The 57671-nt window shown below is 40.5% G+C and carries 50 protein-coding genes and 1 other RNA gene (2 of these 51 cut by a window edge); 31 read left to right on the forward strand and 20 right to left on the reverse strand.

Going from position 1 to position 57671, the window contains the following annotated elements; genetic code table 11:
- The 3 genes in view from F3059_RS00585 to F3059_RS00595 are tightly spaced (each overlapping or abutting the next) and all read right to left on the reverse strand, a layout consistent with a single transcriptional unit that may run on beyond the window.
- Positions 1-698 carry the 5' portion of an aminotransferase class IV gene (locus tag F3059_RS00585; RefSeq protein ID WP_151165989.1) on the reverse strand. It extends 190 nt beyond the left edge of the window, so the window shows 698 of its 888 coding nt (coding positions 1-698); the start codon lies at positions 696-698; its stop codon lies beyond the left edge, outside the window.
- Positions 695-1180 (reverse strand): D-glycero-alpha-D-manno-heptose-1,7-bisphosphate 7-phosphatase, encoded by a 486-nt coding sequence (locus F3059_RS00590; RefSeq protein ID WP_151165990.1) that lies wholly within the window; start codon positions 1178-1180, stop codon positions 695-697. Before F3059_RS00590 ends, F3059_RS00585 begins: the two co-directional genes overlap by 4 nt.
- Positions 1180-1803, reverse strand: a complete 624-nt coding sequence (locus F3059_RS00595; protein ID WP_151165991.1) for a rhomboid family intramembrane serine protease — start codon at positions 1801-1803, stop codon at positions 1180-1182. The genes F3059_RS00590 and F3059_RS00595 overlap by 1 nt, the downstream gene beginning before the upstream one ends.
- 138 nt (positions 1804-1941) lie before the next feature.
- On the opposite strand from F3059_RS00595, the gene F3059_RS00600 reads away from it, so the two are divergent.
- From F3059_RS00600 to F3059_RS00640, 9 genes are all read left to right on the forward strand, one after another.
- Positions 1942-2763: a hypothetical protein gene (locus F3059_RS00600; protein ID WP_151165992.1), complete on the forward strand. Its 822-nt coding sequence runs from the start codon at positions 1942-1944 to the stop codon at positions 2761-2763.
- A 128-nt stretch (positions 2764-2891) separates the two neighbouring features.
- On the forward strand, positions 2892-3596 hold the full coding sequence (locus F3059_RS00605; protein ID WP_170264960.1) for a hypothetical protein: 705 nt from the start codon (positions 2892-2894) through the stop codon (positions 3594-3596).
- 67 nt (positions 3597-3663) lie between these two features.
- The gene (locus tag F3059_RS00610; protein WP_151165994.1) at positions 3664-3972 is read left to right on the forward strand and encodes an FtsB family cell division protein; all 309 of its coding nucleotides are present in this window, start codon (positions 3664-3666) and stop codon (positions 3970-3972) included.
- A 149-nt stretch (positions 3973-4121) separates the two neighbouring features.
- On the forward strand, positions 4122-5558 hold the full coding sequence (locus F3059_RS00615; RefSeq protein ID WP_151165995.1) for a methylmalonyl-CoA mutase subunit beta: 1437 nt from the start codon (positions 4122-4124) through the stop codon (positions 5556-5558).
- Positions 5551-7707: a methylmalonyl-CoA mutase gene (scpA, locus tag F3059_RS00620; protein ID WP_151165996.1), complete on the forward strand. Its 2157-nt coding sequence runs from the start codon at positions 5551-5553 to the stop codon at positions 7705-7707. Before F3059_RS00615 ends, scpA begins: the two co-directional genes overlap by 8 nt.
- On the forward strand, positions 7704-8573 hold the full coding sequence (locus F3059_RS00625) for a mechanosensitive ion channel family protein (protein WP_151165997.1): 870 nt from the start codon (positions 7704-7706) through the stop codon (positions 8571-8573). Before scpA ends, F3059_RS00625 begins: the two co-directional genes overlap by 4 nt.
- Positions 8560-9648, forward strand: coding sequence for a magnesium/cobalt transporter CorA (corA, locus tag F3059_RS00630; protein WP_151165998.1), 1089 nt, complete (start codon positions 8560-8562; stop codon positions 9646-9648). Before F3059_RS00625 ends, corA begins: the two co-directional genes overlap by 14 nt.
- A 13-nt stretch (positions 9649-9661) precedes the next feature.
- Positions 9662-9961, forward strand: coding sequence for a YbaB/EbfC family nucleoid-associated protein (locus F3059_RS00635; protein ID WP_170264961.1), 300 nt, complete (start codon positions 9662-9664; stop codon positions 9959-9961).
- A gap of 74 nt (positions 9962-10035) precedes the next feature.
- Positions 10036-10461 (forward strand): hypothetical protein, encoded by a 426-nt coding sequence (locus tag F3059_RS00640; RefSeq protein WP_151166000.1) that lies wholly within the window; start codon positions 10036-10038, stop codon positions 10459-10461.
- Here F3059_RS00640 and F3059_RS00645 read toward each other — a convergent pair.
- From F3059_RS00645 to F3059_RS00655, 3 genes are all read right to left on the reverse strand, one after another.
- Positions 10458-11135: a Kazal-type serine protease inhibitor domain-containing protein gene (locus F3059_RS00645; RefSeq protein WP_223274518.1), complete on the reverse strand. Its 678-nt coding sequence runs from the start codon at positions 11133-11135 to the stop codon at positions 10458-10460. The genes F3059_RS00640 and F3059_RS00645 overlap by 4 nt on opposite strands.
- Before the next feature lie 69 nt (positions 11136-11204).
- Positions 11205-12650, reverse strand: a complete 1446-nt coding sequence (locus F3059_RS00650) for a porin family protein (RefSeq protein WP_151166001.1) — start codon at positions 12648-12650, stop codon at positions 11205-11207.
- Positions 12601-13185, reverse strand: coding sequence for an RNA polymerase sigma factor (locus F3059_RS00655; RefSeq protein ID WP_223274519.1), 585 nt, complete (start codon positions 13183-13185; stop codon positions 12601-12603). The genes F3059_RS00650 and F3059_RS00655 overlap by 50 nt, the downstream gene beginning before the upstream one ends.
- A 183-nt stretch (positions 13186-13368) precedes the next feature.
- On the opposite strand from F3059_RS00655, the gene F3059_RS00660 reads away from it, so the two are divergent.
- The 3 genes from F3059_RS00660 to meaB are packed head-to-tail and all read left to right on the forward strand — an operon-like array spanning position 13369 to position 15544.
- Positions 13369-14106, forward strand: coding sequence for a hypothetical protein (locus F3059_RS00660; protein WP_151166002.1), 738 nt, complete (start codon positions 13369-13371; stop codon positions 14104-14106).
- A gap of 7 nt (positions 14107-14113) precedes the next feature.
- Positions 14114-14467: a hypothetical protein gene (locus F3059_RS00665; protein ID WP_151166003.1), complete on the forward strand. Its 354-nt coding sequence runs from the start codon at positions 14114-14116 to the stop codon at positions 14465-14467.
- Between the two features lie 24 nt (positions 14468-14491).
- Positions 14492-15544: a methylmalonyl Co-A mutase-associated GTPase MeaB gene (meaB, locus tag F3059_RS00670; RefSeq protein WP_151166004.1), complete on the forward strand. Its 1053-nt coding sequence runs from the start codon at positions 14492-14494 to the stop codon at positions 15542-15544.
- Here meaB and F3059_RS00675 read toward each other — a convergent pair.
- Complete coding sequence (locus F3059_RS00675; protein ID WP_151166005.1) at positions 15528-16049, reverse strand: DUF7935 family protein; 522 nt, start codon at positions 16047-16049, stop codon at positions 15528-15530. The two genes, meaB and F3059_RS00675, sit on opposite strands and share 17 nt — an antisense overlap.
- Before the next feature lie 109 nt (positions 16050-16158).
- Between F3059_RS00675 and F3059_RS00680 the strand changes: the two genes are divergently transcribed.
- From F3059_RS00680 to porT, 5 genes are read left to right on the forward strand one after another with little or no spacing between them, the layout of a single operon-like run.
- Positions 16159-17355 (forward strand): pyridoxal phosphate-dependent aminotransferase, encoded by a 1197-nt coding sequence (locus tag F3059_RS00680; protein WP_151166006.1) that lies wholly within the window; start codon positions 16159-16161, stop codon positions 17353-17355.
- Between the two features lie 6 nt (positions 17356-17361).
- Positions 17362-18357, forward strand: a complete 996-nt coding sequence (gene rfaE1, locus F3059_RS00685; protein WP_223274520.1) for a D-glycero-beta-D-manno-heptose-7-phosphate kinase — start codon at positions 17362-17364, stop codon at positions 18355-18357.
- A gap of 3 nt (positions 18358-18360) precedes the next feature.
- Positions 18361-20190, forward strand: coding sequence for a TrkH family potassium uptake protein (locus F3059_RS00690; protein ID WP_151166007.1), 1830 nt, complete (start codon positions 18361-18363; stop codon positions 20188-20190).
- A gap of 5 nt (positions 20191-20195) precedes the next feature.
- A complete protein-coding gene (gene ubiE, locus F3059_RS00695; RefSeq protein WP_151166008.1) occupies positions 20196-20921 on the forward strand; it encodes a bifunctional demethylmenaquinone methyltransferase/2-methoxy-6-polyprenyl-1,4-benzoquinol methylase UbiE in 726 nt (241 codons plus the stop codon).
- 11 nt (positions 20922-20932) lie between these two features.
- Positions 20933-21652 carry a type IX secretion/gliding motility protein PorT/SprT gene (porT, locus tag F3059_RS00700; protein WP_170264962.1) on the forward strand — a complete coding sequence of 240 codons (720 nt, stop codon included), beginning with the start codon at positions 20933-20935 and terminating at the stop codon, positions 21650-21652.
- Here porT and F3059_RS00705 read toward each other — a convergent pair.
- A complete protein-coding gene (locus F3059_RS00705; RefSeq protein ID WP_151166010.1) occupies positions 21649-22371 on the reverse strand; it encodes a TrmH family RNA methyltransferase in 723 nt (240 codons plus the stop codon). The genes porT and F3059_RS00705 overlap by 4 nt on opposite strands.
- Positions 22372-22410: 39 nt before the next feature.
- Between F3059_RS00705 and tamL the strand changes: the two genes are divergently transcribed.
- From tamL to F3059_RS00750, 9 genes are all read left to right on the forward strand, one after another.
- Entirely contained in the window at positions 22411-24885 is a 2475-nt protein-coding gene (gene tamL, locus F3059_RS00710; protein WP_151166011.1) for a translocation and assembly module lipoprotein TamL, read from the forward strand.
- Positions 24886-24987: 102 nt separating this feature from the next.
- A complete protein-coding gene (locus F3059_RS00715) occupies positions 24988-26049 on the forward strand; it encodes a class I fructose-bisphosphate aldolase (protein WP_151166012.1) in 1062 nt (353 codons plus the stop codon).
- 43 nt (positions 26050-26092) lie between these two features.
- Positions 26093-26935, forward strand: coding sequence for an acetyl-CoA carboxylase, carboxyltransferase subunit beta (gene accD, locus F3059_RS00720; RefSeq protein WP_151166013.1), 843 nt, complete (start codon positions 26093-26095; stop codon positions 26933-26935).
- 89 nt (positions 26936-27024) lie between these two features.
- The gene (rpsO, locus tag F3059_RS00725) at positions 27025-27294 is read left to right on the forward strand and encodes a 30S ribosomal protein S15 (RefSeq protein WP_151166014.1); all 270 of its coding nucleotides are present in this window, start codon (positions 27025-27027) and stop codon (positions 27292-27294) included.
- Between the two features lie 57 nt (positions 27295-27351).
- Positions 27352-29469 (forward strand): polyribonucleotide nucleotidyltransferase, encoded by a 2118-nt coding sequence (locus F3059_RS00730; protein ID WP_151166015.1) that lies wholly within the window; start codon positions 27352-27354, stop codon positions 29467-29469.
- A 148-nt stretch (positions 29470-29617) separates the two neighbouring features.
- Positions 29618-30484: a sigma-70 family RNA polymerase sigma factor gene (locus F3059_RS00735; RefSeq protein WP_151166016.1), complete on the forward strand. Its 867-nt coding sequence runs from the start codon at positions 29618-29620 to the stop codon at positions 30482-30484.
- A 323-nt stretch (positions 30485-30807) separates the two neighbouring features.
- Positions 30808-31461 carry a ribulose-phosphate 3-epimerase gene (gene rpe / locus F3059_RS00740; protein ID WP_151166017.1) on the forward strand — a complete coding sequence of 218 codons (654 nt, stop codon included), beginning with the start codon at positions 30808-30810 and terminating at the stop codon, positions 31459-31461.
- A gap of 92 nt (positions 31462-31553) precedes the next feature.
- Positions 31554-32717, forward strand: coding sequence for a hypothetical protein (locus F3059_RS00745; protein ID WP_151166018.1), 1164 nt, complete (start codon positions 31554-31556; stop codon positions 32715-32717).
- On the forward strand, positions 32696-34039 hold the full coding sequence (locus F3059_RS00750; RefSeq protein ID WP_151166019.1) for an OmpA family protein: 1344 nt from the start codon (positions 32696-32698) through the stop codon (positions 34037-34039). Before F3059_RS00745 ends, F3059_RS00750 begins: the two co-directional genes overlap by 22 nt.
- Here the strand turns inward: F3059_RS00750 and F3059_RS00755 are convergent, their stop codons facing one another.
- Complete coding sequence (locus tag F3059_RS00755; protein WP_317132334.1) at positions 34040-35254, reverse strand: NAD(P)-dependent oxidoreductase; 1215 nt, start codon at positions 35252-35254, stop codon at positions 34040-34042.
- Positions 35255-35351: 97 nt separating this feature from the next.
- Between F3059_RS00755 and ssrA the strand changes: the two genes are divergently transcribed.
- Positions 35352-35752, forward strand: a transfer-messenger RNA (tmRNA) gene (gene ssrA, locus F3059_RS00760).
- A 198-nt stretch (positions 35753-35950) separates the two neighbouring features.
- Here ssrA and F3059_RS00765 read toward each other — a convergent pair.
- The gene (locus tag F3059_RS00765) at positions 35951-40033 is read right to left on the reverse strand and encodes a hypothetical protein (RefSeq protein WP_151166020.1); all 4083 of its coding nucleotides are present in this window, start codon (positions 40031-40033) and stop codon (positions 35951-35953) included.
- A gap of 282 nt (positions 40034-40315) precedes the next feature.
- Here F3059_RS00765 and F3059_RS00770 point away from each other — a divergent pair, with 282 nt between their 5' ends.
- Positions 40316-41065 carry a LytR/AlgR family response regulator transcription factor gene (locus F3059_RS00770; protein ID WP_151166021.1) on the forward strand — a complete coding sequence of 250 codons (750 nt, stop codon included), beginning with the start codon at positions 40316-40318 and terminating at the stop codon, positions 41063-41065.
- Positions 41062-43983: a sensor histidine kinase gene (locus F3059_RS00775; RefSeq protein WP_151166022.1), complete on the forward strand. Its 2922-nt coding sequence runs from the start codon at positions 41062-41064 to the stop codon at positions 43981-43983. Before F3059_RS00770 ends, F3059_RS00775 begins: the two co-directional genes overlap by 4 nt.
- A gap of 365 nt (positions 43984-44348) precedes the next feature.
- On the opposite strand, the gene F3059_RS00780 is transcribed toward F3059_RS00775, so the two are convergent.
- Both F3059_RS00780 and F3059_RS00785 read right to left on the reverse strand, forming a co-directional pair.
- The gene (locus F3059_RS00780) at positions 44349-44657 is read right to left on the reverse strand and encodes a type II toxin-antitoxin system RelE/ParE family toxin (RefSeq protein ID WP_151166023.1); all 309 of its coding nucleotides are present in this window, start codon (positions 44655-44657) and stop codon (positions 44349-44351) included.
- Positions 44639-44875, reverse strand: a complete 237-nt coding sequence (locus F3059_RS00785; RefSeq protein ID WP_151166024.1) for a hypothetical protein — start codon at positions 44873-44875, stop codon at positions 44639-44641. The genes F3059_RS00780 and F3059_RS00785 overlap by 19 nt, the downstream gene beginning before the upstream one ends.
- A 79-nt stretch (positions 44876-44954) precedes the next feature.
- Between F3059_RS00785 and F3059_RS00790 the strand changes: the two genes are divergently transcribed.
- Positions 44955-45734, forward strand: coding sequence for an Omp28-related outer membrane protein (locus tag F3059_RS00790; protein ID WP_170264964.1), 780 nt, complete (start codon positions 44955-44957; stop codon positions 45732-45734).
- A 5-nt stretch (positions 45735-45739) separates the two neighbouring features.
- On the opposite strand, the gene cmk is transcribed toward F3059_RS00790, so the two are convergent.
- The 5 genes from cmk to F3059_RS00815 form a co-directional block, all read right to left on the reverse strand.
- Positions 45740-46426, reverse strand: a complete 687-nt coding sequence (gene cmk, locus F3059_RS00795; protein WP_151166026.1) for a (d)CMP kinase — start codon at positions 46424-46426, stop codon at positions 45740-45742.
- A complete protein-coding gene (gene porQ, locus F3059_RS00800) occupies positions 46423-47478 on the reverse strand; it encodes a type IX secretion system protein PorQ (RefSeq protein ID WP_151166027.1) in 1056 nt (351 codons plus the stop codon). The genes cmk and porQ overlap by 4 nt, the downstream gene beginning before the upstream one ends.
- Positions 47479-47807: 329 nt before the next feature.
- Positions 47808-50258: an endopeptidase La gene (gene lon, locus F3059_RS00805; RefSeq protein ID WP_223274521.1), complete on the reverse strand. Its 2451-nt coding sequence runs from the start codon at positions 50256-50258 to the stop codon at positions 47808-47810.
- Between the two features lie 108 nt (positions 50259-50366).
- Complete coding sequence (locus F3059_RS00810) at positions 50367-51560, reverse strand: GlmU family protein (RefSeq protein WP_151166028.1); 1194 nt, start codon at positions 51558-51560, stop codon at positions 50367-50369.
- A gap of 82 nt (positions 51561-51642) precedes the next feature.
- Positions 51643-51906 (reverse strand): type B 50S ribosomal protein L31, encoded by a 264-nt coding sequence (locus tag F3059_RS00815; protein ID WP_151166029.1) that lies wholly within the window; start codon positions 51904-51906, stop codon positions 51643-51645.
- A gap of 172 nt (positions 51907-52078) precedes the next feature.
- On the opposite strand from F3059_RS00815, the gene F3059_RS00820 reads away from it, so the two are divergent.
- Positions 52079-53581, forward strand: coding sequence for a hypothetical protein (locus tag F3059_RS00820; RefSeq protein ID WP_151166030.1), 1503 nt, complete (start codon positions 52079-52081; stop codon positions 53579-53581).
- Between the two features lie 12 nt (positions 53582-53593).
- Here the strand turns inward: F3059_RS00820 and F3059_RS00825 are convergent, their stop codons facing one another.
- From F3059_RS00825 to F3059_RS00835, 3 genes are all read right to left on the reverse strand, one after another.
- Positions 53594-54622 carry a PorP/SprF family type IX secretion system membrane protein gene (locus F3059_RS00825; RefSeq protein ID WP_151166031.1) on the reverse strand — a complete coding sequence of 343 codons (1029 nt, stop codon included), beginning with the start codon at positions 54620-54622 and terminating at the stop codon, positions 53594-53596.
- A 16-nt stretch (positions 54623-54638) separates the two neighbouring features.
- On the reverse strand, positions 54639-56876 hold the full coding sequence (locus F3059_RS00830; RefSeq protein ID WP_151166032.1) for a gliding motility-associated C-terminal domain-containing protein: 2238 nt from the start codon (positions 56874-56876) through the stop codon (positions 54639-54641).
- 71 nt (positions 56877-56947) lie between these two features.
- Positions 56948-57671, reverse strand: the 3' portion of a protein-coding gene (locus F3059_RS00835; protein ID WP_151166033.1) for a uroporphyrinogen-III synthase. It continues 311 nt past the right edge of the window; the window shows 724 of its 1035 coding nt (coding positions 312-1035); its start codon lies beyond the right edge, outside the window — the gene reads right to left on this strand; it ends in the stop codon at positions 56948-56950.

The raw sequence follows: 57671 nt of genomic DNA on the forward strand, positions 1-57671 counted from the left end.
TCGGGATGGATAGGTGACTGAATTACTTCTACCCCGCCTTTTTGAGCAATTTCGATTACCTGTTTTCTCATGACTCCGGGTACACAACCCTGCGTCACACCTGGTGTAATCAATTTCTTTTTCATGAGTACAAACACATTGCTGCTCGTACCTTCGCATACGTGACCAGATTCATTCACGATAATTGCCTCATCAAGACCTTTCAACCGCTTGTAATTAGAAGCCATCACGTAAAACAAAGCATTGCTAGATTTTAAGCTTCCAAGTTGTGTGATCGGTTTTAAATGTTCAGTGTAAACATCAACTCTTAGCCCTTTTTGATTTAAAGAAAAACTACCCTGAGCTTCATCAATTGAAATGACAACATCGGTTTCATTTGTAACCGGAGTGTACCTGCCGCCATCTTTGCGAAAAAGAGCCAATCGAACAACAGCATCTTTGAGTCTGGATCGTTGCATCAGTTTTTTGGCCTCATCATAAAGCCATGATGAGTTGAGGAATTGCGGAATCTTCAGTCCAATCATTTCAGCTCCCTTTTCAAGTCGCCTCAAGTGATCATTGAGAAAAAGTAGCGTGTAATCATGAGCTTTGATCGTTTCAAACAGACCATCACCATAGCGAAAAGCGCGGTTTTTAACGGTCAGAACCGGCTTATCCTCCATCATTAACTCTCCGTTGAAGCTTATATATTTACTCATGAAAGGTGATCTAAAATAAACGAAATTGAAGAATTCGACTCAATTTTAAAACATTTCACTCCCACTTTGCTCGCTGCTTCACAATCGCGATCGCTGTCGCCAATCATGAATGACCTTGATGGGTCTATGTTGTGCAAATAAATAGCTTTCTCTAAAAGTATCGAATCCGGTTTTCTATCCAGCGACTTGCTCACGATATCGTGGTTGGGCGAATAGAAAAACGCATCGATCTCTACACCCTGCTCACTCATTTGGTTCTGAAAGTAATCGTGAACCTTTTTGACATCATCGTGACCGTAAAGACCCTTTGCAATTCCGCCCTGATTCGTGATAACAATAAGCTTATAACCGAGCTCCTGAGCTTTTTTGAGAGTTTCACCTACACTGGGCAAAATATCAAAATCTTCAACCCGAAATGTGTATTCGCCACGCTCGCGGTTGAGCACACCGTCACGATCTAAAAAAAGCGCTTTGTTACTCATTAAAATAATCCGCTTACAGTATTCACAATTTGATTGACAAAATCCATCGCCAGGACTGGCTTGAATAGAATTGTAACAACTGCTCCGTAAACTGCTCCCCAGTAGTGAGCGTCATGAGCTATATTGTCCTGTGAGTTTTCCATCCTGTTTTCGTACCACAAGTATAGAATTCCCACGAGAAAAGCCGGAATTGGAATAATGAAAAACAAGTACAATAAGTTCACCGGATGCATGATAATATAGCTGAAAAGGACAGATGCTACTGCTCCACTCGCGCCAACTGCTGCGTAGTTGTAATCATCGCGGTGTTTTTTGAGTGCTGGTAATGAAGCTACTAAAACTCCACCCAAATACAACACGATATAATACAGCGTCCCTTTAGCTCCGAACATCGCAGCGAAGTTTCTTTCAACTACTCCTCCAAACTGCCAAAAGACAAACATATTGATGAACAAGTGGGCCCAACTTCCGTGGATAAAGGCATGAGTAATAAGTCGGTACTGTTCTTTTGCGTGAACAACATGATAAGCACTGAACTTCCACTTCTCGAATTTTGAGAAGTCATTGAAAGCTGCCAAACTCATAATAACACATGCTGCAATGATGACATAGGTTACAATCATAGAGGCAAAGTTGAGTAAAAAAAAGGTACTGGTGAAGTGTGAACCATTTCGAATAACATAGATTTATCAAGTCGAAAGCATTCCTATTTTTGTTATCAATACATTTTCAAGCTACTTTAGCTTACAATTCAACTTAGGATGGTAAAGTCAGTAATACCTGTATTAGTGTTTTTGTTCCTATTGCCAGTAGTAACCTTTTCACAATCCATCTCTAACTCATCAAAGTATCAAGGAACAAATCCAATATTAGAAGATTCGGTTTATTCTTTTATGAGTATTGGATATTTAGGCTCTTTCAGACTGGGAAAACAGGGAGAAATGGGTCTTAAAAACACACAAAGTATACATATTGGTTTAAATCTATTTTATAAGCGCTTTTCTTTTTCTGTTCATGATAATATTTCATTTGGGATAATTGATAGAGAAGGATTTAGAAAATATGTCAATTCAGAGTTTTCAGGGGTAGTAATTGATGAAAAAGCAATTTACTCAATTGATAAACTCAAAGGAAATAGTTTTATGCTTGGAAATAAATTCGCTGCTGATGGTGGTTACGCTTTTTTAGCATCAAAGAAGCAGCGGTTTGATTATTTGATTGGACTTAGTATTCACTTTAGCTTTTTCAGAATAAATGCTGATGAGGGATTTGAAGTCACTTATTCTGACGGAACTAAATCAAGTAACTTAACATTCACCTCCAGACCAAACTTTGTTGTCAACACTGAATTATATACAGGTCTAGCTTATACTCGATTCATCAATAAAAAAATAAGTTTCTCGAGTAGTTTAAAGATAGGTGGTGTTCAGTCCATCTGGTTTAATTATGCTTCTATTTCAAAGGAAAACGGAACGAATGGAATGGAGTATGAAACTGAAAAATACTTCTTTCAAACACTTTCAAACCAGGCACAAGTCTCTCAAAAAGTAGCAGTATTATTGAATATAGACGAATTCTTTTAGACTTGAACTATGACTGCCTCAATAAAAATAACCCATATATGCACAGATCACTTCTAACATTTTTTATTTCCTCCTTATTGTCGCTGTATTCATTTCAATCAAATGCCCAACAGAACTCAACTCAATTTATGGATAAATACAATTCTGTTGTTGGGGTCGGTTACATGGGTGCATTCAATTTGGGTTCATCAAATAATATGAAAATCAGGTTGAGTAATGGTTTTGCTTTCAATTACATTTTCTCTGGAGAAAAATACATTTTCAATGTCTACGAATCGTTACAGTTTGGCTCAATTGATGAAAACGGATACCAAAATGAACTTAGAGAATCATTCTCAGGAACTAACTTAGGTAACAAAACAATCTATACTTTATCTGACTTCGATATGAGCAACAGCTTCGTACAATCAATGACTGGCGCTGATATTGGGTTTAAATTGGTAGAATCGCAAAAAACACGGCTCGACATTCTCCTGGGAGCCAAATTTTATTTTTTCTTTCCTGTATTTGGTGAATCAGAATTAACAGTTACTTATGAAGATGGATCGAGCTCAAGAGCTAAATTACACACGTTGATGAACTTCAATTTAACAGGTGAAATTTACACTGGTCTTCGATACGTGAAGTTTTTCAACGATGTAATTGGTTTTTCAAGTTGTCTTAGATTGGGTATGAATTACTCTTTTTGGGTTCACAATCCATCGATAACTGATACAGAACAAAATCAGTTCTCTTATGACAAAACAACTGGTTACAAACTTTTCACAAACACTTCCTCTCAGGTAATGCTATCTCCCGGACTTGGTCTTGTTATTAATATCAGTAACATTTAAACTGAGTACTGTTTATAATAGAACATGAAACTAATTTCTATATCTGTAGTTTGAATAACTTTGTAGCATGATACAAAGAGTTTGGTCATCGATTCCATCGTGGTTGAAAAACCGCTATTCATTCACCATTTTAGTTTTTTTGGTGTGGATGTTATTCTTTGATCAAAATGATATTATCAGTCAAATCGAGTTGAAGCAACAGCTCAACAGCGTTGAAAACAAACGCGAATACTACAAAACACAAATCAAGGAAACTCGCTCAGATCTCGAAAACCTGCTCAATGATAACGAGAAACTGGAACGTTTTGCTCGCGAACGCTACCTCATGAAAAAGCCAAATGAGGAAATCTTTGTCATTGTCGATGAAGAAAAGTGATTTATCACGCCACACTAATGTTTAAGCTCCATTTCTTTTAAGATTACTCGAAACTCATCATCTTGATCACGATACTGAGTGAAAAAGGTTTTACATGACTCCTTTCATCAGTGTTTTTCTTAATTTCGTTTTCACAATTAAACAAACATATGAGCGAAACTCTCAGTTACGATTTTAAGGATGTTTCCTTTGATGAATGGGAAGCCAAAATCCTCAAAGATCTCAAAGGAAAAGATCTTTCAACAATAACAACTCAAACACTCGATGGAATCACCGTTCAACCTCATTTCAATCGCGAAAAGGTTGCAGACAACAAAGGTGTTCCCGGTAAACCGCATTATTCAAGAGGAGCCAAAATTGACACCAATGACTGGTTCATCACTGAGATCATCGAGGGATCTGACCAAAAAAAACTCAATGAAGCTGCTCTTAAAGCACTTCTAAATGGAAGTAATGCGCTTCAAATCAAAACACAGTTTGAATCACTTGACGGATTGCTCAACGATATTCAACTCCCTTACATTTCTGTATCGTTTGAAAATGAACAATCACTTTCAAAAAATATAGGTGCTCTCGAAAGCTTTGTGAAACAACACAAATTTACCTCAAATGAAATTAAAGGTTGCTACGGTGCAGATCCTATTGGAAAAGCCATTTTAAAAGGCTCCAATATCAACTACGAAAATGTTTTTGAGCTCATCGCCAGGCATCATGAAAATCTGCCCCGCTACAGATTTCTCAATATCAATGCTCAGCATTATCACAATGCAGGAGCTTCACAAGCCCAGGAATTAGCTTATGCGTTGAGTCACGGACACGAGTATCTGGTAAAGGCACTCGAAGCCGGTATTCCGATTGACGAAATCACAGCCCGCTTGCAATTTACGCTTGCTGCTGGTACAGAATACTTTACCGAAATCGCAAAATTCAAGGCTTTCAGAACACTTTGGAGCAAAATCGTAGCCGAATATAAACCGGAACACGACTGCTCACATTCTACTTATGTTGTGGGGCAAACATCAGCCTGGCAAACCACTATTGCCGATGAGTACAACAATATGCTCAGAGCCACAATCCAGTCAATGGCCGCTGCAAATGGTGGAGCTGATGAAATAACGGTACTCCCGTTCAATTATGCTTATGATGATCCAACTCCGTTCTCGCGCAGAATTGCACGAAACGTCAATCTCATCCTGCAGGAAGAATCTCACTTTGATAAAATTCTCGATGCTGCTGGTGGCTCTTATTACATCGATTACCTCACTGATCAACTCGCTCAAAAAGCCTGGAGGATTTTCCAGGACGTTGAGTCACTTGGTGGATTTGAAGAGGCACTGAAAAAGAATTTCGTTCAGAACCAAATCGAACAGATGGCTCAAAAGCAACATCAGCAATTCAATGACGGTGAAAGGGTTTTAGTTGGCGTAAACAAGTTTGCTAAGGAAGATGAGGATCTGACCGAAAAGATCAAAAAAGAAGCTCGTGGTCAGAGCCAAACCAAACCGACTGATTTTATGCCCATCAAGCCATCACGACTCGCAGCGGAGTTTGAACTCAAAAAAGCGGAGGAAAAAAGCAATGCGTAAAGACTTTAGCAAAATAGCATACTCACAGGATAATACAGACCAAAAACTTGCCGATTGGGAAAAGGAAAAAGGATTCAAAGCAGATCTTTCAACGCCTGAAAAAATCGCTCTGAAAAAAGTTTACGGTCCTAAAGATGCTGAAAAACTCAACCATTTAGGTTCTGTTGCCGGTATTCCTCCCTATTTGCGCGGACCTTACAGCACGATGTATGCTAGTCGCCCGTGGACAATCAGGCAATACGCAGGATTCAGCACCGCTGAAGAATCAAATGCATTTTACCGCAGAAACCTCGCTGCCGGTCAAAAGGGACTGTCAGTTGCTTTTGACCTCGCTACTCACCGCGGTTATGACAGTGACCACGAACGCGTAGTAGGCGATGTAGGAAAAGCCGGTGTAGCCATTGACTCGGTTGAGGATATGAAAGTTCTCTTCGATCAAATTCCGCTCGATAAAATGTCGGTTTCCATGACCATGAACGGAGCAGTAATTCCGGTTATGGCCTTTTACATCGTAGCAGCCGAAGAACAGGGCGTTGAACCAAAAGCACTTTCTGGGACTATCCAAAATGATATTCTCAAAGAGTTCATGGTGCGCAATACTTACATCTACCCGCCAAAACCATCGATGAAAATCATTTCAGACATTTTTGAGTACACCTCTCAAAAGATGCCGCGTTTCAACTCCATTAGTATCAGCGGCTACCATATGCACGAAGCAGGTGCTACAGCTGATATCGAACTGGCTTACACTTTGGCTGATGGATTGCAGTATGTGAGAACCGGAATTGAAGCCGGACTCAAAATTGACGACTTCGCCCCTCGCCTCTCTTTCTTTTGGGCAATAGGGATGAATCACTATATGGAAATCGCTAAAATGCGTGCCGGTAGACTGCTTTGGGCTAAAATGATAAAGGAGTTCAATCCTGAGAATGAAAAGTCAATGTCACTCAGAACCCATTGTCAAACATCGGGTTACAGCCTTACCGAGCAAGATCCTTTCAACAATGTGGCGCGTACCTGTATTGAAGCGATGGCCGCTGCGTTTGGCGGAACTCAGTCGCTTCACACCAATGCGCTGGATGAAGCCATCGCACTACCAACAGATTTCAGCGCGAGAATTGCGCGCAATACTCAGCTCATTTTACAAAACGAAACGGGCATAACGAATGTCGTTGATCCGTGGGGCGGTTCTTATTACGTGGAAAAACTCACTCAGGAAATTGCAGACAGAGCCTGGGAACACATCCAGGAAGTTGAAAAACTGGGCGGAATGACCAAAGCAATTGAGAGTGGCGTCCCAAAAATGAGGATCGAGGAAGCTGCTGCCAGAAAGCAGGCTCGCATCGACTCAGGTAGAGATGTCATCGTTGGGGTCAACCGTTTTGAGACTGAAGACGACATGGATATCGACATCCTTGAAGTCGATAATACTAAAGTGCGCAATCAACAGTTTGAAAGACTCAAAGAGTTGCGCGAAAAACGCGACCAGGAAAAGGTTGATAAGGCTCTGAAAAACCTCGAAGAAGCAGCTAAAAGTGGCAAAGAAAACTTACTCGAACTCTCTGTAGAAGCAGCTCGCCACAGAGCAACGTTAGGCGAAATATCGCTCGCTATGGAAAAAGCATTTGGCCGTTATACAGCAAACGTAAAATCAATTTCAGGCGTGTATTCATCAGAAGCAAAATCAGATAAAGAATTCGAGAAAGCGTGCAATTTGGCAGATAAATTTGCTAAAGTTGAAGGAAGAAGACCTCGAATCATGGTTGCAAAAATGGGACAAGACGGTCACGATCGCGGAGCAAAAGTGATTGCAACGAGCTTTGCCGATATCGGTTTTGACGTTGATATTGGCCCGTTATTCCAAACGCCAAAAGAAGCAGCTAAGCAAGCTGTTGAAAATGACGTTCACATATTGGGTGTTTCTTCGTTAGCTGCAGGACACAAAACACTTGTCCCTGAAGTTATGCAGGCACTAAAAGAATTAGGCCGCGAGGATATCATGGTCATTGTTGGTGGTGTCATTCCGCAACGCGATTACGACTTTCTCTACGACCAGGGAGTGATTGGCGTTTTTGGACCCGGGACTAAAATATCAAAAGCCGCTATCGACATCCTCAATATTTTGATTGAAACTGTACCCGAATCATGAATGAAGTCATAAACTTTTTACACCAATACCAAACAGTAATAACTGTAATTGTTATAGCCGTTGTTGCTATTCTCTTTGATCGGTTATTGAGGCTGAGCATGAATAAATTCTTTGGTGACTCATCGAGAGCTCTTAGAGCCGATTTCACCAAATACATCCTGCTCAAAAATGCGGTTAGCTTTATCATTTTCATGGTAGCAACAGGGTTAATTGTTTATAACGTTCCCTCGTTGCGGAAAATAAGCCTCACACTTTTTGCCGGTGCCGGTATTTTTGCAGCCATTATAGGTTTTGCTTCTCAACAGGCTTTTTCAAATATCATAAGCGGTATTTTTATCGTCATCTTTAAACCGTTTCGAGTTGGAGATGTCGTTAATATTGGCCCTGACAGGAGTGGTATTATTGAAGATATCACCCTTAGGCACACGGTCATCAGAAGCTGGCAAAACCGCAGAATTATCATTCCCAACTCGATCATTAGTGCTGAAACTATTGTGAATAGTTCTATCCTTGAAGAGTTGACTTGTGAGCATGCTGAAATCGGAATAAGTTATTATTCTGATATTGAAACTGCCTGCTCTACAATCGAGAAACTGGTTGCTGAACTACCTAACTACATTGACGCGAGAACTGATGAAGAAAAGAAGGAAGGAGATCCACTGGTCAGAACCAGAGTCATACGATACGATGACTCAGCCATCATTATCAGAGCCTATCTTTGGGCAAATGACCCTGTTGCTGCTTTCATTCTCAAGACTGAATACTACCGTGCAATCAAGAAAAGGTTTGATGAAGTTGGTGTTGAAATTCCATTCCCACATCGCACAATTGTGATGAAAGAACCAAAAGCTGATGAGAAAAAGTAGAGTCAAAAAGAAAGCATCTCATTTTAGTCAGAGCTCCAAAAAAGTTGGTCTTGCTCCGGGCTCGCTCATTTACACAGGAGAGGAGCGAAACTGGGAGCCTGAAATATCTCTGATCACGTATGACAAAGAAAATCTCGACTTGCAAAAGATCGATCAGTTTTCCCATTTACCTGATTTAAATTCAAATAAAGTCAGTTGGATAAATATTGATGGAATTCACGATGTGGATTTAATTAAACAAGTTGGAAGTAGATTCGATCTTCATTCACTTGTCCTGGAAGATGTGGTAAACGCCAATCAACGCCCTAAAATTGAGGAGTTTGAGAATTATCTTTTTTTCACTGTTCGGGTAATTAGGGTCGAGGAAAAAGACACTAAAATTCACGAAGAACAAATCAGCTTTGTACTGGGCGATCACTTCGTTTTGTCATTCCAGGAACACAAAGGAGATATCTTTAGTTACGTTCGCGAGCGTCTCAAAAACAAACTGGGTCGGTTGAGATCTGCCGGATCTGACTATTTGGTTTACGCACTTCTCGATACTATCGTGGATCACTATTTTGTTGTAGAAGAAAATATTACGCTCCGTATAGAAAACCATGAGTTAGATATTATTCAGAACCAGGGCAGTAAAAATTTGAGTCAAATGATCCTGGGACTCAAAGATCAGGTATTGATCATGAGAAAAGCAGTTGTTCCATTGAGGGAAGCTGTTGCTAACTTGAAAAAAGGAACGTCATCGCTCATAGCTGATGAAACCATCAACTTCCTCAATGACCTGTACGATCACATCAATCACCAAATCGATGGTGTTGAAATGTCGCGAGACTCTATCACCAACCTCATCGAACTCAACAGTATTTACCAAAACAACAAGCTGAATGAGATCATGAAAGTGCTCACCATGATTTCAACTATTTTTATTCCTCTGAGTTTTTTGGCCGGGCTGTACGGCATGAATTTCAACAATATGCCCGAACTGGAATACCGGTACGGCTATTACTGGGTTCTGACCGTGATGGGAATTTTGATAATTTTGATGATTCTATTTTTTAAACGCAAAAAGTGGTTGTGATATGTTTGGGGATATGATGAATAAAATCCAGGAAGCTAAAAAGCAGGTTGAACAAACGAAAAGTGAACTGGATAACAAGCAGATTGAGGTTGAGAAAAACGGTGTAAAGGTTGTGATAACAGGAAATGGAGCTGTGAAAGACATCCAGGTACCAACAAATTTTCAACAACTCGAAAAAGAGGAACTCGAGGATTTAATCACTCTTGCAGTTAGCGAAGCTGTTTCCAAATCAATCGATTTAAAAGAATCTTCATTAAAAGAGGCTGCTCAGGGGATGCTACCAAACATGCCGGGTATGGATAATTTGTTCTAAAGGTCGCGTTTTTATAAACCGGGGATTCGTTCAGTTTTCTTATATTCGGAATGCACTTAAACTGATGAAACCCCATGAAGTTGTTCCTTTTTATCCTATCCATTAATTTGGCTATTTCCTTTGATGCGTGTTGTCAAACAAATATTCTTGTGTTAAAAGGTTCTGTCTATTACAAGAATAACAGGCTGGCCGATGTTGCCATGAATGTGTACTCAAAAGGTGAATTGATTGAGACAGTTAAAACCAATAGTCGCGGTAAGTTTGTTCTAAAATTAACCGGAAAAGACAATTACACGGTTGAATTCAAAAAAGAAGGATATTTCGACAGGCAAATGATTTTTAGCGCTCATCCCAAAAATGACTTTGGACGGGAACGATTTTCATTTGAAATTGACATGTTCAAATTCAAAGAGGACGAAACACCGGAGGAAGTGACTAAAGTTCCGCTAATCGAATACATTCCGAACGAAAAGCAGTTCAAGTTCACACAAAATCTCTAGCAATCTTTTCCTGATATCTTAAAGTTGTGTACCTCAGCTGGTGTTTGACTACTTCCTTTGAATACTGATAAGTTAAAAGAAACAGAATCATTTGGGACGTACACATCGAGATAAGAGCACGTATCACACTGTAGTTTTACGGTTGAATACCACTGGAATCTTTCTCCTTCTTTTTTATCAAATCCTATCTCGATCGTTTCACCTTTACACGCTGAAAACTCAATTGAACCACAAACGCCATCACGGTATTGCTGAACTCCCGCAGCTTCGGCAACACATTCATTGCCGTAAGTATTTCCATCGCATCCGCAAACAGGTTTGTAATACTCCTGACAAGGTTTGTTTGAAATGCTATCGGGATTGACACAAGAGTCATCTGTTTGGCACCTACCGGTTGTCCAGTCTGAAATTCCATAAACGTAATAAGCCTCGCAGGCATTGCGGTAAGTGTTTCCATTACATCCGCAAACCGGAGAATCGTAATCTTTACATTCGAAGTTGTTATTTTTGAATTCTGCACTGTAACAGGGAGCAATAGTTGCGGGCTCAACTGCAGAGTCTTCTTTCTCACAAGATGTGAGAACATTGAGTAAAATTATGCAAAGTACTGCAAGGAGAAAGCTCCCCATGACTTTAAGAGCTCGTTTTCTTACCGTTCTTGTTTCAATGTCCATCCAAAATATCCTTTTAACTTCATCTTTAAGAGACAAGATATTCCAAAATGGTTGCATTAATTGAGATGATTACAAATTGAAGATTAGACCTGCTCTAACGGAATACCTTTGGGTGTTGTCCTCAAACGGGCTATCCTCGTTGAGATTTGTGAAATGAGAGAAACGTGGTTCTGAATATAGCATGATGCTTTTTGTGATCGAGTATCCAATTCCAACACCGGCATTTAGGCTCATATTCGTGAGGTAGTTTCTGCTCGCTCTACTTTCTTTCTCTTCAATATTGATTTGTGACGAATTGTACTGAATATCTCGCGACTGATAAATATCCACCGCTGCTCCTACTGATCCGTAAACTTCAAACCTGTTCTTTTTCACCCTGTAACGAACCTCTAATGGTACATTTACACTGCGCATTTGATAATTGAGGAAGAGCGTATCTCTAACTCTGTTAGAAATAATTTGCTCCTGTTCAACAAAGTGATTTTGAAATTGACCATCAGGAGTTGGAGGTCCGGCTGGTAGTGGCATCATGCGCTTCACCGTAATAGAAACCTGTTCTTCTACATCAAAGTAATACCGCTGATTTCCTGAAAATTTACTGTACTCAACCCCAGATACAACCGAAAAATGATTCCCTAAATCCAGTACTGCCTGAGCTCCAAAATCAAATGCGCTGGTAATCGACTTTGTACTTTCAAACTTATCGATTGATCGGTAATCAGCTACATCATTGGAGAAGTTGTAATAATTGAACTCGGCAAAATCTATCACCTCAGGATTTTGCAAACTCATTCCTGCAAATACACCAACACGCATTTTTAGTTTGCGGTCAACATCTGGAAGTTCATCAAAAGTGTAGTGATTTGATTTACTCGATAACTCATTTGTATTGAAATTATCAGATTTAATTTCAGCCGCCAACAACTCTATTTTTTCAAGCTCTGCGTAGTCTACAGTTTTGGGCTGTTTTACAGAATTATTGTTTGATTCCTTTGATTTGACCTTTGTCATTTCACGGTCAGGGCCAGATTCAGCTAACTTTTCGTCACTTCGTTCAGCTATATTGGATGCAAGCTGGCTATTGGTTGGGCTCTGATCGTTACGAATTTGAGAAATACCACTCTTATCAAATTCAGTTTTGTTATTTTGAATAGCGGGTTGATTGGCCTCTTGTGACTGTGATAAAAATTCTTTGGCCTGTTCAGAGCCAGATGATTTCTCTGAAACAACCTTTTTAGCATTGTTTTCTAACAGATCATCAGCAACATCATCGTAGTTGAAAACCATTGCAGTTGCAAAAGCCACTAATAAGGCAATTGAAGCCACCCATCTCAATGCCGATACATAATTCAATATGCGGTATGGTTTGCTGCTGTCGAGATCTCGCTCAATAGCGCCCCACACACCTTTTGACGGCTCTTCCCGAACATCACGTGCTGCCTTCCTAAATATGTCGTCAAACTCCCTATCCTGCACTTTGACCGTTTTGCGCAACTGAGCGTTTGTACAGCTCAATCACTTTAGTTTTCAATAATTTACGCGCTCTGGCTAATTGAGATTTACTGGTTCCGATTGAAATATCAAGCTTTTCAGCAATCTCTTTATGTGTAAATCCTTCAATAGCGTACAGACTAAAAATTTGTCTGTAGCCATCAGGTAAATTGTCTACCAACTTCATCAACTCCTCGTGTTCAAGACTTTGCATCGCATCATTCAAAACAGACTTATCAACCGAAATCGACTCTATTTCTTCATCTGCGCACCTGTATCGCTTTTCTTTATCGATGTACCTGAGCGCTGTGTGAACGAGTATTCTGCGCATCCAACCTTCAAAAGAACCTTCACCTTTGTAAGTTTTGATCGACTTAAAAACCTTGATGAACGATTCTTGCAAAATGTCCTCAGCAAGAGCCCTGTTTTGAGCGTAACGCATGCTTACACCAAACATTTTCGTTTTAAAAAGCTCATAAAGCTCCCTTTGACTCTTGCGATTTCCATCGCAACAGCCATCAATCAAACTATTGAGTCTTTTGGTGTAAACTAATTCCACGAGGGGTCAAAATTAATTTAAAATCAAGTTATAAAGTTATGAAATCTTTATTCATGGTTTAAGAAAACACTTTATTTTTAAAAGGTATGACTAAAATGAAAACAACGAAGCCCATTATCCGTTTAAATTAATAGTAAATTTCATGAAGATTTGTATTTTTGAATGACTGAAAACTGGAAGGATATGTTTAAGAATGTGGATATTATAGAGGAATTGACGAAGGAAAGAGCTAAGCAACAAACGGCTGAGAAAAACATCATTAACCAGGCAACCGCCATCATCAATGGCGATTTTCAACTTGAAAAATCAATTGAAAACAGGTTGACAAACCCTCATCAAGAAAGGAGTCAGCATTCAAAGTTTGATCAACTCGACTCTGATCTCATTTTTTCAGAATATACAATCGAAAATATTTGTACAAAGTACAGGCTGCGCTTTTTACCCTCTCATTTATTCCTGGGTGAAATTCCAAAAGAAGCAAAAGCCAAAATCAAAAAAATTGAAAAAGAAAACCAATTGACTTTTGAGAGTTTCAAAATTGTGGCTCCCGAAAGTCGGTTCAAGTTGAGAGATGCTACTGAAGATCCAATTCTTTTTGCAGATCTCGGTAATGGAAGCTATTACATGATTCACAAATGGGGTGACGACATGGGCTGGTACCGAAATGCAATTCACTACCCGATGAGGAATATTACTACTTTAGGGTTGACAGCAGTAGTATTGGGTTTGCTCACAACACTCATCCTTCCTGATTCATTATTCCCTCAAACAGAATGGAGTAACGCTTACGCATCAGGTTTAACAAAAATTTACATGGCATTTGTGTTCAGTGGCTTTTACTTTGTGTCTGCACTTATCATCGGAATTTTAAAATCTAAAGAATTTAGTCAGGATGTTTGGAAGAGTAAATTTTTCAATTAATAAAGTATTGAACATCAGTTTAATTACAGGGTTGATGCTATCATCAGCCCTTTTTTCGTGCAACTCGACAAGTGAAGGCCCTTGCGGATACACTGATCCTATGTTTGTCAAAATGGAAATCACATCCATTGAACCTTCAGATGAAGAAGGAATTTACAACGTTTGGCTTCAGTTTGATCAAAGCATTTTAGCTCAGGAAAAACAAGAGTTGGGCGATTTGCGAAATGTGAAAATCACTTCAGATTATCTAACTAAAAACCATCTTCAGGAAGGCATCACTTTAACAGGGAAAGTCTCTGAACTAACTGAAGGCGATTGTGAACCTTACGTATTGAGCTGGAATCACGGTTTCACTGATTAGTCTCAGGTTTCTTACATTTGAGGCATGAGTGAGAAAAGCGCCCGTGATAGAGCAATTGAGCGGTTCAGGTCCAAATCCCGAACAGCATACTCCATTGATAAAATCGTTAACGGAGTTTATAGCGGAGATGCTAATTTTCTCAGCAAAGCCATCACGCTTGTAGAAAGCTCAAACCCAACTCATCATGAGAAAGCCCAGCAAATCATTGAAAAGTGCCTTCCGAAATCAGGTAATTCTATTAGAGTGGGCATAACCGGAGTTCCCGGTGTTGGAAAATCAACATTTATCGAAGCATTTGGCGGTTACCTTACTGCCAAAGGACACAAGGTAGCTGTATTAGCCATCGACCCCAGTAGCAGTATGTCTCGCGGTAGTATTTTGGGAGACAAAACTCGAATGAACGAACTCAGTAAAAACGAAAAAGCTTTCATTCGCCCTTCTCCTTCATCCGGTGCACTTGGCGGTGTGGCCAATGCTACACGAGAGAGTATTATACTGTGTGAAGCAGCCGGCTACGATGTTATCATTGTGGAAACTGTTGGAGTTGGACAGAGCGAAACAACTGTTCACGGAATGGTAGATTTCTTTTTGCTGCTCATGCTCAGCGGTGCGGGAGATGAATTACAGGGAATCAAACGCGGCATCATGGAAATGGCCGATTCGATTGTGATCAACAAAGCTGATGGAGACAATGTCCAGGCCAGTAAAAATGCAAAACGCGAATATCAAAACGCTCTTCATCTATTCCCTCAAAAGCGGTCTATGTGGAGTCCGAAAGTGAAAACCTGTAGCTCGACTGAAGGTACGAATTTGGATAAAATCTGGAGTCTGATCGAAAAATATAAAGAGCAGACGATGAAAAACGGCTATTTTGGTCAGAACCGCACCCGGCAAGCCAAAAACTGGATGCATGAAAACATCAACGTCATGCTTAAAAACCGTTTCTATCAGAACCAGCTAATCGAAAATGAAATTCCGCATTACGAGTCTAAGATTGCCGATAAAGAACTCAATCCGTATAAAGCGGCAAAAAAATTGATTGAGCTTTTCGATAAATCGACTAAAAACGAGACCTAAACTCCCGCTTGAGTCCTTCAATAGCTACTTTTTGTGGTAAATGATCGAGTTGTGCTGTTATGCTCAAAATCATTTGCGTGAGATCAAATGATGAAGCATTCTCCTCACATTTAGATGCAGAAATATTGATAATCCTTATCGCTTCTTCTTTTCCCTGAACTACGAGTTTCCAGGCTTCGCTGGATACATAGAGTTGCTGCGTGAGATTGTGATCAAATTCATTGCGAATATTCGTCAACATGGCCATTTGATGTTGCTGAGCTGTTAGTTTACTGTTTTGAGACCTCATTGCAAGTCGGTCAGGAGAAATGCGTTCAAGAAATAAAATCAATCGCTCATAAGCCTGAATCTTGGTAGGGTTCACATGATCTTTCGATTGCTTCCTTAGCTCTAGAGCTTTCATTTTCTCCTGATTCTCATGATACTGCTGAATCACAAAATAAACAGTAGCGCCTACAATACCTGAAGGAATCAACAACTTAAACAGTTCAAACAAATAGTCCATATCAAATTAATTGGGCTCCAAAGATTAGAAATTTTCACTGAACCCCCACTCTCCACTACTTCGATGGCATATAAAAATCATTAGATTTGCAGTTCATCAATTGCGCAATATGAAACACGTTTCAAAGAGAGTCAAAGAGCTATCTGAATCGCAAACATTGCTAATGGCTGCAAAGAGCCGCGAATTACAAGACCGTGGAGTCGATGTTATCAACCTCAGTATTGGAGAACCTGACTTTGATACTCCGGAATTTATCAAAGAAGCTGCAAAAAAAGCTATCGATGATAATATCACGCATTATACTCCTGTACCCGGCTTTCCTGAATTGCGAGAAGCAATCGCCAAAAAATTAAAGAGAGACAACAAGCTGGACTATTCGGCTGGAAACGTAGTTGTTTCTACGGGAGCCAAACAGTCTTTGATGAATGTGGTTCTGAGTGTGATAAACCCGGGTGAAGAACTGATTTTGCCGGCTCCGTATTGGGTGAGCTACTACGCAATGGGTGAGTTTGCGCAGGCCAGTATCAAAACCATCAAAACGACAGTTGAATCGGAGTTTAAAATCACAGGTGATCAACTGGAAAAATCCATTACTTCAAAGTCAAGACTCTTAATATTCAGCTCGCCATGTAATCCAAGTGGTAGTGTTTACAGTGAGGAGGAATTAAGTGATCTCGTTCGTGTTATTCAAAAGCACCCAAATTTGGTGGTTGTAAGCGATGAGATTTACGAACACATCAATTACAGTGGATCGCACGCGAGTTTAGCACGATTTGAGGAAATCAAAGATCAGGTTGTGACAGTAAATGGTGTTTCTAAAGGATTTGCGATGACAGGCTGGCGAATTGGTTATATCGCAGCACCTGAGTGGATTGCGAAAGCAGCTATCAAAGTTCAGGGACAGTTTACCAGCGGAGCAAACAGTATTGCACAAATGGCTGCAAAAGCAGCTCTTGATGCATCTCCTGACTCTGTTTCCTATATGAATGATGCTTTCCTCAAGAGAAGAGAGTTGATTTTGGATTTACTGAAAGGAATTGACGGACTCAAAACAGCAACTCCGCAAGGAGCCTTTTACGTATTCCCAGATGTATCGCACTTTTTTGGGAAAGACACTCCTGAAGGAAAAGTGATAGCTCACTCGACAGACCTATGTATGTATTTACTCAATGAAGTTGCTGTGGCAACAGTTCCGGGTGAAGCATTTGGAGATGAAAACTGTATCAGGTTGAGTTACGCTACTTCTGAAGGGAATATCAAACTCGCAATAGAACGCATTAAGAAAGCATTGGATAAACTCAAATAATTTAAAGTGGATCAACATTTAATCAACAGGGCATTTGATCAGTTCAAACATCTCAAAGCTATTGTGATTGGTGATGTCATGATCGACTCTTATTACTGGGGAAAAACAGATCGCATTTCTCCTGAAGCTCCTGTTCCTGTTGTTTCTGTTCAAAAAAAAGAAAACAGACTTGGAGGAGCAGCTAATGTAGCTCGAAACATCAAGGCTCTAGATGCTGAAGTGTTCTTGTGTACTGTTATTGGTGACGATGAGGGCGGAAATACTTTTGAGTCGCTGATGAAAGATGAGAACATGCCGGTTGATGGACTCATTAAAGATGAAAAGCGGCCAACAACTATCAAGACACGCGTTATCAGTCATCATCAACAAATGTTGCGCATTGATGAAGAAACGGTTTCTCCGATCGATAGAAAGATCAATAAAAAGCTGATCGACCGCATCCAGAGTATTATTGATCGAGAAGATATTGACGTGGTCATTTTTGAAGATTACGATAAAGGATTGATCACGCCTAATCTCATCAAGCAGGTTATCACTTTTTGTCGTGAACATGGAGTTCCGGTAACTGTTGATCCCAAAAAGAAAAACTTTAAAGCTTACAAACACGCTACTCTTTTTAAACCAAATTTGAAAGAACTGAGAGAAGGTTTAAAAATTGAATTGCCAGAAGTAAACAAAGAGAGCCTGGATAAAGCAATAGCGCTTTTGAATGAGAAAATTGAAGTTGACCAGGCATTAATAACACTGTCAGAACGCGGTGTTTACATAAATACAGCTCAGGGATCAAAAATAATCCCGGCTCACATTCGAAATATTGCGGATGTCTCAGGAGCAGGCGATACTGTTATTGCAGTTGCTTCACTTTGTTTGGCACTCGGAATGGAACCAGAATTCACTGCCCAGTTGGCTAATTTAGCTGGCGGACTCGTTTGTGAGCAAATTGGTGTGGTTCCGATCAATAAAAACCTACTTGAAGACGAAGCTTTAAGATTGAGTAAGTAATTTATGGATATCAATCAGCTTAGAGAAAAGATTAACCTCTTCATTTACGACAGTAAAACAGAGGTTTTGCGGTGGCTGAATATTATCAGCTTGCTCGTTTCAATTAGCTCGGTTGGTGTCATCATTTACTACTACGGTTACAAGCACTCTCAGGAGGTTCTTGATTCGCTTTTCCTCTTCATGCAAGCCACATTTGCTTTTTACATTATTCGTTATGTGGTAAGAATCATCTATGATTTTGAACCAAAAAAATTCTTCAGGCGAACCTGGCTAGAAGGCCTGCTCATCACGATGCTCATCGTGGATGCAATCAGTTACAACTTTGCAGGTACACTGGTGATTCAGCAATTCTTTCAGAATATTGGTTTCCAAAACTTCACTGGCTTTTCCACCATCTTTCTCCAGGTTTATATTCTCATTATCGTAGCGATAGATCTTAAAAAAGAATCACAAATTCTCCCTAGAATTAAGATTAACCCACCAAAGCTCTTTGCCATTACCTTCTTGATTTTAATGGCTATTGGAACATTTTTACTGATGTTGCCGGAGATGACTGTTGCTGAAGGAAGTATGTCATTTCTCAATGCTCTGTTCACCAGTACCAGCGCCTCATGCGTCACCGGACTAATCGTGGTTGATACGGGAAGCTATTTCACCTTTAAAGGACAATTTGTTATTTTAATTCTCATGCAGCTTGGTGGGCTTAACATTGTTTCATTTGGTTCATTTACAGCTCTCTTTTCAAAGTTTGGTGTTGGAATGCGACACCAGGATTCTCTCGAAGATTTCATCTTTAAAAGTTCAGTTTTCAGCAGCAAAGGATTGCTCGGTAAAATCATAATCGGAACTCTGGTTTTTGAATTAGTAGGCACCTCAATAATTTTGTGGTTGATGGAAAGCGAATTCCCTGATCAAGCTCTCGGAGATAATCTTTTCTTTTCACTTTTCCATTCTGTAAGTGCGTTCAATAATGCAGGATTCTCCACTATAAGCGATGGTTTCTTCAACGAGTTTTATCGATATTTCTTTATCCTACATCTGGTAGTAGCAATTTTGATCTTCTTTGGAGCGCTCGGATTTGATACGCTGATCGATTTATTCAATGTAAAGTCGATGCGGGAAAGATTGAAGTACCCGTGGAAAAGACCAAAAGTTGGAACAATGGTCAACATATACACGACTATTACTTTAGTCGTTTTGGGTACAATAGCTTTCCTGATTTTTGAGAAGCAAAACAGCTTTGCCAATTACGGTACTGTAGAATCCATCATCACAGGGCTTTTTCAATCAATAACACTCAGAACCGCAGGTTTCAACACTCTCGACTTTAGTCAGATGGCTATTCCCACACTGCTCATTGCAATGATTTTCATGTTCATTGGTGGTGCTTCCAGCTCTACTGCTGGCGGAATAAAAACTTCTACATTCTCTATTCTTATCTTATCAGCTTATTCTGTTATTCGAAGGAAAAAACACATCGAAGTCTTCAAGAGAACAATTCCACAGGATATTGTTTTCAGAGCATTCAGCACACTTATGTTTGCTTTGACTATCATACTTATTGGAATTATAGCACTATCTATAAGTGAGCAGGAATTGATCGCGAGTGAACAATTCAGGCTCATAGACATTATTTTTGAGGAAGTCAGCGCATTTGCAACCGTAGGCGTTTCCACGGGAGTCACTTCTCACCTGAGCGAATTGGGAAAATCAATTATTATACTTTCCATGTTTGTTGGAAGGGTGGGAACATTAACCGTTGTTTTCGCGTTGAGCAGTTCTATTGTCAGTACAAATTATAAATATCCTGATGAGCACATGCTTATCGGTTAAAGCTTATGTCCAAGAACGTTACTCCATACGATAAAGAAGCTACGAAGAAAGAACAGGTAGCTGAAATGTTTGATAATATCGCGGGAAACTACGATTTCCTCAACCACTTTCTCTCACTGGGGATTGACATATTGTGGCGCAAAAAAGCGATCAAATTATTGAAACCTGTGAAACCCAAAACGGTTCTGGATGTCGCTACAGGAACAGGTGATTTTGCTGTTCAGGCTTTGGATTTAAAACCCGAAAAAGTAACGGGGGTCGATATCTCCAACAAAATGCTTGATGTTGGACGGGTAAAAATGAAAAAGAAAAATGTGGAAGACATTGTTGAGATGAAGTATGGAGACAGCGAAAACCTCCCATTTGAAGATGAATCCTACGATGCCATCACAGTTGCTTTTGGTGTGAGAAACTTCGAAAACCTTGAAAAAGGGCTGGCTGAGATGCATCGCGTTCTGACCAAAAAAGGAAAAACGGTTATCATCGAGTTTTCAAAACCTCAGCACTTCCCCATCAAGCAGCTTTACAACTTTTACTTTAAGTCTATTTTGCCAAACCTGGGGAAATGGGTTTCTAAAGATCAACGTGCTTATACCTACCTTCCAGAATCAGTTGAAGCATTCCCTTATGGACAAAAGTTTCTCGATGTAATGGAAAGTGTGGGCTACACAAATACTAAGTGCATCCCGCTTACGTTTGGTATTGCAAGCATTTACACAGGTGAGAAATAAATCGGAAAAGGTTGATAGTTAGACTTTTGAAATACGGTATCCTTTTGTTTATTGCGTTCATTTTCAGCGAACTGGCACAAGCACAGCTGGAAAGACCAAAAAACCTCCGTTTTTTTGATGAAAAGAAAGTTCACTTTGGTTTTACACTGGGAGTCAACACAATGGGCTACAACCTCAACACTGACCTCACGAAAAACGACTCACTCGTTTCAGTTGAAACAAACAGGCAAAGCGGATTTAACATCGGGATTGTGAGTTCATGGCACATTACCCGTAAATTCAGTTTGCGTTTTTTACCTACGCTCGCATTTGGACAGCGAAATCTCGATTACCTCTTCCAGGGTGAGTCAGATAATTCACTAGAAACAAAGCAGGTTGAATCGACTTACCTTCAGTTTCCTTTGAATTTCAAATATCGGTCAGAGCGCCTCAATAATTTCGCTGCTTATGTTGTTGGTGGAGCCAATTACAGCCTCGACCTCGCCTCTCAGTTTGATACCGATAATAAAGTGCCAGTATCAGAACAAGTTATTCGGCTCAAAAGACACAACGTCATGTACGAATTTGGAGTTGGATTCGATTTTTTCCTCGAGTACTTCAAATTCTCACCTGAAATCAAAGTTTCACAGGGAATCAACGGAGTCTTGATTCAGGACAATACACTGTGGAGCGATCCGATTGAAAAACTTACACCTCGGATGGTTTCCATCTCATTTCACTTCGAGGGCTAAACCCAGTAACTCAAAATAATTCCAGTCGCCACAGCAACATTCAACGACTCAGCTCCTCCCCTTTTCTCAATGGTTACCGAGAAATCGAGTAGTTTTTGAATTTCAGGACTTATCCCGTGAGATTCGCTTCCCATGACCAAAACTGCTTTTTGAGGAATTGTATCGCGATCGAGCTTTTTACCGCTCATCTCAGCACCAACAATTGAGTATCCTTTAGCTTTTAATTTCTCAATTTTTTCGGTCAGATCCACTCTAGCTAACCGAGTTCGGAATATCGAGCCCATTGATGATTGAATGACTTTGGGATTGAATTCGTCAACAGTTTCTTCAGAGCACAAAACCGTTTCAATTCCAAACCAATCGGCAATACGCAGAATCGTACCCAAATTACCGGGATCATTGATACCCTCAACAGCTAATATTTTATCTGATGAAATTTTGAATGATTTATCTGGAAATTTGACCAGTGCCATGATTCCGGGCGGATTTTTCATCGATGAAATTTGCGACAACTCTTTCTGTGAAACTTCCTGTACAGCAAAGGAACTGGGAGTTGGCGGAGTCTGGCTCTGACCGTGATAAACTGCTTCAACTTCAAAGTCGCTTTCTATCGCTTCCTGAACCAGTTTTTCGCCTTCAACAAGGAATTTTCCATGTTCATTCCTGAACTTTTTTTGGCGCAGAGACCGTAAAATTTTTAATTCCCTTTTTGAAAGCATTTCACCACAGTTTAATCATTAGTTTTGCAAATCTATCACATGGGCTTGAATTACTACGTAAAATATACGCTTTTGGCGATTGCTCTAACAATTGCGTTAGGAGCCTGCAACAGCACCAAGTATGTCCCTCAAGACAAGTATTTGCTCGTTAAAAACGAACTTAAAAACAATGCTAAAACTGTTGACGAGGATGAGATTAAGGCCGTAATCAAGCAAAAGCCAAACAAAAAAATATTTGAACTTTTCCGTTTTAACCTGTTCGTTTACAACCTTTTTGACTCTGCCAAAGTCGCTAAGCGAAATGAAAGGAAACGCAAAAGACTGGAAAAACGAAACGATAGAAGAGTTGAAAAAGGAAAAGAGCCAAAAGAGTTCAATCCAGTTCTATCTCATCGGATCAAGTATAAGATAGGAAATGCTCCAGTTGTATTCGATTCTATTTTCATGAATAAATCAGTAACTGATTTGAGCCTTTTCCTTAAAAATAACGGGTATTTCAACAATCGCGTATCAGCTAAACCGGTTAGAGATACGAATAGCAGGAAAGTTACGGTTCAATATGAAATTAAAGCAGGAAAGCCTTATAAAATCAAGGAGGTTGCTTACTCGATAGATGACAAGGATTTGTTACCTGCTATTAAAAAGGCGACAAAAGAAACTTCATTGAGAAACGGTGCTATTTTTAGTCTGGAAGAAATTGATGACGAGAGACAGCGACTCACAAAATCGATGAGAGATCAAGGCTACTATTACTTTAATCAAAATTTTGTTACCTATGAAGTCGACTCTACAATAGGTAACCACCGCGTTTACATCAGGCAAAAAGTCAATAACCCCGTCACAGAAGAAAGACTCCCATCAGGAGAAGATACGCTAGTAGAAAAAATGCATCAAAAATACCGTGTACAAAATGTGTATATTAACACTAACTACTCCACAGAGTTTCAATCAGTAACAAATGACACGGTTAAGTATGACGATCTCTACTTCGTCAACACCAAAAAAAGCAATTACAAACCAAGAGTGCTAGCCGATGCGATATACATTGCGCCAAATGAATTTTACTCACAATCCAGGCAGGAATATACTTACGACCGTCTTTCATCTCTTAATAACTTCAGGTTTATCAACATTCAGTTTGAAGAAGCCGGTAATGATACAGCTCTTTTAAACTGCTACATCAACCTCACCCCTATTCTGCGACAATCTGTTTCAGCTGAAGCTGAAGGAACCAATACTGGTGGTAACCTCGGTGTCTCAGGAAATCTAGGTTACACGAACAGGAACCTTTTTAAAGGAGCCGAAATGTTTCGGGTTAGGCTCAGAGGTGGTGTTGAAGCACAACAAACGAACAACCCTGTTGAAGGAGATCAGGAAACGCAAGGATCAAATCTAGAACGAATTTCACCTTTCAACACAACAGAATACGGTATTGAAACATCACTCTACCTACCAGATCTACTTCTACCAAAAAATGTTTACCGTTACGAATTACCTAATTACAAGAATCCTAAAACCAATGTCAACCTCAACTTCAATTACCAAAGACGCCCCGACTTTACGCGTAACTTGATCAATACCTCTTACGCCTATTTTTGGTCTGGAAACACCAAAAACAGCAATGATTACGCTTTTTATCCTCTTAACTTATCGATTATCCGAATTGATAAACGCGATTATTTTGATCAGCGATTGCGAGATCTTCAAAACCCGTTTCTACTAAACACCTACAGTGACCACCTGATTGCAGGTAGTAAATTTAATTACACCTGGACCAATCAAAACCTTCGCAAAAATCAAAACGCTATTTGGAATCGTGTAACGGTTGAAACAGCCGGTAATTTACTCGCCCAGAGCAGCGATTGGCTCGGACTAAATAAAACAAACGGAGAATACTACGAGCTCTTTGGTATTCGCTACGCACAGTTTGTCAAAGTAGCCAACGATTTTAGAGTCTACAACAACATCACAAAAAACAGCAAAATGGCTTATCGGTTCCATGCCGGAGTTGGTGTGCCTTACGGTAACAGAAATGTACTGCCTTACGACAAAAGCTTTTTTGCAGGAGGAGCAAACGATATAAGAGCATGGACAGCTCGTTCCCTTGGACCCGGTTCAACTCCAGATTCTGTAACAGCAGGCATTGATCAGGTTGGAGATGTTCTCCTAGAAGCAAATGTTGAATACAGAGCCCAATTGACTGATATGTTTGAAATTGCCTTCTTTGCCGATATGGGAAATATTTGGGTACTGGAAAGAGATCAACAGGTGGAATCATCAATTTTTAGATTTGACCGTTTTTATGAAGAAATCGCGGTCGGAACCGGAATTGGTTTTCGTTTTGATTTCAGCTTCCTGCTACTCCGCTTAGATTGGGGTGTGCAAATGCGAGATCCCGCTCTGGCTGAAGGAGAAAGATGGATTTTTCAATCCAAAGACCTATACAATGAAGCCAATCAAAACAACTACAATATGCGGAGTACATTTAACTTAGGAATTGGGTATCCTTTTTAGTCTGCACCTCTTCACTTACATGATTCTAAATTTGCAAACACCTTAACAATTTATTTTTAGCTTTGTCGGCTCAAAGCAAATCAACAAAGATATACCTAACATATGTCAGCGATTAATAAAATTCAGGAGCTCCTTGGTGACAAGGCCGATAATCTTTTGAGCCACGTTTCAAAAACAATCTCAAAAGAACAACTTCACCTACCGGGAAGCGACTTTGTTGACCGCGTTTTTTTAAACAGCGATCGCAATCCTCAAGTATTAAAAAGTCTTCAATCTCTATATAATCACGGTAGACTTGCAGGTACTGGTTACCTTTCTATACTACCGGTTGATCAGGGTATTGAGCACTCGGCAGCAGCATCGTTTGCTCCAAACCCAATTTACTTCGATCCGGAAAATATCGTAAAACTCGCAATTGAAGCAGACTGTAACGCAGTTGCCTCAACTTTTGACGTGTTGGCTTCTACAGCGAGGAAATACGCTCACAAAATACCGTACATCGTTAAGATCAATCACAACGAATTACTCACTTACCCCAGTACTTTTGATCAGATCCAGTTTGGTACGGTTGAGCGTGCCTGGGAGATGGGTGCAACAGCAGTTGGTGCCACTATCTATTTCGGATCTGAACAAAGTGATCGCCAAATTCAGGAAATCGCACTCGCATTTGAGCGCGCTCACGAACTTGGAATGGCTACTATCCTGTGGTGCTACCTCCGCAATAGCGACTTCAAAAAAGATGGTACAGATTATCACACCTCAGCTGATCTTACAGGACAGGCAAACCATATTGGTGTAACAATTGGTGCTGATATCATCAAGCAAAAGCTCGCGACAAACAACGGAGGTTACAAAGCATTAAACTTTGGCAAAACACACGACAAGGTTTACAGCGACTTGACATCAGACAACCCGATTGATCTTTGTCGTTACCAACTAGCAAACTGCTACATGGGACGCAGAGGACTTATCAACTCAGGAGGTGCTTCAGGAGGCGACTCAGATTTGGCAAATGCTGTTGAAACTGCAGTTGTCAATAAAAGAGCTGGTGGATCAGGATTGATTCTCGGTCGCAAAGCTTTCCAAAAGCCGATGAAAGAAGGAGTTGAAATCATCCGCTCTGTACAGGATGTTTACCTTGAAAGCGAGGTAACGATCGCATAAAGAAATCGTCTCGATTTCATGTATCACTTAAAATACACTCATTATGAGTTGGTTTAAGCGAATTAAAAAGGGTATTACTACCCCTACAAAAGATAAAAAAGAAACACCTGACGGTCTTTGGTTCAAGTCTCCAAAAGGACACATCATTGAAACGTCAGAACTCGAGAAGCACGCTTATGTTGTACCGGCTGACGGTTACCACAAGCGCATAGGATCTGACGAGTATTTCAATCTCATTTTTGATGAGGGAACAATGAAAGAGATCAATAAATCACTCTCTTCAGGTGACCCGCTCAAGTTTGAAGATACGAAGAAATACACTGACAGAGTTAAAGCTTCTCAGCAAAAAACAGGTCTCAAAGATGCTATCAGAACCGCACACGGAAAAGTTGACGGTCAGCCGTTGATGATTGCCTGCATGGATTTTAAATTCATCGGTGGTTCAATGGGATCTGTAGTAGGTGAAAAGATTTCCCGCAGTATAGACTACTGCATCAAGCACAAAACGCCATTGATGATTATTTCAAAATCAGGTGGTGCACGTATGATGGAAGCTGCATTTTCACTCATGCAAATGGCAAAAACATCAGCTAAGCTTACTCTTTTGTCTCAACACAAAATTCCGTACATCAGCTATTTGACTGATCCAACAACCGGAGGTGTTACGGCATCTTTTGCTATGTTAGGCGATATCAACATCGCTGAGCCGGGCGCTCTTATTGGCTTTGCCGGACCAAGAGTAATCAAGGAGACAATCGGTAAAGATTTGCCAGAAGGTTTTCAAACATCTGAATTTTTGCTCGAGCATGGCTTTCTCGACTTCATTGTCGATAGGCGTGAACTACGCGATAAACTCTCTCAGACACTGAGATTGTTTAAAAATTAAGAAATTACAAAAACAGTCGCTTTAAATTATCTATATTTGCGGCTTCGATTACGGTCGAAATACATAAAAATCATTTAAATAATATTGGCATGTATTTAACAAGCGAAAAGAAAAAAGAAATTTTTAAAGAGTTTGGTGGCTCTGAAGGAAACACCGGTTCAGCTGAAGGTCAAATTGCATTGTTCACTCACCGCATTGACCATTTAACAAAGCACTTAAAGAACAACAAAAAAGATGCTTCAACTCGTAGAGCACTTATCACACTCGTTGGTAAAAGACGCTCACTTCTCGATTACTTAAAGGCTAAAGATATTGAAAGATATCGTGCCATTATCAAGAAATTGAAGCTTCGTAAATAATTTTACAGGAAAGGCAATTGCAAAATTGCCTTTCTTTTTTAAAAGATACTACGTATAATGAAAATCGGATTAGAACATACCTTTACAACAGCAGGTCAGGAAATTACTATTGAAACGGGCAAATTAGCCAAGCAGGCTGATGGCTCAGTTGTCATCAAGCAGGGTAACACTATGCTTTTAGCTACTGTTGTTTCGAGAAAAGAAGCAGCTGAAGGCGTTGACTTTTTACCGCTTACCGTAGAGTACCGCGAAAAGTTCGCATCTACCGGTAAGTTCCCTGGTGGTTTTATCAAGCGCGAAGCGAGACCATCAGAAAATGAAATTTTAACAGCTCGTTTGATCGACAGAGCTCTACGTCCATTGTTCCCTGATGATTATCACGCTGAAACGCAGGTATTCGTTCAATTGATATCTTCCGATAAAGATACTATGCCTGATGCTCTCGCGTGTTTTGCTGCATCTTCAGCAATTGCGATGAGTGATCTTCCATTTAACGGACCGGTTTCTGAAGTTCGTGTTGGTAGAATCGATGGAAACTTTGTGATCAACCCAAAACTGTCAGAACTCGAGTCGAGCGATATCGACATGATGGTTGCCGGTTCTTCTGACAACATTGTGATGGTTGAAGGTGAGATGGATGAAATCTCAGAGCAGGAAATGATCCAGGCGATCATGTTTGCTCATGACGCAATTAAAGAGCAATGCCAGGCTCAAAAAGAATTGGCTTCTCAGGTTGAGAAATCTCATACCAAAAGAGAATACGAACACGAGACTCACGACAAAGAGCTCGAAGAAAAAGTTAAAAATGACCTTTACGACAAAGCTCACGAGATTGCGAAAACTCCTACATCTAAGCAGGAACGCAGCGAGCAATTCGATAAGGTTCTGACCGAATACAAAGAGCAATTCTCAGAAGAAGAGCTCGAAGAAAAAGGCGGTCTCATCAACACTTACTTCGGTAAGGTGAAAAAAGCAGCAGTTCGCGCTGTAGTGCTCGATGACGGTATTCGTCTTGACGGTCGTAAAACGGATGAAATTCGCGATATTTGGACAGAAGTTGGTTACCTACCGGGAACTCACGGAAGTTCTATCTTTACTCGTGGTGAAACGCAATCTTTGACAACTGTAACGCTCGGAACCAAACTTGACGAGCAGAGCGTAGATGGCGCTTTCCTTACAGATAGCCAACGTTTTATTCTACATTATAACTTCCCTCCTTTCTCAACTGGTGAAGCGAGACCTGTTAGAGGTACTTCACGAAGAGAGGTTGGACACGGAAACCTCGCAATGCGTGCATTGAAAGGAATGGTTCCTTCAGATTACAATTACACAGTTCGCGTTGTTTCAGATATCCTTGAATCAAATGGTTCATCATCAATGGCAACTGTTTGTGCAGGTTCACTAGCAATGATGGATGCCGGTATTCCGGTTAAGAAACCTGTATCGGGAATCGCAATGGGTTTGATCTCTGAAGGTGATCGTTATGCTGTACTTTCTGATATCCTCGGAGATGAAGATTTCCTCGGTGACATGGACTTTAAAGTTGCCGGTACCGTTGACGGAATTACAGCTTGTCAAATGGATATCAAAGTTGAAGGATTGAACGAAGAGATTTTAACGAAAGCTCTAGAGCAGTCTAAAGAAGGCCGCATGCACATCCTCAACAAGATGAATGAGACAATCAGCGAGCCTAATAAAGAGCTCAAACCAAATGCTCCGCGCATTGTTCAAATGACAATTCCGGGAGATCTTATTGGTGCAGTGATTGGACCAGGTGGTAAAATCATTCAGGAAATCCAGAAAGAAACTGAAACGACCATCGTCATTGAAGAAGTTGACGGCAAAGGTGTAATCGATGTAATGGCAACGAATGGCGACCAAATGGAGCAGGCATTGTCACGCATCAAGTCAATTACTCAGGTACCTGAAGTTGGAGACGAATTCCTGGGTAAAGTAAAAGCGTTAGCTCCTTACGGTGCTTTCGTTGAAGTAACTCCCGGAAAAGACGGATTGCTTCACATCTCTGAAATCGACTGGAAACGCATCGATAAAGTTGAAGATGTGTTGAAAGAAGGTGATGAAGTGAAAGTGAAAATCATCGATAAAGACAAAAAAACAGGAAAATTAAAACTTTCTAGAAAGGTGCTTATCCCGCGCCCTGAAAAGAAAGACTAAGGATTTTCTAAGTACTGTTTCTTAATTTTTTGTGAAAAGCCCCAAACTTCTTTGGGGCTTTTTGCGTCTATAATAATGCGAGCCTTTCCCGGCTTTCTTACCCTGAAAGCCAGCTCAAAAGAATTAGCGTGAGTAAAAGGAAAGGATTATGAGACAGTTAAAGATCACAAAGCAAATCACTAACCGCGAGTCGGTTTCGCTTGATAAGTACCTACAGGAAATCTCAAAAGAAACCATGTTGAGTGCTGATCAGGAAGTTGAGTTAGCTCAACGCATTCAGGCGGGAGACGCAACAGCACTCGAAAAACTCACGAAAGCAAATCTCAGGTTTGTCGTATCGGTTGCCAAGCAATACCAAAATCAGGGATTGACGTTACCCGACTTGATCAATGAAGGAAACCTCGGATTGATCGAAGCAGCAAAACGTTTCGACCAAACACGCGGATTTAAATTCATTTCTTATGCCGTTTGGTGGATCAGACAATCAATTTTAAAGGCATTGGCTGAACAATCGAGAATGGTTCGTTTACCGCTCAATAAAATTGGTTCAATCAGCAAAATCAATAAAGCATATTCAGAACTCGAGCAATTACATCAAAGAAAACCTTCTACGAGTGAAATTGCCGATATGCTCGAAATATCTGAGGCTGAAGTGAAACAATCATTGCGTATCAACAACCGTCATATCTCAATGGATGCACCCATTTTAGGAGACGACAGTGATGAACGCGATATGTACGCCCGGATTGAAGCCAAAGATGGTAGTCCTGATAAGCAACTCCTTGCCGATTCACTCAAAGAGGAAGTTGAACATTCTCTCAACCTCCTTGCAGCACGTGAAGCTCAGGTTATCAAATTGTATTTTGGAATTGGTTGTGACGAATCACATACGCTCGAAGAAGTTGGTGATATGCTGGCCTTAACTCGCGAACGTGTTCGTCAAATCAAAGAACGAGCATTGAGGAGACTCAAGGTGATGTCGAGAAACGTACACTTAAAATCGTTTTTAGGATAAGTAGATTTATCCTTTCATCAACGTAACTATAACTGTAAGGTATGAAATGAAACCAATGCAACTATAGATTATTTTTGTCGCATTCATTTTAATTTTATCAGTCTTATAAACGGCATAAAGACCTATTGGAAAAATTAAAAAAAGTAAGAGATCAACTAATATCTCATTATTGTACCATTCACTTTTTTCCATAAAGTATGATTCGTTTGACTGACTAAGTTAGTGATTTTTGAACTAATAAATCCGTTTTAAGCAATCTAACTTAAAATCGTTTTTAGGATAAGTTTTGCGGCAATGCGTATTTTTGCCGCAAAATTGACAACATGAAAACTCCAATCATTGCTCCTTCAATTCTTGCAGCCGATTTCGCTAATCTCCAGAATGCTGCTGAAATGCTCAATGAAAGCCAGGCCGACTGGTTTCATATAGATGTAATGGACGGAGTTTTTGTGCCTAACATCTCTTTCGGGATGCCAGTGATTAAAGCCATCAAGAAGCACGCAAAAAAACCTTTTGATGTGCACTTGATGATCACTCAGCCCGAACGTTACATTGAAGATTTCAAAAATGCCGGGGCAGATATATTGACCGTACATTTGGAAGCCTCTCCTCACCTACACCGAACTGTCCAGGAAATCAAAAATCATGGCATGAAAGCCGGAGTTTCGATCAATCCGCATACTTCCGTGGAACTACTTCGCGACATCTTACCCGATCTGGATTTGGTTCTGATCATGAGCGTTAACCCGGGTTTTGGCGGACAAAAGTTTATCGAAAATACTTTCAACAAAGTAAGAACGCTCAGAGCCATGGCTGATGAGCTAAACCCAAACCTCATCATAGAAATTGACGGTGGCGTAAATGACAAAAACGCACCTGACCTTGTCAATGCAGGAGCTAATGCGCTGGTTGCCGGGAGCTTTGTATTCAAGTCTAACGATCCCAGGCAGACCATAGCAAACTTGAAAAATCAGTAACCTGCCTGAATCTAAACTTTTCACCTCCCCTTTTGTCTTATTGTAAGCAGATTTATATATTACTGCACTACAAGAATTTGAATCTTATCATCATGAAGAATATTTTCTTTTTATTAATCCTGTCTGTAATGGTGTCAACTTCACTAGCGCAAGAACGCGTAGTGAAAGTCAACTTTGAATCAGGATCATTTGTCAACTCTCCATCAGTGCCCTTTGACAAACCATTTCTCGTTGAGGGTGAAGTCTTGAAAAACGTGGAGTACGTTGAAGTTGCCATTTTCCCGTCAGGTTCTGAAACCGAGCTTCATCGTTACAGTTGGAATCGTTACGATCAGAACCAAACAGAAACATTTAGTATTAAAGTTCCCGCAGTACTTAAATCAAATAGTAAGTACGATTTCAAGATCATTACTTACAAGCGGTTGACGAGTACTCAAAAACAAAAGTTGCGAGAAAACCTCAGGAACCGCATTCACTTTTACCTAGAAAACAACTACAAGTTTGATGGCAAAAAAGTAAGCGTTGAAAAGCCAAAACATGTTTACCGGGGACTAGAAAAGCTAATTGATAAAGCACTTGAATATCAGGTATCAAAAAACGGACTGCAGTACGTTGCACCGAGTAAATTGGTATTGAGCGAATTGGAAAATGATCGCGATTTTAAATTTAGAAAGTTCCTCAGCAGGAAGAAAACAACAATGCGTGACAGTATTGCGAATAAACTCATTGATAAAAAAGTAAATCACCTCACTGACCTTGTGATGAGTGAAGTAGATCAATTTCTCAACTCTGATGTTGTTCAACAATACAGAAGCGTCACAGTGGAATCAGTCCCAACAGATAAGGAACGATTCAGCCTACCGGTAAATGCCGGAATGTACGCGTGGAATAAATCCACAACGATAAACAACGCATCAGTTAACAACACCAATTTTACTCCGGGAGTTGGTTTTACTATTCCATTTGCAGCTAAAACAACACTCGCTCAAAAAGCCAAATTATTCGATTCATTTGGCTACTCGATGGGGGTTCTCTTCGATCCTGTAAGAGATGCCAGCGGAACTGAGTTTGTTACTCCGGGTGTTAATATTCCGGTTTACACTGGCTTTGGTGTAAGGCTTTTCAAAGTTGTTCGTTTAAATGTTGGCGGACTCATCCTGGCCGAGGACGGTATTCAGGATTTTCAAAAAATTACATTCCTGCCAACCGCTGGTTTAGCGCTTGAACTCAACTTATGGATGGGAGTGAAAAAGTGATGAGGAAACTATTTTCTATTTTCATATTATCGATTCTATTGGTTGCTTGCGGTGTGCAAAACACCGGAAAAGTTTCGCTTTATGTTGATGATTCTGACTCGAAAGACTCGGCAGGCTATAGTTCGGCTCTGACCGAAGAAAAAGCTCAAAATACTTCATTAACTTCAGACTCAACCTCAGCCAGGAAAGGACCGATTATTATTCTCACGCCTGATACACAGATCGCTAATTACGAGAGATTTGACAGTATTTCAAAACGAGTGCAAACTGTTAAATCAACAATTTATCGCGATACATCTGTTGTACAAAAAAGTGATTCTATCAAGTATTTATCTGAATCTTACAGGATTAGAAATTTAGAGGCTCAACAACAACTGATGAGTCGAAAGTTAGATAGTTTGCTCAATAAAAAAGATACTTCTCAAGATATCGTTAGTGAAGAAGCATCTCATGAAGATTCATTACTTACTGAAATCGAGAACCTACAGTCTCAACTCAACAATGCTTTAGGCTCTCAAAAGACCATTATTAAAGAAGGAAGACAAAAGAATGTTACGCGTGTGAGAAACGGAGGAACTACGGTTATCCCTGTTCCTTTGCCATCTGGAAAAACACGTTACGATACGGTTATGCAAACTCAGTTTGATACGATTTCATCAGACTCAGGGTTGGTTGAAGAGTTCATTATACTTCACGATATAGCGTTGACGGATGAGCCAATTGCAAACCTGGCTGTAGAAAAGGAGCTCGATGCGCTGATCGATACTACTGCTCAAAATGGAATAGATCGTGAGAATTATAAGTCAAAAAAAGCGGTATCGCAATTTCAGTATGACAGCCTTCTCCTGCAGTACAAAAAACAAAACATCAACTTCAACGATACTGTATCGAGCCTGAACAAAGCATTGAAAAATGCTAAAAGTAAGCCCGTTAAAAAAGTGGAAAAACAACCTCAACCGGTTGAGAAAATTGAACCAAAAGTCACTAAAAAACCGGCTTATGATACAGTTCGTATCGATTTGCTTTATGATCCCGGGAAGAAAGAGCCGCAAAACCTATCAAAATTAAAAGGAGCTTTGAATGATGTATCAAAGCAAAATATTTACCGGATTTTCATCTCAGGTTATACTGACAGCTCTGGTAATTCTATGCTGAATTTAACGCTCTCTCAAAAGCGCGTACAGGAAATCAGAAATTACCTGACATCGGCAGGTATTGACAACCGAGTTATCTTCTCTCAGGCTTTTGGTGAACAGTACGCATCTGATCCAATTTTAGACAGGGAAAGACGCGTGGAAGTTGAGATCCTGATAAAACTCTGATTATTTGCCGTCAACGTAATCCTGAAGGTATCCGTATTTTTCTGTCAAATCACCGTCTTTCGTAATTGTAGCGAGCTCGAGGATGTCGTCTTTATCTCCGCGGATTATTAGTGGCAAAATATGCTTCATCAGTTCTTCGCCAAAGTCCTGTGACGCATCGAGTGGTAACTCACACGGCAGATTATCAACAGCCATAACAGCAATGGCATTTGAAGCGCGATAATCATCCTCTTCTTCTGTTTCGATGTTGTAACCGTAAATCGGGTCGACAATTGTTGAAGGCCTAATCGTTGAAGCAACCGGACCATCAATATCACAACTGATATCTGCAACAACTCTAATCCTAAAATCTTTGTCCTTAGCATCTTCACGAGTAAAAAGATACGGAGAGCCTTCAGCGTAAAAATGACCTGCAATGAAAAAATCTGTCGAGCGGGCAAAGCGCATGAAATCACTTTCGTAGTCGCGGTAGTTTTTGAAAAAGTCTTTTCGTGAACGCTCACCACCATCTTTCCTGCGATTGTAATGCTCCACACCTAGTTGCGTGTAAACCGGTTCTGAAAAATCACGATTCGAATAATCAGTTGGATCAACCTTCCTGATTCCTATTTTATCAATGATCTCCATGGCTCCGTGAGCAACTCTGCCTCTACCCGTTAGCACGATCTTGATATTGGGTAGCTGAATTTTTTCCAGCTCCTGCTCCATCTCTGCTCTATCAGCACATTCGTGAGCCGGTTTTAAATTGTAGAGTCCGTAGCGCAAACCATAAGTTCTAAACCCGTTGTAAGCCCCTACCACTCCGGCATATCGGCCAAAACCGATGAGACGAGAGCCCTTAGCATCCGTCAAACACTCCCAGTCGATCAACGTGATTTTACGTTCGAGAATGGTTCTGAGTAAATCGCGGTTATAAGGCTGTTCCTTTATTGTGTGTGAAAAGAAGAAGTACGTTTTTTGCGGAATGAGCATTTCCAGCGGAACCTCTTTCACTCCAAGCAGTACATCGCGATCGTGCATTTGATCCACAACGTCAATACCCTTGCGTTCATAATCAAAATCAGTAAACTTGCGCACATCACTTTTTTGCACGGTCAGATCCACCTCATCACCATAAGAATCGATAATGTTCTTGCATTGAGTGGGTGTAAGCGGAACTCGCTTATCAGGTGGAACTTTTCCTTCTTTGATTACTCCAATTTTCACAGCGGCCATTATAATTCGATTTTGCCCAAAGATAGGAAACAAAGCCGGCTAACCTTGCGTTTGAGCAAGAAGCAGAATTGTATACATTTGCAGACTGCATTTACATGGGGCCGACTGGTTTTGACAGCAAGACGAATCGGTTATGTAAGCAAGCCTGGCGTTGAAGAAAAGCCAGTCAAAACGTTCTTCACACTTTTAAATGGCGAAAATAATTACGCTCTCGCTGCGTAATCTAGTCCAAGACTGATTACCTTCATCACACTCCAAAGAGGAGGTGACGAGATGTCCCGGGAAAGAGTTCTCCCAACACTTTTTCCAGTCGGGGCACCAATAAGTTTGGGATAGAAAGTAGAATGCCCGGTTTTGCTTTCGAAACTCAATTCGGGATAAGCTGTAGATAGGTTGTTTGTCACCGGCCTACAGACGAAAATTAATGACAAACTAAGCTTGTAGAAGGCATAGCTATTCCTTGTTTGGACGAGGGTTCGAATCCCTCCGGCTCCACAACTCAACCTCCATCGTCATGATGTGAGGTTTTTTGTTTTCAAACTCTATTCTCAAAACAGTAAAAGACAATCGATAATAATGTTATTTAAAAAGTATTTAGATAACATGGTATTAAATTAAGGTCTCGTGTAAGTGATTAAAATAGCATTCAAGTAAATAAAAATAGTGAATGGTCAACTTAAACTGAATAGACACATCCTATTCCAATTCTTCGAGGGAGGTGGCTTCGACCAGTAGATACAAATAAATCAACATTACCTGCGCTCCACATTCGGTTAACCGCGCTTGCCAGTTCTTCATTGTATTAATGTTTTCGGCAATAGTGTCCCCCATTGTTTCACCTTCTTCAGTGGGGGACAACGCGGGAACAACGGAAGCTATGGTTTGAACAAAATCCAACTTGTCAGGATCTTCGGAATCTTTGTACTTGTCGAACACGGTCATTAAGTCTTCCACAAGGTTTGAATGTGTATTGACAGTATCCTCAATCAAGGTGTTTAGCCAGCTTTCGAGAACACTTGTGTCTGATTCGGGATTGGCATTGCCCGAGAGTTCAAAAAGTTGACTCAGTACTCCTGTACTTATGGTGAGCGTGGAATAACGGTCGAGCAGGGATTGGGCAAACTCAATCTCTTCGGTTCGCTGAAACAGCCTTATATTGGCTTGTTTCAATGCTTCTGCGGGAACAGGGACGGGTATCCAGCGGTAGGAAGGTATTTCTTCCAGCTTTCCCTTTTCGAGATCGAACATGCTGAATTTGTAGGCTTGATAAGCGGGAACTTCACCAAGCTGTGATACAACAATCCAATATTCATCGAACTGATGATCCAATACGGTTCGTTTAAAACTCAAATATGGGCAGGAGCCAACGGATTCGAACAGGATGTTTATCGCCAATTCCAATGCCGTAAAAGTATCGAGCAGGTTAATGCAATCAGCATGGATGATAACGGTTCTTGGATGTGCTTCCGTGTGGGCAGAAAAGTCAACAGAGTTCAACGCTTCGTCTGTTTTCTTTTGGCAAGTTTTGTTCAGTCGCTTTAGAAAATCACGTTCAATTTTTTCGAAGGTTTTCGGCCCTTCTTTCGCCAATTTTTTGGGTAGCTGTTGCATGGGGCAAACGAAGTGCTTCCAGCCATAGGCAAGTGCTGTGATGGCTTGCTTTTCTTTATTTTCCAGTTCTCGAAGTGTTTGTGGGTTGCTATACTTTTCGAAGTGTTTGGTAAAGGCTGCTTGATAGACATTTAGTGCATCGAAGGCTTGTATAAGATTAACCAGCGACATCCGATGCAGTTGCTTTTGTTTTTCGATTGATATACCTACACGGTCGAATATTGTACGCAGGCTTTGCCAATTAAAAGCGTTTAACGATGAGAAGTAGTTTTTATGCGCATCCTTAAAATCGCGAAACCTATCGGTAAGCAGCGAGGTTTCTGCTGTGTCGTTTTGGTCTTCGCGTTTGTGGTCTTTGCTGGAATCTTCTGACACTCTTCCGGTAGGGTCTGAAATGGGTTTTGGAAAGAGTATTTCGTATTCTATTTGATAGGTGTTGTAGGTTATGGCTTCGGTGGCAAATTGGACGATTGGTGTACGACTTCGGTTCTTTTTGAAATGTTCCTCCAATACACTGACCATCTGCTGCAGATAGCTCGAAAATGCACTCCTGATTTTAAGGGTGTGTGCAACAAATTCCTCCCATGTTTCTGGACGTTTTTCGTAAACCAGCAGATTAAGAATGAGCGAGTTGATTGAGGTTAGCCAGTAAATAGGGTTGTTCTGTTGTTTGATTTGTGCGCTGGAATCATCGAAGTCTGATTCGATGAAATTTGTTTTGTGGCCGTATCCTTTTGCTCCGTGACTATCGAGGTAGGGAAGTGCATAGCGGAGAATGTCGATTATTTCCAGTTTTCGCTGATGGGCTATGTTTTCACCGGAATCAAAATCTTTAAAAATATCGAGCAGAAAATGAGCCGTTACACTTGTTTCTGATCTTTCGAGATAGGCCACGTTTAGTTCCGGGCCAATGCGCTGTAACAGGTTGGGTTCAGCATCAAAAGCAATGATTTTCCCTTCTTCTGAAATTGCGTGTAAACCGAATAATGCTCTTGAAGCTGCTCCAAGTGATCTTTGATTAACAGCAGCTATGATGGCTTCCCGGTTCAGATGAATTTCTTTATTGGGTGCTAATCGGGCTGTCCAAAAAAGCAGCTCGCCAAAAGAACTCGCCTCTTGATCGGTGTCGAGGTTTGAAGCGGGAATGCCTGCATTGACTAACCATTGTTGTGCTCGGTTGAAAATACGCTCTTGCGAAATTTGATGCTCTTCCAGTTTTTGGATTACGGTAGTCCTCGCGTTTTGGAAGTTCTCGTTTTCTGGGAAAAGTGGCATATCGTTCAACATACCCGTAAAGTCGAGATGGGTGCGAACGTGGAGCAGAAACGAATCCTGTTCATATAGTTCATCCCATAAGGCTTGATGGTCTTCGATTAGTGATTTTACATCTATCCAAATGAGCGCGTTTAGCACGTTAACACACCCTGTGTATGTATTGCAATTGATGGTAGGCAGGATGTTGATGATTCGTTCACGGGTACTTGTGTGATACCTAAAAACGGAAACGAGGAAAATATAGAGGTCTGGTTCAGCTACTAAGCTGGTACATTGCTCCGCTGTTGCGGCTAACTCCTGTTTGTCAAGATGAAGCAACTCGGATATGATACCGGATCGGATGGGGTGTAAACCGGTTAAGGTGGTTTCTTCATCGGAATATCGCAAAAGGTATTCTCGCTCCAGTGTTTTAACCGCCAGCCGTAATTCCGTAACGATACTGGAGGCAGTAATTTTTGATGCCTGAATACCAGCTCCCATTGCATCGGCAAACCCTACAATCTTGAGCAGGGGAATTAACCGGGGTTGTTCTTTCTCGATGCGGTCTAATTGTGATTGGATGCGTTCGCGCAGGGTTTCCCCTTGTGTGGTTAAGTAGGTGAACTCTAACAGCGGGCCTTGCTCTCCAAACTTTATCCAGGCTTCTGCGAATCCGGTGTGGTGTTTGTCAACGGCACGCTGTGTTAACCTTTCATAGATGCTCTCTGCCTCTGTTTTGTGAAGCTCCAGCGCAACGTCTCCAAACTGAAAATGCACCCCTTTGTTTGGGGTCTTGTTCCAGTCTTCTTCACGAATTGTTATGAGAAACTTAAAGGCATTCGAGCCAACAAAATCTCTCAACAATTCGACCCAATTGGTATTGCCGGGTTTTACATCTATGTAAATGAGTAGCGGGAAATCCAATGAACTGGAAATTGCGCGCAGTGCGGCAATTTGTTCTGTGGTTTCCTTCCAGCTTAGAGGCATTACTTCGTAGGTTATGCCCCTGTAGTGTTGTCTGATAAATCGGTATGCAAGCGTGCTTTTTCCCTGTCCTGACGCTCCGTGTATGATGGCAACATGCTGATGCTGAAATGCCTCGTAAACCTCATCCATTTTGGTTTCGCGAGACACATCGAGACCAGCCAAAATGTGCTTATATGTGGCTCCTACACCTTTGTGAAATCCATTTTCGAGTTCAGGCATTGAAAGGGTGTCTATCTCAACATCCTGAACGGGTCGAATTGTCCGGTGCAGATGCTGGTGAAAATCTTCGCGTTCAGCTACAAACTTTCCAATGGAATTGAGTTGGTTGAGCAGCGATTCTTGCGAAATGGTTCCTCCTTTTTCAGCAATTCTCGCAACCCACTGATGCAAAAGGTCTATTCCCGTGTTCGGATTCAATGCCAATGCTCGTTCCTGAATCAGGCGAATGACGTCATCGATATAGGTTTCTTCATCTACCGAAATGAACGAAGTGTTTTCCTTTAGCGGAATTAGTTCAGGTGAATTGATTTCGAGTTCGGCAAGGCGGGCAGTGAATTCGTTCTCGGAAGTTGAAGGAGAAAAGAGGTCGGTTAGCCCTTTGCTGATCTTACCAAAGCACACAACTTTTAATTGAGGCGATTCACCTGATTCATAAACTTTAGCTGCGCGCAGAAGGCTTTTAGTTATATCAGCGAGGTATAGCATGTCGTTGGTGCTCTTTACCTGTACAAGCTGTTGCAGCTTGTTGTCCAAATTGCTAACGTCCAAGTCTTCCAACCCTTCGGGTTCGTAAACTAGTCCGCTGTCTAGATTTGAAAGTATTTCCCGAACAGTAAATAGTGTTTGCAAGCGAAATCCTCGCATTGCTCTTATTGCTCCTGTATTACTATCAGTTAAGTTCTTACTCACAGCCAAAAGATACTTCATATATGCTCCATATCAAAGCAGAGTATAATTCAAGCGCTGAATAAGTTGTTATGATATCAGCACTGCACAATTTTCCAATCCCTTCTTTACCAATGTTTGCATTAAAACACACCCTCCGGCTCCACAACTCAACCTCCATCGTCATGATGTGAGGTTTTTTGTTTCCATAAAAACTCACAAGTAAGACGGCACTGTTCCTACATCCAAATTGCCCTTTCAGCAACCCACCAAATTTCTTAACCTAAAACTCATTACTTTTGACTGAAGTCAATCAGGAAGCAAATGAAAATAGCCATCATCGATGATGAAGCCAAAGCGCGAAGCTTGCTCGAACATCTCATCAAACAAAATTGTAACGACATTGAAGATATTTTCATGGCAGATGATCTCAAAAGTGGTGTGGATCTGATCAAAAAAGAAAAACCCAGGCTCGTATTTCTCGATATCGAAATGCCCAGGGAACAGGGCATTGAAATCCTCAACTATTTTGACGATGAAGAGATTGATTTTGAAATTGTCTTTACTACAGCTTATTCTGATTATGCGCTCCAGGCCTTTGAAATGAATGCTGTCGATTACCTTTTGAAACCAATACGCCCCAAAAGACTCAAAGAGGTTGTGGAACGCGTTCAGGATTCCTTTAATAAAAACGATATTCAAACGAGACTTGAAGAATTGAAGACCTCTCTTCAAAACCAAAACTTTGATAAGATTGGTCTCCCCGTTCAGGATGGGATCATTTTTATTCCGCTCAAAGAAATCATTCACCTGGAAGCTGATGGTATGTACACAAACGTTTATCAAAATGAATGTGACAAACTTGTTGTATCCAAGCCACTCAAGTTTTTTGAGCACCTTCTTCAATCTGGAAAAACATTTTACCGCCCGCACAGATCTCATATTTTCAATCTCACTTTCCTCAAGCAATACGTGAGAAGAGACGGTAATTACATCGTTTTGGAAAATGATGCCGTTCTGCCAATCTCAAAAGACAAACGCGAAGAGTTTTTACAAATCGTATCGTCAATTTGAAAAAGCTGATTTACATATTCAGTATCATTTTGATTTCTACTATTGCCGGATATAGCCAGCAATACAACCACTACAGCTTCAACAAACTATACGATTTTGATGTCAACACTATTTATGACATTGAACAATCCAAAAACGGACATATGTGGATTGGAACAGATGAAGGTCTGTTTCATTTCAACGGAGTATCGTTTAAACATCACAACCACCCACTTTATAACAGTGAGTACACAAACATCAAAGAAGATACTGCAGGTGGTATTTGGTTCACAAACTTTGGTGGTCAATTATTCAGGTTGATAAACGATTCAATCGAAGTGGTGGTTAAAAACGAAGAGGATAATGATTTTATCGCTGTCTATTACCTGTCAGAATTTCCCAATGTATTTTACTCCTGTAACCGAAACAGAATAATTACTAAACTCCAGTTTGAAACCAAAGAACAAACAAACATCTACACCTCTCAAAAAACGGAGATCATAGCCCCTCAAAGTGAAAAAGATGGAAAGATTCATGTATTTGAGAGAAGAGGTAATACCCTAATTCAATGGTTGATAAATCTAAAAACAGCTCAGGTTGATTCTTTGGGGAGTTATGAGTTAGAAGACAGAGTTTTTGGAACGGTGAGGATGATGTATATCGATGAAAAACCCACAATTTCTGTAACGTATAAAAAACTGAATTTCATCACTCTAACCCAAAGCGCTGATACCATTCTCACCCACCCAACGAGCTCTTACGAATTTAATACTATTCAAAAAATCAATGGAGATTTATTTCTTCTTACCAAGCAATCGTTAATACTGCTCGACAAGAACAAACCGCAAAAACTGCTGTCAAACTACAGCCATTCATGTTTAGAAAAGGACAATGAGGGTAACCTTTGGATTGGGACGCTAAAAGAGGGAATCATGATCGTTCCCAATCGAAATATTCAACACCGCGAAATTGCTGATGATGACATTTACGAATCTGTTCAGGATAAAAACCAAAATATCTACTTCAATTCTTCACAGGGTAAGTTTTATAAACTGGAATATCCGTATCGGTCAGAGCCGAAGCTATTAGCCAACAATACTCCGGTAGCCTCAATGCTTTACGACTCTATTCGAAATAGGATATACATAGGAACACAATCTGGTTTTTATGATTTAAAACAAAAAAAGTACATCCAAAATGAAACGCAGCGAGGCAGGTTTAAGCAATCGGTTTTCATTGATCAAAATACTGTTTTAAGCTCAACATCTGTTGGTTGCAAACTCCACAACTTATCGAAAAGGCCTTATCCGGTTTTTGATAACCTGAGTTCTGACAACAAAAAGAGCTGGACAGAGAAGAACCAAATTAACCTCCGCAACAAACGTGCGCTGAATGTAGGAATATCAAAAGAGAGAAAGTATATCTATGTCGATTATATTGATGGTTTGCATGTTTATCACAATAGTGATGATGAATTGAAAGTATTCCACGACAAAAAACCGATTCTCACATCAGCCTTATACCCTGCTGAGAATGGCACATGGGTAGCAACAAAAGAGCGAAAACTACTAAAAATTGAATTTGATAGTGTGGTGAAATCTCTCGATTTACCAGCCACTGTTGATGGCTTTGATAAATGGGAAAATTACTTATTCGCATTCAACAACAAAGCCATTTACAGGATTAATACTGACACGGAGAGTGTTGAAACAATTGATATCCATGATGGCCTGCAACGCGATAACATCAACAGTTTATTTATCGTGAACGATACCGTTTACGCTGTAGGAGCGCATAAAATTCAGCTGTTCCCGTGTTCGGTTCTGACCGAAAATAGAATAAAACCATCTGTCGAGCTTTCAAAGATTCAGGTATTTGATAAAACTCAGCCGCTCGGTAAATTGAATAAGCTCAGTCACGATCAAAACAACATTACGTTTCACTTCAACGCCATTTCATTTAGGAGTCAAAAGTCACTAACCTATCAATACAGACTCAAAGAGATACAGCCTAGTTGGACATCTACAACGAGCGATGCACCTCAGGCCCAGTTCTCCAGACTTGCACCCGGTGAATACACAATGGAGTACAGAGCCTGCAATGAAGACAATTATTGTTCAGATCCAAAAAGTGTGAGTTTCAGAATTAAGCCAGCGTTTTATCAAACCTGGTGGTTCATCGTACTGCTGATTGGCTCAATAGTAACGGTATTATTGCTCTTCTTTAGATGGTTCCTGCACAACGAGAGACAAAAAAATGCTTTTACCCAAAACAAAAAGGACCTCGAAAGAAAAGTGTATAAAGCCCGAATATCAGCTATTCGGTCGCAAATGAATCCGCATTTCATGTTCAATGCACTCAATACAATTCAGGAATTTATCATTACGAATCAACAAAATATCGCCAGCGAATACCTTGCCGATTTTGCTGATTTGATGCGCAAATACCTTGAACAGAGCAAGAATGAAAAAATCAGCTTGCAAGATGAAATTGAAACACTTGAGATTTATTTAAAACTGGAAAACCTCAGGTTTGAAGAATCACTTGAGTATTCTATTTACACTGATCCGCAAATCAATCCCTACGAGAGCTACATTCCGGTAATGCTACTTCAACCGTTTATTGAAAACAGTATAAAGCACGGATTGCTTCACAAATCTGATAATCGAAAATTATCGATCAGATTTGAAAACCTCGATGAAAACCGAATCAAGTGCATCATTGAAGATAACGGAATAGGCCGAAAAGCATCTGCTGACATCAATAAATCGCGCTTTAAGCATCAATCATTTGCAACAAAAGCACTAAACGAAAGATTATCGTTACTCAACAATGAAACGAGCGATCAAATAGAGCTCAATATCACAGATCTCTACGAAGGAGATGAGTCGGGCGGAACCAGGGTTGAGATCATTTTCAATAAAACCATCAACAAGTAAGACTTTCAGAAACTGATAAGTGCAATTCACAAGTTGGGCTACTCATTATTGTATTGATGATCATTTATTTGTCTTCAACAAACTGAAAATTCTCTTAACCTAACAAAACAAGCCCTACAACACTATGATTACTAAACCGGAGGACAATTTGTAGCAATACGTATAAGGAACAACTGTAAAGCCGTGCGAACCTTAGATTTTAGCTCAAGTTTGGCAATTAACTTTTCGATCAGATCACACTTGCAAATTTTGAGCTAGCGGTTTTAATTTCTTGTGAGGCGGTAGTTTCTTCATAACCCTCTGGTATAAGTGCGAGGAAAGTCGGTGCGTAAGAGTACCGGCTTTTTTTGTCGTCCTAAAATCAGTTACGTTTTTTTCTTATGAAGTTTTCCACTGGAATCCTGCCTATCATCCCAAAAAGAAAGAACAGTAAGGACCTCACTTGATGCTTCATAAATTATTGAGTAGTTATCGACAATAAAAGTTCTTGAACTATTATCCTGATTTTCTAATCCCATTTTAGGGTTTACTGCTAACAACTCTGTAATATGTTCAATCGTATTTGTGAGCTTAAGAGAATAAGCTACACTTTGATTTTTTTCAGTGTAATAAGCAAGAACTTTTGTGAATTCTTGCTGAGCTCTAGACGACCAAACTATTTTTCTTTTAGCCATGAGCGAACCTCAGTCATGAACTCTTTCTGATCCTTGTATTCCCCATTCTCAATTTGTTTACGGCTAATTTCTACACTCTTTTTTTGCTCCTCATTGAGTTGATACTTCTCCTCAGTTTTTGAAGCTGCTATCAATGATTGAATGGCCTTCAGTAATTGGGGATCTTCGAGAGTCCTTATTTGATCGATTATGCTTTTTTGGATTTCAGCAACTTTCATGGTATAAAGATATAATTAAGTATGTTAAGATAAAACGAGGAAATAACTTCACAGTTACTACGTTTACAACTACATGAAAATGATATGGTTCCTTTCGTTTGCGATTATTGTATTGAGCTTTTCATGTTCAAAAGACGATGAAGATGATACACCTCAGCAACCTGAGACAATAAACTATACACAGGCTGAAATAGACGAAAAACAACCTTTTATCGCTCTTCTATCACGACACGATTGTGGCGCTTGCGGTGCTTATGGTCATCCGCTATTCGACCAAAAAGCTAAAAATCAACGTATCAACGCTGTCAGTTTTTACTACAAAGAAGAAGATCCCAACTTTACTCCTGTATCACGAGAGTTGGCAGAATACCACCAAATCTTTGGTACTCCCACTTTCCTTCGCGGGATGGACTACCTAAAAAATGATACCACAAAATGGAAGAATTCAATTGACTCAACATTGAACACAGCAGCCGAAGTAAACATAAAAATAGATGCTTACAGTATTGGAAATACTCTCACTTACAAAGGCATAATTAACTCTAAACAACCTTTTAGTAATGATGTCAGGTTTGCGGTTTATGTAGTTGAAAACAATGTTTTTGGTAGACAATACACTTATAACGGAAACAAATGGATTGATGAATACGAACACAATCATGTTCTTCGGTCTGCTCCTCATAGCTTGTGGGGTCAATCAATTGATTTGAGTAATTCTTCCACAGAAACTGAAGAATTGACAATTACTATTGCCCCCTTTAATAAGAACAACCTCAACTTAGTTGGTGTGGTTTATCTGATGGATAATGGAGAACCTGTTAGGGTTTTGAACTCCAGGACGCTTGAGTTGAAAAAATAAAGGAACTACTCTCCCATTCTTTCCCTTGACCAATCCAAGGCTTTCTGTAGCTGTTCATCCGGTGTCAGATCCGTGTTGTCGAGTACGAGTGCATCATCGGCTTGTTTGAGCGGATCAGAACTGCGATGCGTATCGATATAATCGCGGTGTTCGAGGTTTTTCTTTACCTCTTCCATGCTGGCTTCCTTACCATTAGCTTTTAGTTCATCGTAACGCCTTTGCGCTCTGACCGATGGAGAAGCTGTCATGAAGATTTTCAACTCGGCATCTGGAAAAACAACAGTGCCTATATCGCGGCCGTCCATAACGACTCCTTTTTCCTTTCCCATTTCCTGTTGTTGCGAAACGAGTTTCTTGCGGACTTCAGGAATGGCAGCTACTTCGCTTACCCGTTCTGAAACACGCATGGATCTGATCGATTCCTCTACGTTTTCGCCATTCAAAATGGTTTGTAAACCATTTTCGTTGCGCTCAAACCTGATCGTAATTTGATTGAGTGAATTGATGAGTTTCTCTTTGTCAAAATCACTTTCAAAAAAACCATTGTCCAGCGCAAACAAAGCCACACTGCGATACATGGCACCTGTATCTACGTAAATATAATGGAGTTTTTTTGCGAGTTGCTTGGCAAGCGTGCTTTTGCCGCATGACGAATAGCCGTCAATGGCGATGTTGATTTTGGCCGGACTCATCCTTTGCTTTTAAATTCACTGAAATTGGTTGCAATAGTAATATGGTGAGAGAAACCAGCCAAATGATAACCGGCAATACCGTAGCTCAGGCGAAATCGTTTGATTTGAAATCCGGTTCCGAATGAAAATCCGGCCAAACCACTACGCGTATCCTGTGGTGATAATTCCTGCTTGCGCAAATAGTTGAACCCGATGCGCAAATGAAAATTATCGCTGGGCATAATCTCAGCCGCAATGTTCATGTGACGCATAAAATTGTCAAAACTGAAAGCCCCGTCCTCATTGTTTTGCGAAACCGTACCGCCATTTGGAAGTAAATACGCTTTTTCACTCTGCGGTTGGTTATAGGTCAGATCCCACGTCTCTAGCCTGGATGCCGTCACAGTAAAACGGATTGGTGCTTTGGGCAATTTGTACGATCCCGCCAATTGAAAATTCAACGGTAAATTATCCCTGTTTCCTTTTACATAAGGTTTGATCTGGTAACCGAGATTATCGATCACCAAACCGGCAGAAAACAGCTTGTTCTTACTCAAGTACTGAGCTCCCAAATCAAAAGCTAGCCCAAAGCTATTATCACTGGAAAAATTGCTGTAAATCGCTTTAAAAGTACCACCAAAAGAAAAAAGTGAATCGGGTTGGTAGCCATACGAAACATCAAATGCGTATTCACCGGCCGAGAATTCACCGTTTTTGATTCCGCGTTCATCTGCACGAGTAAACGTTCCGTAATTTATGTATTGCATTCCAGCACTGAAAGTACCCACATCCTCAAAATGACGAGCGTGTGTTACATACCCAAAGTTGACATCAGAAATATAGTTGATGTAAGTGAGAGCAGCTGCGTTGTGAACTGTACTGTCTAAAACAGCTGGATTATCTTTTACGAGATTGACATCTCCGTCTCTCACCGTAATTAAACTTCCGCCCAGTGAAGCTGAACGAGCCGATGCAGGCAAATCCAAAAACTTGTACACGCCATTTCCTCCTGACTGAGCTAAGGCAGCAATAGAAGAAAACAGTACAAAAATCGAGAATAAGCAATTCTTCATATTTGGCGGAAATAATTCCCCAATAATACGAAGAAGGCGGAGAATTATTTTAATGTCTGTTATGAATTATAGTGAACCGTGCTTACAGCACTAGTTGATCATTACAATTTTTATAACTCTGGGCTAAAACCCAGAGCTGGATGTGTTCCGTGCCTAAAGGCACTCAGATCAAAAATAACTTTTCTCTGCCAAATATTTTTAACCTAAGCCACTCGCTTGAAAGTGCCGTTAGGCACGACTCACTTCTATCTCCGGGTGATAACCCGGAGCCTCATCCTAAAGAAAAGTATTTGAGTGCCGTAGGCACAGTGCACAATTACTGGTAATAATTACTCAATCTTTTGTGGATCTTTCACCTTTTCTTTGAGCAGTGCAATATCAGTTACTTCGATCATTTCTTTTACATAGTGGAACTTGAGGCCTTTCAAATAGCGCTCATCAATTTCCTCTACATCTTTCTTATTTTGTTCTGATAAAATGATCTCATTGATATTCGCTCGTTTGGCAGCAAGAATTTTTTCCTTGATTCCGCCAACCGGCAACACGCGACCACGAAGCGTGATCTCACCCGTCATGGCGAGTCTGCTCTTGATCTTGCGCTGTGTGAAGGCAGATGCCAAAGAAGTGAGCATTGTTATCCCTGCCGATGGACCATCTTTAGGTATAGCACCTTCAGGAACGTGAATGTGAACATTGTATTTGTCGAACACTTCAGGATCGAGATTCAGGTGATCAGCATGAGAACGCATGTATTCCAGTGCCACCATTGCTGATTCTTTCATCACATCACCCAGACTACCAGTGAGAGTGAGTTTTCCTTTTCCTTTCGTCACTGAAGTCTCAATAAAGAGAATATCACCTCCAACAGCTGTCCACGCAAGACCTGTAACAACCCCGGCATGCTCATTACCTTCGTAACGTTCTTTTTCGTGACCAGGGCCAAGGTATTTGGTCAGATCCTCAGCCTTGATGTTCACATCGTATTCCTCTTCCATAGCGATCGCTTTGGCAATTTGACGTACCAGCTTCGCGATCTTTTTCTCCAATGAACGAACACCACTTTCACGCGTGTGTTCCTCAATCAGCTTTTCGAGAACTTTCTTCGCTATCTTGAACTGGTTTTTCTTTAAACCGTGTTCTTTGAGCTGTTTTGGAATGAGGTGACGCTTCGCAATTTCAATCTTTTCTTCAACCGTGTAACCATTAACTTCTATGATCTCCAGTCTGTCTCTCAGAGCCGGCTGGATCTGACCGAGATTATTTGCAGTAGCCACAAACATCACTTTAGATAGATCGTAGTCAACCTCGAGGAAGTTATCAGTAAATGTGTCGTTTTGTTCAGGATCCAAAACTTCGAGCAATGCTGAAGAAGGATCTCCATGCGGACCATGACCTACTTTGTCAATCTCATCCAAAATGAAAACCGGATTTGAAGAACCCGCTTTTTTCACACTTTGGATAATCCTGCCCGGCATCGCACCGATGTAAGTTTTTCTGTGTCCGCGAATTTCAGCTTCATCTCGTAAACCACCCAGCGACATACGCTGATATTTGCGACCTAATGCCTCAGCGATAGATCGGCCAAGTGAAGTTTTACCGACACCGGGAGGGCCTGCCAGGCAAATGATTGGCGCTTTCATATCATCCTTGAGCTTGATCACAGCAAGGTGCTCTAGAATACGCTCTTTCACTTTTTCCAAACCGTAGTGATCACGATCTAGGATTTTTTCTGCTCGCTTGAGGTCGAAATTATCAGTTGTGTATTCGTTCCACGGGAGATCGAGCATTGTATCGAGGTAATTCGATTGAACAGAGTATTCAACTCCGGTTGGGTTCATACGCTCCAGCTTGCTCAACTCTTTTTCGAAAACCTCTTTAACCTCTTTTCCCCACTTTTTCTTTTTCGCTTTTTCTTTAAACTCAGAAACTTCCTGATCGAGCGGATTACCACCCAGCTCTTCCTGAATTTGCTTCATCTGTTGGTGAAGAAAGTATTCGCGCTGCTGCTTGTCGATATCTGTCTTAACTTTTGACTGAATATCGTTTTTGAGTTCGAGCATTTGAAACTCTTCAGTAAGTAGCTCCAATACTCTTTGCGCACGCTTGTTCACATCTAACTCTTCCAAAAGTTCCTGCTTTACATCTACAGGTCTGGAAAGGTTAGAACTGATGAAATTGATCAGGAAAGAAGGACTCTCGATATTCTTAATCGCTACCTGTGCATCAGATGGGATATTTGGCGATTCCTGAATGATTTTCAGAGCCAATTCACGAATCGATGATACCAACGCATCAAAGCGTTCGTCATCTTCATCCGGCATCACCTCATCAATCGGTTTAATCTTCGCCTTAAAGAAAGGATCATCCGTTACGATCTCCTCGATTTCCATTCTGCGCTTTCCCTGAATGATCACCGTAATACTGCCATCAGGCATTTGCAACTTTTTTATGATGCGAGCCACGGTTCCGACCTTATTCAGGTGCTGAGCCTCAGGGTTTTCAATACTGCCGTCTTTTTGTGCGACAACACCAATTGCTTTTTTCTCACTGTAAGCTTCATTCACCAGCTTGATCGACTTATCGCGACCAACTGTAATGGGAATTACTACTCCGGGATAAAGCACATTATTGCGAAGGGGAAGTAATGACAAACTTTCAGGTACCGCTTCGTTTTTCATTTGGTCTTCATCGTCCTTTGACAAAAGCGGTATAAACTCAGTATCGTCTCCAATCATATTATTCAATCCTAAAAAATCAAAATCCATATCAAATCCATTCATACTCAACAAGTATAAGGACCAGGCAAATTAGATGCCCGGTGAGTAAATGTTGTAATTGACCCAGAAAAGGACAATAGATGTGCCAACAACTAAAAACTGCAATTCTGTCTAACTATAAGACCTGTATTGATCAGTGCGTTCGTATATTTCAGACAAGATGGCTTTGTCGATATCGGTTAGTTCAATTCCTCTGCGCTCCATCATGCGTTGAGCTACTTCAAAAGACTTTTCAAGCATAAACGTATCAAAGCCTTTTGCTCCTCCCCAACTGTAACTGGGAATGAGTTTTGAAGGAAAATCGCTTCCAAAGATGTTTGCTGAAACACCAACTACAGTTCCGGTATTGAACATCGTATTGATCCCGCTTTTGGAATGATCGCCCATAATTAAACCGCAAAACTGCTTTCCTGTTGAGATAAAATCTTCTTCGAGATAACTCCAGGCTTTTACAATGCCGTAGTTGTTTTTGAGATTCGAGTTATTGGTATCAGCACCCAGGTTGCACCATTCTCCTATCACTGAATTGCCGAGGAATCCATCGTGTCCTTTATTCGAATAACCAAAGATTACACAGTTGTTCACTTCACCTCCAACTTTCACGTGCGGACCTAATGTTGTGGCTCCATAAATTTTAGCGCCCATTTTCAGAACACTGTTTTCGAGCATGGCCAATCCGCCACGAACGGTGGCACCTTCCATGATTTCTGCGTTCTGACCGATATACACAGGAGCATCAGAAGCGTTGAGTACAGCCGCCTCTACTTTAGCTCCTTTTTCAACGAAGATTTTATCCCCGATAATCGTATTCGTTGACGAAAGTTGCTGCGACTCTCTACCTTTAGTTATCAATTCAAAATCAGCAACGAGCTGAGAGTGGTTCTGACTGTAAATATCCCATGGATGTTCAATAATATCGAGCTCACCTGAAAACTGAATGCTATCACCACTCAACCTTAATGATTTTACAACGCTCTCCGCTTCAAATTCTGATTGACTTACAACAGCAGCCAATACTTTTTCATCTTTCTTGAGAATCTCGCCAGACTTGAGCGATTGAATCTTTTCAGTAAGAGCCGGAGTTGGACAAACCGATCCGTTGATCAACAGGTTTTCGTTCTCAGCACTAAACCTGTACTTTTTAGCCAGGTAAGGTTGTGTAAACCAACTGACTTTCGTGTTTAGGTGATGTTCCCACTTTTGCGTGATGGTTAAAATCCCTATGCGGATTTCTGATACCGGCCTCGTAAATGTTAGAGGCAATAGGCTTACATGCGCGTGATCATCAAACAGAATTGTGTTCATAATGCGGTGTATTGGCGACTAATTTAACACAAAAAAAGCCTCGCTATAAAACGAGGCTTTCATCAATGTATATGAAAAGAAATTACTTCTTGTCCTTTTGGAACTTTCCGTATTTGCTTTTAAATTTATCAATACGACCAGCAGTATCAACGTACTGGATTTTACCTGTGTAGTAAGGGTGAGACTTGTGAGAAATCTCGAGTTTTACAAGCGGGTATTCATTTCCATCTTCCCACTTAATAGTTTCTTTTGCCGGAGCACATGAACGGCTCATAAATGTGTAATCGTTTGAAGTATCTTTAAAAACGACTAATCTGTAATTATCTGGATGAATTCCTTTTTTCATAACGACTCTATTGTTCTGCTTCTCAAAATTCGGTTTGCAAAGGTAAGCAAACTATTTACAAAAGTTGAAATATTCTTGTATTAAAAGTTGAATTTTACACAAAATTGCTGAAAGTCCACTAACATACAATTACCTTTGAAGCTTTTCGTTAAAATTACCATTAAACTGGAACATGAAGCAACAGCTTACATTACTTTTCATCAGCATAGCTATTTTAGCGAGTTGGGGATGCCGCAAAGACACTCTGGACACGAGTAATGATGCGGTACTTCAATTTTCAACTGATTCAGTTTACTTCGATACAGTTTTTACTGAAATTGGATCGGCTACGCAACGTTTCATGATTTACAACCCACAGTCAGATCCGGTTAAAATATCAAACGTGCAACTCGAAAATGGATCTGACAGTCAATTCAGATTTAATGTGGATGGTTATCCGGGAAGTAAAGCTAGAGATATTACGATTCAGGGAAAGGACAGCGCTTTTGTTTTTGTTGAAGTAACTGTTGATCCAACTAATCAAAATGCACCTTTACTGGTTTATGATAATTTGCTTTTTACAACGAATGGAAATATTCAGAATGTAACACTAACAGCTTACGGACAAGATGCTTATTACTACAGAGCAACGCAATTTATTCAGGGATTCCCTCCTCTCTCATTTGTGAGTGAGTACGATGATTACTTCCCGATAGCTCAAAATATCACACTCCCAAATGACAAACCGCACGTTGTATTTGGTTATTTGGTAATCGACTCGCTTATCAATCTGGAAGTGCAGCCGGGAACAAAAATTCACTTTTACGATGGTGCCGGATTATGGGCTTACAGAGGAAGCAATTTGAAAGTAAATGGCATGCCCGATGATGAAGTAGTTTTTGACGGCTTTCGATCAGATGAATTTTACGGTGAACTTCCCGGGCAGTGGGACAGAATTATTTTAAACGAATCACCGTCAGATCACGAGTTTCATCATGCTGAGATCAAAGATGCTTTCATCGGAATATCAGCTGAGTACTTTTTCCTGGATACTGATCCCCAGATTCCGACCAATAAATTAGTTCTCGAAAACACGAAAATTGACAACTGTAATGGGCTCGGACTGTTCTCTCGCTTCTATAATATTGAAGCGAAGAATTGTTTGTTTACAAATACGCGCAATCAAGTAGTTGCGGCTCAGGGAGGTGGGAATATTGATTTTACTCACTGTACAGTTGGAAACTACTGGGGCTATGAAACACGTCAGGAACCGAGTATGTTTTTGTCCAATGCTCTTGTCCTTGGTGATGGAAATGGCGGAGAAGTAACTTTTGTAAGTGACTTCAATTTCACTTTTCAAAATAGTATCTTATACGGATCGAGTGAGGAAGAGCTTACTATTGATACAACTCACCAAAATGACGGGGTTTTCAATATCAATTTTGATCATAGCATTATCAGAGCCAAAGATATTACTGAAGACAAACCTGAATATTTTACAGAATGCCTCATCAATCCGGATAATGGCTATGTAAATCCTGTATTTAACATCGGAGAGGATGATGAATTCTTCACGCTGTACGACAGTTCAGTTGCTGTGAACTATGGAGATCCATCAGTAACGGGGATACCGCCAAATGATTTGGCGGGCAATCCAAGAGACAATTCGCCTGATGCTGGTTGTTACGAACTGTAAAAAGTTGAGCTATTAAAGGAATCTCGTCAAAGACCCGCGATTTCCTTTCTTGTAATTCGCTTTGTAAATGATTGAAAATTCTGGTCCGCCCATTCCGTTGTTCACACGAGTGAGGTTTCCAACAGTAAAGTCGTAAGACATTCCTATTTCAAATCCGCCAGCTCCAAGTTTTACCATTGGAACAATTGCATCACCAGTTCTGTGGTAAAGTCCCAGAGCAAGTGACATTTCATTGAGGAAACCAGTTGAGCGTGTAGCCTGAGAAAGAATGAATTTCACGTCAGAACCTAACATTACGCTGTTATTTGGTCCCTGGTGCATCCACATAAACTGAGGGTGAATGGCGACAACATCATTTGATGCTAAATAGTAAAATCCACCGTCAAACATGTAGCGAGTATCCAGACTTACATCATTTCCCATGAAGTTCACAGATGGTGTATTCAAATGGTAGGCTGCTGCACCACCGTAAGCTTTGTAACGACCATCTTCACTAGCAAAGAAATATTTGATACCTCCGCCAAAATCTACGTGAGAAACAGATTCTTCCATAGGTGCTTCTCCGCTAGGTAATGTTGGATCAAAACCTGTGTTCGTCCATTGATTGTCCCATGTAGTTAAATCAGGTGTAATACTTCGCTGACCAAAACCAACACGTGCACCTATTGAAACGTAGTGACGCGCTTCGGGATCCATCACTTTGATGTAACCGATATTCAATCCTGCATTGAGCATATTAAAACCGGTGATTCCGGCCTGATCCTGATTGACATTTAAGCCAAGTGAGAAAATATCACGTTTAAAAAGATCTTTTGCTATTTGACCATCAACAAACCCACCTATTGACTGGAATGGAGTTGAGATGTTTTCCCATTGCCTGCGGTAATTGACTCCGGCTCTGACCGAACCCTGAAAAAGTCCTGTGTTAGCCGGGTTAATTTGCAGAGGAGCATTATCAAACTGAGAATAATGTACATCAGCCTGACCAATCACCTGGAATGAAGCAAAGAATAATATTATCGTTAGTAATCTTGTGCGCATATTCAATAGGGTTTAATTAGCGAACGAGTGTCACGTCACCTTTTAGAATTTCCTGATAACCGTTTATGTATGTTAGTCTGACCATGTAAGCAAAAACACCCGGATCGAGCTTAGTACCCCTAAAGGTTCCATCCCAACCGCGATCTTGTGTATAAGATTCAAATACCAACTCACCGTAACGGTTGTACACATAAAACTGCATATCAGTAATACCGTTTCCTCTTACACGGAGTTCATCATTTTGCCCGTCTCCGTTTGGAGAGAATGCATCAGGTACTCCGGCATAATATTCTTTACGAACTAATACTCGAATTGAGTCAGTTGATGAACAGCCATTGCTGTTTGTGTTAGTCACGTAATAAATTGTATTCTCTTTTGGAGATACCCGAACCTGACGACAATCAGTGCAGTCAATTTCGTAATCAGGAGTCCACATAAAGTTATTCGCTGTACCAAAAGCTTCTAATCTAACACTTCTACCAATCAGAACCTCCTGATCAGGCGATGCCACAACTTCTGGGTAACTTTTCACAGAAATTCGTTGAGTTTCAAGTGCCACGTCAGTTCCGTACTCGTTATCAGCTCTAATTTGAACATTGAAAGTACCTGTATCAGAGTAACAAACAATTGGATTTTGTTCAATTGAATTTTGATAAGGAGCATCAGCACCAAAGAAAGTCCAGGTCAGTGAATCTTCTCTTCTACTTGTGCTTCTAAACTGAATACAGTTACCAACACAAATGCTATCAGCTTCAACTGAGAAACGAGCTTCAGGAGCCAAACACGAATCCACTTCAATAAAACCTGCAATACTCTTGGAATCTGTCCCGTTGATGTTAGAAGCTTCAAGGGAAACAGTGTAAAGCCCCGGAGTTTGGTAGCAAATATTTTGCGGATTTTGAGCAGTTGAAGTCGCTGAGTCAGAACCGGGAAAACTCCAGTTCCATGTAGATCCTGCTCCACTCATATTTGTACTTTGATCCACGAAGCTAATGCAGTCACCCGGACAAATTTTGCGGGCAGAAGCATCAAAGTCAGCAACCGGAGGAGGACAAGAAACTACTTCTATATAATTTAAAAATGTATCAGCTGTAGTTCCATTAGTATCAGTAACCTGAAGAATGACATCATAAAAACCGGGAGTAGAATAACTCACAAGAGGATTATTACTCGTTGAAGTAGTTGGTGTTCCACCAGGGAACGACCATTGCACATTTGTGATTGGTGCTGAACCCGGCTGAGTATTATTTTGGAAAGTAACATTAGCACCTTCGCAAACCGTTGTTGGGTTTGCATTGATCATGATGTTTGGAGGATTACACGGATTTACTGTAACATTCCATGTGTAATTATCTTGAGAAACCCCATCAGTTACAATGAGTTCAAATGTGTAGTTTCCAGGAGTACCGGCTGTAAAATTAGCTGTGGAACCATTCAAACTCTGCGGACCGGTATTAGCACCATTGAAATTCCACTGGTATGCTCCGATTGAAGGATCAGTTTGAGCTTGAAAAGTCACCTGATCTCCCTGACAAAGCGATGTTGGTAGTGGATTGGGAGATGTAACAACAGCCTGAACGCTTGCCGGCTGAGTAATTGAGATATTGTCTAAAGCAAATGAAGGTTGCGAACCACCGGGATCTGAAATAAATCGAAACCCTACATAAACATCGTTTAAATTGTTGAGTGCATTACCAGTATATGTGGTAAACATCCAGTTATTTTGACCTGCAAGAGATTGTGTAAAGTTAGCGTTATTGAGTTGAACCCACGTTCCTGTTGGACCATCTTTCACATAAACCTCAGCTTCGTTAGCTGAAGAGCCGTTGAGCATCCAAAAGTTCAACTCGATTCCGGTTTGACCGATCGTACTGATACCTGTTTGTATCTCAGTAAAATAACTTTCCCCAACAGGAGCAGCAGGATTAAAATGAGCATTTTCTATTGGTGGTGTTTGTGCCTGGCCCAATGCACTGGTTATGTGTAAATAATTTTGGCTATTGGGAACAATTGCTGCCGGTTGAGCCGGTGTTGGAGGCACTGTCAATGGGCCGGCTGTTCCTCCAGCGTATGCTGAATTGATCACCCAAAGGTTATCTCCTGCTCCTGCAGCTCCGGTAAGAGCTCCATTGTTGAGCGATACATTAACATTCGTTCCTTCAAAATCAGTTGACCACAACTGCCCCTTAGCAACGGGGGAAAAGGCGATTAAAAACAAACAAGCCAAAATTGATAGCCCAATGGTTCGAGTCATACCACACTATTATTATATCGATTCGAGCAAAATAACGCCATTCCTAATAAAAAACAAATTCTGGTTCATTGTTATAACAATGTGACCAAAAATTTAAGAGTATTGACGTTATCTGCATACTCCCATAATTTTGGGATTTGTGTTTCCCCAAAGTTAATACCTTCTTTTCCAACAACGCATTGGATTGACTCACTTTTTTGCTTTATTTCTTTTTCTACTTTCTCTTTATCATTGTAAAAGTCGTAGTACAACACACCTACAGGTGACGACAACGCACCCTCATTTCTCTTCAAAATGAGGAAATTATTATCGAGCAAACCTTCTTCCTTATTGAGTAAATAAATCGTACGGTTGTATTCGTAATTGTTCATGTATTTTGTATTCTGCTGAACAAAGCCAAAGTCAACGATACTCTCAAAGAACTCATCAAAGTTAAATCCTTCAGGAGCATAGATTTTTGAAATATTTCGGCAACCCAGCCCGTAGTACTGGAATATATCTCTACCCAATCTTTCCAATTCTTCTTTTGTTTCATCACCTTCTAAAACAGCAACCGAGTTTCTGTTTTTGCGAATGATATTGGGATACTTCCCGAAATAATGCTCAAAATAACGAGCAGAGTTGTCACTTCCGGTAGCAATAATCGCATCGATTTGGGGTAGTCTGTCAGCCGTAAAGTGAATTCTCTCCCTGAATCGTGGTTCAATCTCAATGAGTAATTCACTCAGGTAAGGGAGCAATAACTTATCTTTATGTGACAACTTCCCTGCAAATGAGTGCCCTGCAATCAATATA

Source organism: Salibacter halophilus (assembly GCF_008806325.1).
In the GTDB taxonomy this organism is placed as follows: domain Bacteria; phylum Bacteroidota; class Bacteroidia; order Flavobacteriales_G; family Salibacteraceae; genus Salibacter; species Salibacter halophilus.

Coding starts and splice junctions, on each gene's coding strand:
- cmk (WP_151166026.1), bottom strand. CDS start 46,426: ATGAGTCCGGCCAAAATCAACATCGCCATTGACGGCTATTCGTCATGC.
- ubiE (WP_151166008.1), top strand. CDS start 20,196: ATGTCCAAGAACGTTACTCCATACGATAAAGAAGCTACGAAGAAAGAA.
- F3059_RS00705 (WP_151166010.1), bottom strand. CDS start 22,371: ATGCTTTCAAAAAGGGAATTAAAAATTTTACGGTCTCTGCGCCAAAAA.
- F3059_RS00735 (WP_151166016.1), top strand. CDS start 29,618: ATGAGACAGTTAAAGATCACAAAGCAAATCACTAACCGCGAGTCGGTT.
- F3059_RS00680 (WP_151166006.1), top strand. CDS start 16,159: ATGAAACACGTTTCAAAGAGAGTCAAAGAGCTATCTGAATCGCAAACA.
- F3059_RS00815 (WP_151166029.1), bottom strand. CDS start 51,906: ATGAAAAAAGGAATTCATCCAGATAATTACAGATTAGTCGTTTTTAAA.
- lon (WP_223274521.1), bottom strand. CDS start 50,258: ATGAATGGATTTGATATGGATTTTGATTTTTTAGGATTGAATAATATG.
- F3059_RS00660 (WP_151166002.1), top strand. CDS start 13,369: ATGTTTAAGAATGTGGATATTATAGAGGAATTGACGAAGGAAAGAGCT.
- F3059_RS00715 (WP_151166012.1), top strand. CDS start 24,988: ATGTCAGCGATTAATAAAATTCAGGAGCTCCTTGGTGACAAGGCCGAT.
- F3059_RS00610 (WP_151165994.1), top strand. CDS start 3,664: ATGATACAAAGAGTTTGGTCATCGATTCCATCGTGGTTGAAAAACCGC.
- F3059_RS00595 (WP_151165991.1), bottom strand. CDS start 1,803: ATGATTGTAACCTATGTCATCATTGCAGCATGTGTTATTATGAGTTTG.
- F3059_RS00765 (WP_151166020.1), bottom strand. CDS start 40,033: ATGAAGTATCTTTTGGCTGTGAGTAAGAACTTAACTGATAGTAATACA.
- rpsO (WP_151166014.1), top strand. CDS start 27,025: ATGTATTTAACAAGCGAAAAGAAAAAAGAAATTTTTAAAGAGTTTGGT.
- F3059_RS00635 (WP_170264961.1), top strand. CDS start 9,662: ATGATGAATAAAATCCAGGAAGCTAAAAAGCAGGTTGAACAAACGAAA.
- F3059_RS00745 (WP_151166018.1), top strand. CDS start 31,554: ATGAAGAATATTTTCTTTTTATTAATCCTGTCTGTAATGGTGTCAACT.
- F3059_RS00790 (WP_170264964.1), top strand. CDS start 44,955: ATGATATGGTTCCTTTCGTTTGCGATTATTGTATTGAGCTTTTCATGT.
- F3059_RS00750 (WP_151166019.1), top strand. CDS start 32,696: ATGGATGGGAGTGAAAAAGTGATGAGGAAACTATTTTCTATTTTCATA.
- F3059_RS00730 (WP_151166015.1), top strand. CDS start 27,352: ATGAAAATCGGATTAGAACATACCTTTACAACAGCAGGTCAGGAAATT.
- F3059_RS00625 (WP_151165997.1), top strand. CDS start 7,704: ATGAATGAAGTCATAAACTTTTTACACCAATACCAAACAGTAATAACT.
- F3059_RS00645 (WP_223274518.1), bottom strand. CDS start 11,135: ATGGACATTGAAACAAGAACGGTAAGAAAACGAGCTCTTAAAGTCATG.
- F3059_RS00785 (WP_151166024.1), bottom strand. CDS start 44,875: ATGAAAGTTGCTGAAATCCAAAAAAGCATAATCGATCAAATAAGGACT.
- accD (WP_151166013.1), top strand. CDS start 26,093: ATGAGTTGGTTTAAGCGAATTAAAAAGGGTATTACTACCCCTACAAAA.
- F3059_RS00770 (WP_151166021.1), top strand. CDS start 40,316: ATGAAAATAGCCATCATCGATGATGAAGCCAAAGCGCGAAGCTTGCTC.
- F3059_RS00640 (WP_151166000.1), top strand. CDS start 10,036: ATGAAGTTGTTCCTTTTTATCCTATCCATTAATTTGGCTATTTCCTTT.
- porQ (WP_151166027.1), bottom strand. CDS start 47,478: ATGAAGAATTGCTTATTCTCGATTTTTGTACTGTTTTCTTCTATTGCT.
- F3059_RS00600 (WP_151165992.1), top strand. CDS start 1,942: ATGGTAAAGTCAGTAATACCTGTATTAGTGTTTTTGTTCCTATTGCCA.
- F3059_RS00605 (WP_170264960.1), top strand. CDS start 2,892: ATGGATAAATACAATTCTGTTGTTGGGGTCGGTTACATGGGTGCATTC.
- F3059_RS00615 (WP_151165995.1), top strand. CDS start 4,122: ATGAGCGAAACTCTCAGTTACGATTTTAAGGATGTTTCCTTTGATGAA.
- F3059_RS00825 (WP_151166031.1), bottom strand. CDS start 54,622: ATGCGCACAAGATTACTAACGATAATATTATTCTTTGCTTCATTCCAG.
- corA (WP_151165998.1), top strand. CDS start 8,560: ATGAGAAAAAGTAGAGTCAAAAAGAAAGCATCTCATTTTAGTCAGAGC.
- tamL (WP_151166011.1), top strand. CDS start 22,411: ATGGGCTTGAATTACTACGTAAAATATACGCTTTTGGCGATTGCTCTA.
- F3059_RS00830 (WP_151166032.1), bottom strand. CDS start 56,876: ATGACTCGAACCATTGGGCTATCAATTTTGGCTTGTTTGTTTTTAATC.
- F3059_RS00690 (WP_151166007.1), top strand. CDS start 18,361: ATGGATATCAATCAGCTTAGAGAAAAGATTAACCTCTTCATTTACGAC.
- F3059_RS00675 (WP_151166005.1), bottom strand. CDS start 16,049: ATGGACTATTTGTTTGAACTGTTTAAGTTGTTGATTCCTTCAGGTATT.
- F3059_RS00820 (WP_151166030.1), top strand. CDS start 52,079: ATGAAGCAACAGCTTACATTACTTTTCATCAGCATAGCTATTTTAGCG.
- scpA (WP_151165996.1), top strand. CDS start 5,551: ATGCGTAAAGACTTTAGCAAAATAGCATACTCACAGGATAATACAGAC.
- F3059_RS00590 (WP_151165990.1), bottom strand. CDS start 1,180: ATGAGTAACAAAGCGCTTTTTTTAGATCGTGACGGTGTGCTCAACCGC.
- F3059_RS00780 (WP_151166023.1), bottom strand. CDS start 44,657: ATGGCTAAAAGAAAAATAGTTTGGTCGTCTAGAGCTCAGCAAGAATTC.
- meaB (WP_151166004.1), top strand. CDS start 14,492: ATGAGTGAGAAAAGCGCCCGTGATAGAGCAATTGAGCGGTTCAGGTCC.
- F3059_RS00810 (WP_151166028.1), bottom strand. CDS start 51,560: ATGAACACAATTCTGTTTGATGATCACGCGCATGTAAGCCTATTGCCT.
- rpe (WP_151166017.1), top strand. CDS start 30,808: ATGAAAACTCCAATCATTGCTCCTTCAATTCTTGCAGCCGATTTCGCT.
- F3059_RS00755 (WP_317132334.1), bottom strand. CDS start 35,254: ATGGCCGCTGTGAAAATTGGAGTAATCAAAGAAGGAAAAGTTCCACCT.